A 57,671-nucleotide genomic window follows, 5' to 3' on the forward strand; every position below is an offset into this window, starting at 1 on the left:
TGATGCTCGGCCATGCGCAGGAAGATGATGTTGCCCTTGCCGCCGAGCTCATTCAGCAGATAGGGGGAGACATCGGCGGACATGGCCCAGTTGTTGGTGGTGATATCCGCGAGAACACCCGGCACATAACCGCTATCGACCGTAACGATCGGGATCTTGGCGGCAATCGCGGCATCGAGCGCTGCGCGCGAGGCCCGCAGATCGGCCATGGTGATGATGATGGCATCGACGCCGCGCGAGGCGGCATCCTGCAGATTCGAGGCGGTCCGCTCGCCCGAGCCGCCGCTGTCGAGCACGCTAACGTTCCAGTCCTTGCCCGACGACTTCAGCCAGGCGTCGAAGCCGGCCTTGACGCGCTGCTCGGATTGGGCGGCGGCATTGGCATGAACCCAAGCAAGGTTGGTGGCATGGGCACTGATAACGCTCAGCAGCAGCTGAGCGGCGGCGACGATCGCCGTCTTCCTCCACAGTCCAGACATTTTTTCCTCCTCCGTCACGGGTGCTGAGATTGACCCGCCTCCTCATCCGCGCTCCCTACGCGGATGGCCTATTGATAAATTGACGATTACAATTGTCAATCAGAATTACATTTGTACGAGCAAGGAGCGGGAATGAGCGAGAGCGACGAGGAGCTGATGGTCCGGGCGGCCTGGTATTACTATGTCGGAGGGCTCAACCAGGAGCTGACGGCATCCCGCCTTGGCCTGACGCGCGCACGGGTCAACAAGATGCTGGCCGAGGCGCGTGAGACCGGGCTTGTCAGCATTTCGATCGACCATCAGCGGGTAGGCGTCATGCCTGTCGAGACGAGCCTTCACGAACGGTTTGGGCTCGATTTCTGCGTGTCGACGCCGGCTTTCGGCTTCGAGGCGATGAAAGCCGACGACGAGCTGCGCAAGCAGATCGCCTTTCGCGCGGTCGGCGTGGCGGCCGCCAATCACCTGAAGCGGCTGCTGGAGGAGAACGATCCAATCACGGTCGGAACCGGCTGGGGCCGCACGATCGAACAGATGACGCTACAGCTGGCAGGTGTACGCGCGCCGCACGCCCGCTTCATCTCGATGATGGGCTCGCTGACCGCCAACAATGCCTATAACCCCTTCGAAGTCGTCCACAGCCTGGCGCGGCGAACAGGCGGCGAAGGCTTCTTCCTGCCCGTGCCCTTCATCGCCGACTCGGTGGAGGACCGGAAAGTCCTGGTTTCACAGCGCTCGGTCGTCAAGGCGATGGAGATCGCCCGCTCGGCCTCGGTCTGCTTCATCAGCGCAGGCGAATTGACCGAGCGCTCGCTTCTGCGGCTGCAAGGCATGATCAGCCGGGCCGATCTCGACAGCCTGCATGCCGCAGGCGCCGTTGGCGATACGAACGGGATTTTCTTTGACGATCTCGGCCGCCAGGTGGCGCATGATCTCAACGACCGGACGATCGCGCTAGGCTTTGAGGAGCTCAAGCAGCTCAAGGTCATCCTGCTCGTGGCCGGTGCGGAAAAGGCCGTGGCCGCGCGCGCCCTGCTGCGCAGCGGCATCGTCAGTGGCCTGATTATCGATGGCGATGCGGCGCTGACGCTGGATGCGCTTGGTCCGTAAGAACGTGTCGAGCATGCGGCTTTGACATCACGCTACGTGTGATCCGTGGTGGCCAGACACACGAGACGAATGACCACGCCGTAGGAGGCCCTATGAGCAAGCCCGCCGACATTCAGACGCTTGCAAGCAGACTTGTCTATGAAAATCGCTGGATGAAGGTCCGCGAAGACGCGATCCGCCGCGCCGATGGCTCTGACGGAATTTATGGCTTTGTGGAAAAACCGGATTTCGTGATTATCCTGCCGGTGCAGGACGGCATGATCCATCTCGTCGAGCAATATCGCTACCCGATCAAACAGCGGCAGTGGGAGCTGCCGCAGGGAAGCTGGGAAGAAGACCCTGATGCAGATGCGCTGGCGCTGGCGCGCGGCGAACTGCTGGAGGAAACGGGCCTCATTGCCGGTGCTATCACCTTCATCGGCGAACTTTACCCGCTCTACGGCACCGCCACACAAAAATACCGAGCTTATCTTGCCACCGATCTTCAGGCCGGCGTGAGCGCACCAGACCACGAAGAACAGGATCTCATCACCCGCGCCTTCCCGATCGCCACGGTCGAAGCGATGATCCTCAGCGGAGAGATCCAGGATGCAAACACGGTCGCCGTTTTCGGGCTGGCGCGTCTCAAACGGCTTCTTTAGCCGCCAACCGGCGCTTTCATGACCCGTTCGACCGCAGCACCTGATGGCCATCGGCAATGGTCACCAAAACGTCGTCGTCACCATGCTGCGGCAAAGTGACGGAGACCGGTCTGGCGCCACTGCGGCGTCGGCCGAAGCGGGGAACGGCGTCGAGCAACATGCGGGTATAGGGATGCGCGGGCGCTTCGATCACGCTCCGGGCCGGCCCGGTTTCGACCAAGCGGCCGCGATGCATGACGGCGATGCGGTCGCAGAGGCGGGCAATGACCGCCATGTCATGGGAGATGAAGAGGTAGGAGAGCTGCTTTTCCGCCTGCAGCTCCGCCATAAGATCGAGGATCTGCGCCTGGATGCTGACATCCAGCGCCGATACCGGCTCATCGGCGACGACGATGCGGGGACCGGGCGCCAGGGCCCGGGCGATGGCGATGCGCTGGCGCTGGCCACCGGAAAACTCATGCGGATAGCGGTCATGCATCTCCCGCTTCAGGCCGACGCGCTCCAGGAGATCCTCGACAACCTGTCGGATGGCACGCCAGTCGGACATGCCGGCCGACAGCAGGCCCTCGCCGATCTGGCGGCCGATCGTCAGCCGCGGATTGAGCGAGGAGTAGGGATCCTGAAAGATCATCTGGCATGTACGCAGCCGCTGGCGCCGCAGCGCTGGCGTCAGCGCTTCCAGGCGCTCCCCGTCGATCATCACGCTGCCCGCACTTGCCGTGTCCAGGCCAACGGCAATGCGGCCGAGGGTCGACTTGCCCGACCCGCTCTCGCCGATCACGCCAAGCGTTTCGCCTTGGTGCAGCTGAAGCGAGACGCCGTTAAGAGCCCGCACCACGCGCCCACCAGAGTGGAAGGACTTGCGCAGGTTTTCAACCGCGAGACAGTGAGGACGGTTCATTAGGCGCGTCCCTCCCCTGCCCGCGCGGCCAGCGCTTTGTCCACGGTCAGATGGGCTGCCATCAGCGCCCTGGTGTAATCATGATGCGGCGCGCCCAGGACGGTTTCCACAGATCCGCTTTCAACGATGCGGCCAGCGCGCATGACGGCGACGCGGTCGGCGGTTTCGGCCACCACGCCGATATCGTGCGTAATCAGCAGGATGCCCGCGCCGGTGCGGTTTTTTAGATCGACCAGCAGGTCGAGCACTTGAGCCTGCACGGTCACGTCGAGCGCGGTCGTCGGCTCATCGGCAATCAGGATATCAGGATTGAGTGCCAGCGCTGCCGCGATCATCACGCGCTGGCGCATGCCGCCAGAAAGCTGATGCGGATATTGGCGCAGCACCCGGTCCGGGTCAGTGAAACCGACATCGTCAAGCGATTGGCGTGCGGCCGCCAGTGCTGCCTTTCTGGACAGGCCATGATGGCGCAGAAGCCCCTCGGTCATTTGGGTGGCGATCGTCAGGACGGGGTTCAGCGAGGTCATCGGCTCCTGAAAGATCATGCCGATCTTCGCACCGCGCACGTCCTGCATTTGACGTTGTGGAAAACCGGCAATGTCGCGGCCATCGAGCAGGATCTGGCCGCTCATCCGCGCCGCCTCCGGCAGCAATTGCAGGATGGAAAGCGAAGTCAGACTTTTGCCGCTACCGGATTCGCCGACCAGAGCGAGAATTTCGCCACGGTGCAGATCGAAGCTGATGCCATCGACGGCATGGAAAGGGCCTTGCGGCCCGTCGAAGCGAATGGCGAGGTCGCGCAGGCTGAGCGCGGGCATGGTCACGGACGGAACGCTCATGACCGGGCCTTTCGACGTGGATCGGCAAGATCGCGCAGGCTGTCGCCGATCAGATTGAAGGACAGGACCGTCAGGCAGATAGCCAGGCCGGGAAAGATCAGGATCCAAGGCGCCTTGGTGATGTAGTTACGCCCGGAAGCCAGAATAGCGCCCCACTCCGGCGAGGGCGGCTGCACGCCAAGGCCGAGGAAGGAGAGGCCCGCCGCCGAAAGAATGGCCGAGGAAAAGCCGAGCGTCGCCATCACCACAAGGCTCTGGCCGATATTCGGCATGACATGCACGCGCACCAGCCTGCCCGAGCGAATGCCGGCCAGCCTTGCTGCCTCAATATAAGGTTTCGAGCGCTCCGCCGCAGCCAAGCCATAGGTGACGCGGGCATAGAAGGGCACGAGGCTGATGGCGATCGCCAGCGTGGCGTTCTCGATCCCGGGGCCCAGAAAGGCGACAAGGGCCAGGGCGATCAACGTATCCGGAAAGGAATAAAGAACGTCGATCACGCGCAGCAGGACCGCCTCGGTAAGCCGCCCGCCGAAGGCGGCGGCCAGGCCGACCACGCCGCCGACCAGCAACCCGCTGACGACAGCGCTGATGCCGATACCCAGCGACAGACGTCCGCCGGCAAGAACGCGGCTGAACAGATCGCGGCCAAACTCGTCGGTGCCGAAGAGATGGGCGAGAGACGGCGCGGCCAGACGCGGGCCGGCGGCCATGCGCAGCGGGTCGAAAGGCGCAAGCATGGGCGCGAGCAGCGATGCCAGCACGATGATGGTGGCTAGGCCGAGGCCCAGGAGGACGGTGGGAGACACACGTGGACGTCGCGGCACGGTCTGAGAAAGCACGGTCATCTCTGCCTCATGCGCGGATCGAGGAAGCCATAGAGAATATCGATCAGCATCGAAACCACGACCACCGAGGTGGCGAAGACGACGATGAAGCCCTGGATCATCGGATAATCGCGCTCCAGCATCGCCTGCACCGCCAGCCGGCCGATCCCATTCCAGGAAAAGACGTTTTCGATGATGACCTGCCCACCCAGCAGATAGGCAAAGACCAGACCGACGACGGTGACGATGCTGATCAGCGCCGGACGCAGGGCATGGACCAAAAGCACGCGATGTTCCTTGAGCCCGCGCGCGCGTGCCGTGCGAATGTAATCTTCCGAAAGCACTTCGATCAGCGCCGAGCGCGTCATGCGCGCCACAAGCGCGCAATAGGTCAGGCCGAGGGTCAGCGCGGGAAGGAGGATATTGCGCCAGCCGGACCCGGCCACCGGAAGCCAGCCGAGCTTGAGCGCGAAGAGCTGGATGAGGATCAGTCCCAGCCAGAAGGCCGGAACGGACACACCGAGCACCGCAATCACCATGACAATCGTATCCGCCAGGCGGCCTCGCTTGATCGCAGCCAGGAAGCCCAGGGGAATGCCGAGCGCGAGCGCGACGCCAAGGCCGCTGACCGCCAGTGCGAAGGTGTTGGGAAGACGCTGCAGCAGAAGCCGGGCGACCGGTTCGTTCCCACGGATCGTCATGCCGAGATCGCCTTGCAGCACGTGACCGGTATAAAGCGCCACCTGCTGCCAGACCGGCAGGTCAAGGCCGAGACGGGCGCGCATGGCGGCCATCACTTCCGGCGTTGCGGTGACGGACTGCGCCATCATCGCGGTGACCGGATCGCCAGGTACGAGATGGATCAGAATGCCTGACAGGACGATCACCGCGAGAACCGTGGCGAAAGCGGTCAGAACCCGTTTGAGGATCAGCAGCAGCATCGATACGCCGGCTCTTTCATCGCAAGGAGGCTGCTCCGCACGCTCGCGCGCAGCAGCCGTGGCATGGTCACTTCGAAACGGTGACGTCGTTGAAGAGCAGCGACACCATGAAGCCCATCTTGAAGCCCTCGACCTTGGCGTTGGAGGCCATCAGCCAGCCCCAGCCGGGCGACAGAAGCGGAACCGCGTAGGCATTTTCCATGAGGTACTTCTCGATCTCGTGGATCTTGGCAGCGCGCGGCTCGCCGGAGAGCTTGCGCTGCTCGTCGAGCATGGTGTCGACCTCGGCATTCAGGCCCATATTGACGAAGCCCGGACGCTTCCAGAGGAAGGTCAGATAATCGGGATCGACGCCGGACATGCCCATGGTCCAGACAGCGGGCTCGCCATCGGTCTTCTCGTTGACACCCTTCATATAGTCGAAGAAGGCGGCCACTTCGCGCGTCTCGATCTCCGCTTCGACATTGATGGCAGCAAGATCCTGCTGCATGATCTGATGCATCTGGTCCCAGCCCGGCAGCTTGTGCACGAGCAGTTTTACCTTCAGCGGCTTGTCCTTGGTATAGCCGGCTTTCTCCATGATCGCCTTGGCGCCTTCGGGATCGTATTTCACGCCCCAGCTGGCGCACAGCGCCTCATCCGTGGAGAAGAGATTGGGTGCGACAGGGCAATTGGCCGTGTTGACGAGGCCCTCGAAGGCGATCGACGCGTAAGCATCGCGGTTCATCGCCATGCCGATCGCCTTGCGGATCTCGGGATTGTCGAGCGGCTTGATCTTCCAGGTGAAGGCGGCGAGCATCTGCTGCCCGGAGAGTTCGGCGGCATATACCTTGAAATTGCTATCGTTCTTCAGGTCCGTCGCCTCTTCGAGCGAAGGCTCGACCAAATCCGCCTCGCCTGAGCGAAGCGCCGCCATGCGGGCTACGGCTTCCGGAATGACCTTGAAGGTCAGCTTGTCGATATGCGGCTTGCCCGGATTTTCGATCAGCGGATTGGCATTTTTGTAATCGGGATTGGCGGCCAGCTGAATGCTGTCATTGCGCGTCCAGCTAACGAATTTGAACGGACCGGTGCCGATCGGCTTGAATTCGGCGGAGGCGAAAGAAGACGGGCAGAGGAAGGCGGCCTGGATGCTGGTCAAGAACGAGGCAAACGGACCGTAAGGCTCAGACAGCGACACCGTCAGCGCCTTGCCATCGACTTTGCTGCCGGTGATCGGGCCCCAGGCGGACAGGTTCGGATTGTTGGTCTCGGGCGAAAGCGCGCGATCCAGGCTGGCTTTTGCGGCGGCGGCGTCAAAGCTTGAGCCGTCATGGCATTTCAGCCCATCGCGGATGGTGAAACGATAGGTCTTTCCATCCGGCGACATCGACCATTCGCTGGCCAGACCCGGCTGAACCGATCCGCTTTTGTCCATGGTCAGCATGGTGTCGAAGATCAGGTTGGTGATTTGCAGAGACTGCGTGGTGCTGGCCTTCTGCGCATCGAGGCTATCGGCATCGACGGAGCGGGCCACCGTCAGATCGGCCGCCGTCACGGCGGAAAATCCAGCAGCGAGACCGATTGCGGTGGCAGCGGCCATCAAGGCCAGTCTGCTTTTGATCGAACTTGTCATGTGTCTTGTTCCCTCTTTTCGTTGTTGTTGAATGTCAGCGCGGCTCAGCCATCAAAAATCGCTTGCACCGTCTTTCACGGCAGTCCGCCAGCGCTCTCCCAAACTCCGGCAGCAGCTCGTAAAGCATGTCACGACCTTCCAAGATTGCTGACGACGCTTTACGTCCTTGTTTTGTGGCATGTCGTTATCTCAGAACCACCATTCCCTTTTTGGCGACGTGCTTTCGTTAGCCCTGGCCTCATTTCGCTCCGACGGAGATCGGCGGTCGGCGCGCTGCCCAGGGGCGCGCGGCCTCAAGCTGCGATGCCAGACGGAACAGCAGGCCTTCGGCAGCCGGCGCTGCGGCGAACTGCACGCCGATAGGCAGACCTTCCCCATTCCAAGCGAGCGGCACCGACATGGCCGGCGCACCGCTGACGTTGAAAATATGCGTGAACGGCATCCACGAGAGATAGAATTCATAGTGGCCGCGCATGGAGGTCGCTTGCGGAAAGGCCTCGTGCGGCAGCGGTGGCTGCGCAAGCGTCGGTGACAGAAAGACGTCGTAGCGGGAAAAGGTGGCATTGACGGCTGCGGCGACCGCATGCAGCCGGGTCGTTGCGACATTGACATCGACCGCGCTGATCCGATTTCCCGCTTCGATCATGTCCCAGAGCATGGGCGGAAAATCCGCCTCTGTCAGCGCGCGGCCAAGCGCCTGCGCTTCCAGCTTCATGTCGGTTGCATATTCGGCTAGGATAAAGGTTTCGAAAGCGTCCCAGCCGTCGGCCGGCAGGTCGATATCGTGTTTTTCGCAGACATGGCCAAGATCTTCCAGCAGCCGGACCGTCTCGGCCACAGCCGCCGCGCAATCGGGATGGGTGGGCGCGCCATAGGGTGCGCGCGTGGAAACGGCGATGCGCAGAGAGCCGGGGTCGACGCCCAGTTCCGTGCGGAAGTTGCCGCCCGCAGGGCTGTTGAAGAACTGCCCAGGATGAGCCCCTGCCGTTGCGTCGAGCAGGGCGGCACTGTCGCGCACGGAGCGGGTCAGGGCGTGTTCCACCAGCATGCCCTGCCAGGTGCTGCCGGAGGGCGCGACCGGGTTGCGCCCGCGCGTGGGCTTCAGGCCGAAGCAGCCGCAGACGGACGAGGGAACGCGAATCGAACCGCCGCCATCATTGCCATGGCCCATTGGCACGATACCGGCAGCCACGGCCGCCGCCGTGCCGCCGCTGGAGGTGCCGGCCGTGCGCGTTACATCCCAGGGGTTGTTGGTGACGCCATGGGCACGAGAGCGCGTGGTCCAGTCCATCGCCAATTCCGGCACTGCCGTCTTGCCGAAGGTGACCAAGCCGGCCTTCTTGAAGCGGCGAACAAGTTCGCTATCCGCGTCCGGTTTGAGAAAGGCGCGCGGTGGCCAGCCCGCTCCTGTGGGCTGCCCGGCATAATGCGCGGTCAGATCCTTGAGCAGAAAGGGCACGCCTTTGAACGGCCCATCCTTCATCTCCTCACGAATGAAACGACGCGCCTCGTCCTCGAAGGTGGCAACGACGGCATTGAGCGGCTGATTGACGGCATCGACCGCCTCGAGCGCCGCGCTCAGCAGTTCGTCCGCGCTGACCTCTCCTGTCGCCACCAACTGCGCCAGGCCTGTCGCGTCGTAAGTCTGATAGTCGCTCAGCTGCACCGTGATTACCCTCATGCCGAATTTGCCCAAAACTACGGCGCGCCTTAAAATTTGGCATGATCCCTAGGGGTGAGGTTTAAAAAAACTTCTTCTCACCCGAAAGGGTGATAGGCTGATGCCGACGACAGCCCGAAGACGGAGATGCTTGGTGTCGCAGCGAACAGGCCTCAACAACCGGCACATGGCGCCGCCGCGCCCCTCGCAGGGCGTGATCGAACGTCCGAGGCTGACCGAACTTGCCCATTTGCTGGTGCGTCATCGCCTGGTACTGGTGCATGCACCCGCCGGCTCGGGCAAGACCACCCTGCTCGCCCAGTGGCACGAGATCCTGACGGCGGCGAATGTCTCGACGGTGTGGTATTCCACGCATGACACCGATCGCGATCCCCTGAGTTTTACCGACGGACTGATCCGCGCGCTGGAGCCTTTGACGCAGGATGGCGGCGCCACCGCGCTCTCGCTCATCGACCCGCCGGATGCGCTTGCCCACCTGATCGATCTCGTCGCGCGTCGCAGTGCGCAAGGCGCCCTGGCCCTCTTCATCGATGACTATCATCTGGCCGAAGGCCGGGATGGCGGTGAGACGATCCACCGCCTTCTGACCGCCCGACTGCCGCATTTCACCATCGTTCTGGCCAGCCGCAACCGGCCGCAAATCGCCATCAGCCGGCTGCGCGTCAGCGGCGATGTGCTCGAACTACCGGTGGAGGATCTCTTCTTCGATGAGACGGAGACGGAAGCTTTCTTCCGGGCGGCATCGTCGGTGCCGATGAGCCCGCAGGAAAGCCGCGACATGCATCGCTACACTGAAGGATGGGCGGCCGGCCTGCGTCTGGCCTCGCTTCTCATCGGCACCATGCCCGGCGCCATGGCCGTCTCACCGCCAGCCGGAAGCCATCGCGCTTTTGCAGATTATTTCCTGGAAGAGGTGATGCTTGGCCTGCCTGAGGCGGTCCACGGCTTTCTGACGAGAACGTCGATCCTCGACGCCCTGCACGGTGATCTCTGCAATGCGGTGACGGAGCGCGGCGACGGCAATGAGATCCTATCCTTTCTCGAGGAGGCCCAGCTCTTCCTCGTCGCGCTGCCGGGCGCACCGCGCTGGTACAAATATCACCACCTGTTCCAGGAGTTCCTTCAGGCGCGGCTCTACACGGAAGACGGCGGAACCGTGGCCGAGCTCCATAGCCGCGCGGCGCGCTGGTTCCTGGAAAACGGCTCGCCTCTGGACGCGGTGCGCCACGCCTTTCTCGGTCGCCAACCGGCCTGGGCGGCAGAGCTGATCGAGCGCTACTGCCTGTATGACTATCTGAGCCATGGCCGCTTCGAGCTTTTCTCGCGCTGGATGCAGCAATTGCCCCAGGATGCCCGGGAGGAGCGACCGCTTCTGCTATTGCTTCAGGTCTGGCGCTCGATCAACCTGCGCCGCTTCGCGCAGGCCGAGCAGACGCTGCGCACGATCGAGCTTGCCGCCAGCAACGAGACAAGCCGGATGTCGATGATCGCGCGGGAAACGGGGCTCGATATTTCTGGTCGGCTCCATCTGATGCGAGCCCTGATCGGCGCCTATGATGGCGACATTGCCGCCGGTCTTGCACATATTGCGCAGCTTGAAGGGCGCGAGCTCGATCAGCTGGCTTTCGGCCAGGTCGATCTGGACTCCATTCACAGCTATCTCGCCCTCCATGCCGGCGATCTGGAGCTTGCGGAACGGCTGACCTGGCGCGCCAACGGCGTTTACGACGCCATGTCCTGCCATTGGGGGGCCATCCATTCACGCTGCATCGCGGCGATGGTCTCGCTGGCCAGGGGCTTGATGCGGGACGCCGAAGAGGTTCTCCAGGACGCCTTGGCAATTGCCGAGCGCCATTTCGGCGCACAATCCTATATGGTTGCCCTGCCCTCCGGCCTGCTTGGCCTGATCGCGTTCGATCAAGGCCAACTCGCCCGGGCCGAGCAGCTTTTGACGCGCGCCATGCCAGTCGATACCGCCAGCGATGTCTCCGGGCTCTGCGAGCGTGTGGTTGCCGCCACCATCGGGCTTGCACGTCTCTACGATGCCACGGATCGCGCCGATCAGGCCACGGCCGTGCTGATGCGCGCAAGCCGGCGCGCCTATGAAAGCGAGAATTTCCGGCTCGAACTGCAACTGGCGCTGGAGCGCGCCGATCGCGCGTTTCGCCGCGGCTATCCCGCCGAGGGCATGCGCGAATGGGAGCGACTGCGCCTGCATCTGCCCGAGGCGCAACGCCGCTTTCCGAAAGCTTGCTGGATGATCTGGGATGCCTTCCACGTGGTGGAAGCACGCGCGGCCTGCGAAGCCGGCCAGAAAGAGGCCGCAACGGCGAGACTGCGGTACATGGGCGCTGCCGCACGGGCCCAGGGCCGCTCCGTCATGGCAGCCCGTATGGAACAGGAATTCCCCTGGATGCTGGACGACCAGATGGCCGCCGAAAAAGGCGCAGCGCCTGTTCTCGGCGTCTTTCTGCCCTCATGCGCGCCGCAAACTTCACCCTCTGCCCCACGGCGAAGCGCCATCCCGTTGCGCAACCCGGCACCCGGCGGCCTTACCCAGAGGGAGGAAGAAGTGCTCGACCTGATGCGTCTTGGCCTCTCGAACGGCGAAATCGCCCAAAGGCTTGACGTCAATATCAACACCGTGAAGACGCATTCGAAAAGCATCTTCTCCAAGCTCGGCGTGAAAAGCCGAACCCAGGCTGTGCTGCGCGTGCTGGACAGCCTGTGACGTCGGTGGCACGCCTGACGGACGCCAACCGACCACTCTTGATGGATCAAGAGTTTCTCATGATCGTCTTCACATTCTCGAATGTGCTGTTGAGCTGCACGCCAAGAACCTTGGCACCGCCTGCAAAAGCGCCGGCGATCAATGCGGCGATGAGTCCATATTCCAGCGCAGTGGCTCCGCTTCTATCCTTCAACATCCGCACCAGACCCGTCAACACAGCGCACCTCCAGCCCCCAAAATCGCAGACAGGGATCGTCGGGATTTACCGCCGCGCGTCGTCCAGTCCGCCCATTGATTGATTAGCGCTAACTTACTAAAATTATGGAAACGCACACACTGATAAAACCCATCCGCTCTTTTGGATATCCTACATGACAGAATGTTTTATTTTAATATGATATTTTTTAGATTGTTTTTATATTGGAATCCTTCGGTCTAAATACACGATAAATTCATATTGCGGATTCTAATGAAGGGAGGTGGGCGAAAGCATCATCTTACCCGTTGCGATTGCTCTGATCCGATCATCAGGCTCTAGACATGAGATCGATAAAAGCTCTGCAGTGGTTCCGCCGTCTATCGAGGGTCAAAGAGACTTCGAGCGCTGGCTTTCCGGCTTCGGGAAAGCAAGGCGGTCTGCCGCGCATCCTTGAACGGCATGACGGGAGCATGGCTGTGATCGGGGCCTTGGCGATTCCTGTCCTCATCGGCTTCGGCGCATTGGTGGTCGACTATGGCCGGGCGCTCAACACCCAGTCCGAGCGGCAGCGGGTCGCCGATCTTGCATCCTATGCCGGTGCGCTGGCTTATGGCGCATCCGGCTCCACGCAGCGGATGCATGCCGCCGCCGCCCATATCGGCGCGCTCCACAATGTGGCGGAGAGCGCCATGGCCATCGACCTCATCGACTCCCCGCGCACTTCGGGCGCCAAGGCGGTGAACGTGACGATTGCAAGCGCCCAGAACGTGCTGCTGGCCAAGGTGTTGCAGGCCGGCGACCTGGTCATCAAGGCCAGCGCTTCCGCGGAAGTCGGCACTGCCAGCAGTTCGGGTGGCAACGGATGCATCATCGCGCTCGACAGCGCCGGCACCGGTGTGACCATGTCAGGCGGCACATCGCTCAACGTGCCGAATTGCACGGTGGCATCCAACGCCACCATCACCTCGCCCTGTGGCACGAAGATCGTGACCAAGGCCGCTCTTTACAATTCATCGTCGCCGCCGGACCAGCCGAGTTGGTGTCAGACCATCCAGAAACAGGACGGCACCCCAGCGCCGATCTCCAAGGCCGTCACCGCCGATCCGCTGGCCGCGCATTCCGGCGTTCTCGCGGCCGTCGCCCGCTTTGGCGAACAGGCCTCCCTCAATGCGCCGGCCCGGCCCCGAGCCGTCGATGGCGATGATCTCGAATTTGATCGATGGGATCAGTCGAAGCGGCAGGCACTGGACAAAGCTCTGAAAGCCCAAGGATGCCGGGCAAGCTATTCCGATATCTGGCGCGTGACCTGCACGAGCACCACCCTCACCTTCGGCAACTTCCTGATCGGCAGCAGCCTGACTGTGGAGTTCAATCTCTCCGGGCCGGCGTCGACGGTCTATAACTTCAAGAGCATTCGCTCGACCGGGGGCGGCAATTTCAAATTCGGCCCGGGGACGTTCAACGTGCCGGGCGGAATTTCGCTGAACGGGGATACCGGCTCATTCGGTGCCGGCAACTTTCGCATCGGCCCGTCTTCCGACTGCGGCTTCAGTCTCTGTGGAAACAGCAACGGCACCTTGAGCTTTGCCGGTCCATCGGATTTTGAGCTCTCGGACGGCTTGAAGGTCTCCGGCAGCAATGTGACGACGCTCGGCACAGGCTCGAGCAATGCCTATAAGATCGGGAAAAGCCAGCAGGGGCAATCGATCCTCGTGGAAAGTGGCACGGCCATCCTGTCGGACGCGAGCGCGACGGCATCCATCTTCCGCCTCTGGGGCAAGGTGCAAAGCGGGGGCGGCACATGCCTGACGTTCCCGGCCGCCAGCCAACACGACATCATGGGCTCGATCGATGTGTCCGGCGCCCTGGAGCTCGGGTCAGGTCCTTACACGGTGGATGGCTATTTTGGTCTCGGACAGAACAATGGTGGCGCCGTAACCTGCCAGGGGCGCGAAATCAGCCTGTCGGCGAGAGATGTCACGGTCACGCTTTCTGGCAAGGAAACGATGAGCAGTCAGGCCTGCAGCAACACGGCCTTCTGCGCCTCTGCCGGCTATAAGAACATGGTGCTGCGCGCGCCGGAGTCGGGAAAATTTGCCCAGCTGGCCGTGATTGGGCCGACGAATATCGCGGCCGGCGCCACGCTGACATCGGGTGCAAGCGGCAGCAACATCTCCGGCGCCTTCTATTTTCCAAACGCGCCGATCTCGATGAGCGGCGGCGCATCCGCGCAGGATGTCTGCCTCTTCCTCATCGGCTCGGCCATCAGCATTTCGGGCGGAAGTGCCGCCGCCTCGCAATGTGACAAGCTCCTGTCGGCTGGCGGCGGCAGCGGCGGCAAGTCCGTGAGGCTCGTTCGATGACAAGCCTCCTTTCCAAGCTGGTCAGCAACCTTCGGCTCATCGATCTCTGCAAAAGCCGGCGTGGCATTGCCGCAGTGGAGTTTGCCTTCATTGCTCCCGTCATGCTCGTCATGATGACAGGGGTCAGCGAACTCGGCGTCTTCGTGTTCAAACGCATGCAGGCCAACGAAGCCGTTTCAGCCGCGGCCAATGCCGCCTTGGCAAGCGGCCCCGGCCTGTCCAGCTCGACGGCGGACGCGACCGCGAATGTGCTCGCCTCGATTCTGCGCGCGCCCGATACGGCCGGCACGGCCCGCATGACCATCAATGGCTTGCGTGCGTATGACATTACCGCGACACAGATGACCTCATCGGGCTCCGTCAGCTCGGCTGACGAGTGCCGCTGCCCGACACAGGCAAACGGGGTAATCGATTGGGGCGGAAGCGTCGGCTGCACATCGACCTGTGCGGACGGAAGCTCTGCCGGCAGGTATATCAGCATCGCCTATCACAGACCGTACAAGCCCGTCTTTCCGACCTACGGCCTGATCAGCAACAATGGGATCACTGTCAATGTCGTGGCGCTGGTGCAATAAATTGCCGGTGAAAGCCTTTGTTGGCGATCACAAGGGATCGGCAGCGGTGGAGTTCGCCATGGTCCTGACACCGATGATGCTTCTGCTGTTCGGCGGCATCGAAGCGGGCCGCGTGCTCTGGATGCGCCACGCCTTGGAAAAAGTGGCGACGACGAGCGCGCGCTGCATCGGCATTCGCGGCAATGACTGCTCCACCGGAGGCGCCTTCGACGCGGCGCGCGCCTTGTCCTATGTTCAGACACAGGCGGCAGGAATGGGTATCAGGCTGGAGCAGGTCGATATTGATGTCCGGGACTCGGCCACCTGCCATGGCGCTGCAGGCTTCTCGCAAGTCGTGGTCACGAAGACACTCTATTCCGCCGTACCTCTTCTTGTCGATTTTCTCTCCTCCGCGAATCATCAACTCTCTGCCCAGGCATGTTTTCCGACACAGCAAGCGTGAGGAACAGGAAGAGGCTGCGACAAAGGCACGGTCTGAGAACGGGCGCGGGTTCGCTTATGTGACCCAACCTGGGTGGCGCGCTCAGCGGCCCGGTTGTGATTGCTCGTGGCCAAAAGGGGCTTTTGCATACCAATTCGTGCGTTTTAAGCCATGAAGCAGGATGCTAGGCCTTGCTGAGCGATGTGCTGCAAGACGGGAAAGACGTGGCTCTGCCGAGATCAAACCGCGTCTGACAGAGGTCGATACAGCTGATTATACATAGCGAGCGGCATGTTCGGCTTTTCTCGGGTTGATGCAATCCGGTTCTCGTTGTAGCTTTCCCGCGCATTTATGCCACGCTTAGAGATGATTGGACTACCATGGCAACCGGTACAGTTAAATTCTTCAACGACGACAAGGGCTTCGGCTTCATCACCCCCGAGAACGGCGGACAGGACGTATTCGTCCATGTATCGGCGCTGCAGCGTGGTGGTTCGCTTCGTGAAGGCGACAAGGTGAGCTTCGAAGTCGGACAGGATCGCAAGACCGGAAAGTCCAAGGCAGAGAACGTCTCCGTTCTGTAAGTTTAGAGCGGTGTGACGAGCCAGTCCGTGGTTGTTGGCGCAAGCCTGCGACAAGATGTGGATCAGGCCTCCAGCAGGGTCTGCCCGTCTAGAACCTGCGCTCTCCTCGCCGATATAGACAAAGCCTCGCCGGCGATCGTTCGTGGTTGACCTGCGGATATCGCGGCCGATGGCACGGCTAGCGTCCAGCGCTGTCACTGATGCCTGGATCAAGGCCATTTTAACCGCTGAACGGCGTGCTTGCTGGAGCACGTCATTCAGCGGTTTTATGCTTTCTCCGATTCAAGACGGGCAGGAGCCGGTCTTAAGATCCTGACTCGGCATCGAATCGCCGGGATGGATGATCCCACAGCAAAGCGCAGATTTTGCTTGCACTTCGCCACTCCATTTTCCGTCTCGATCACGTGGGCGCCAGCTTTGGCACCGCTTGCCCGCCAGGCCACATTGGCGCCAGGATAAGGCCGCCGGGAACGCGATCGCCTTTGTCAGAAACCGCCACCCTGTTTGCTGAGTTGCGCGCTTATCAAGGATGCCCCACTCGGATAAAGTTTCGAGACGGAGGACGTTTCGTTCACCTGATTGTCAAAGTGAATTGCTGATATCCTAGCCGATGGCGTAAGGGCCGGCTTCGTCGGAAAGCGGCATCGGGGAATGAGATGACGAGTGTGAAGGCCAAGACAGGCGTTACAGGGCTGGATGACATTCTGGGCGGTGGCCTGACGCAAGGGCATGTGTTCCTGCTGGAAGGAAACCCCGGAACGGGCAAAACCACGATTGCTTTGCAGTTTCTTCTTTCAGGCGCGGCCGACGGCGAGTCAGGCCTCTACATCACCCTGTCCGAGACCGAGCACGAACTGCGTCAGAGCGCGCAGTCGCATGGCCTTGAGATCAACGAGCAGGTCGAACTCTTCGAGCTCGTGCCGCCGGAAAGCCTGCTTGATGCCGAACAGCAGCAAAGCCTGCTCTATTCGTCGGACCTTGAACTGGGCGAGACGACGCGGCTGATTTTCGATCGGTTCGAGCGGGCAAAGCCACAGCGCGTCGTCATCGACAGCCTGTCGGAAATCCGCCTTCTGGCGCAAAGCTCGCTGCGCTATCGCCGTCAGATCCTCGCGCTGAAGCATTATTTTGCCCGCCAGGGCGCCACGGTCCTTTTGCTCGACGACCTGACATCGGACCCCAACGACAAGACCGTCCACAGCGTCGTGCACGGCGTCATCCATCTGGAGGAACTGGCGCCCGATTACGGCGCGGAACGGCGGCGCGTACGCGTGGTCAAATATCGTGGACAAGCCTATCGCGGCGGCTATCACGATTTCACGATCCGTACCGGCGGTGTCGTCATGTTTCCGCGGCTGCGCTCCAACGAGCACCGCACGGATTTCGGGCGCCATCCGGTCAGTAGCGGAATCGCCGAACTCGACGCTTTGCTGGGCGGCGGGATCGAACAGGGCTCCAGCACCTTGCTTCTTGGCCCCGCCGGCACTGGCAAGACCATCTTCACCCTGCAGTTCGCGGCCGCCACCGTCAAAAGGGGCGAAAAGGTTTCGGTGTTCGTTTTCGACGAAGAGCTGGGACTGCTTTTCAACCGCATGCGTGGCATCGGCATCGATATCGAGGCGATGCGTGAAAGCGGCATGCTTCATATCGAGCAAGTCGATGCGGCGGAACTGTCTCCCGGCGAATTTGCGCATCGGGTGCGCGAACAGCTGACGCAATCCCACTCCAAGACCGTCGTCATCGACAGCGTCAACGGCTATCAGGCGGCCATGCCGCAGGAAAATTCGCTGATCCTGCACATGCATGAGCTGCTGCAATATCTCAACCGGCAGGGCGTGAATACGTTTCTGACCGTTGCCCAGCATGGTCTCGTGGGCGATATGAAGTCTCCGCTCGACCTGACCTACCTCTCTGACAGCGTCATTCTCCTGCGCTATTTCGAAGCGATGGGTGAGGTCAGGCGCGCGGTCTCGGTGGTCAAGAAGCGCACGGGCCAGCATGAAACGACGATCCGGGAATATGATATTTCCCCCAGCGGGCTTTCGCTCGGCAAGCCGTTGAGTCAGTTCCAGGGTGTCTTGCGCGGCGTACCACAGCTGGTTGGCAGCCAGGATGGCCTTCTCGACATCGGAGGCGACGCCGATTTCTAGTCAGACCGAGGTCGCATTGATCTACGCGCCGAACGGACGCGATAGCGCGGTCGCGGCGGCTTTGATCCGGGAATGTGGAACTGAATGCCAGGTCACCGGCAGTCTTCACGAGCTGGCGCAGGCTTTGGGCGACCATATCCTCTTCGCCGTGGTCGTCGACGAAGCGCTGCGCTCGGCCGATCTTGCGCCGCTCAATCACTGGGTGACATCGCAGCCGCGTTGGTCGGACCTGCCGTTCATCGTGCTGACCCATAGGAACAGCGGTCCTGAACGAAACCCGGCGGCCGCACGGATCTCTGAAGCGCTGGGCAATGTCTCGTTTCTCGAAAGACCATTTCATCCGACCACCTTCGTCAGCGTCGTCGCCTCCGCCCTGAAGAATCGCCAGCGCCAGTTCGAGGCGCGAAAATTGATCGGCGAACTGAATGAAAGCGCGCTGACGCTCAAGACGGCGTTGCTGGCGGGCCATCTGGGCACATGGACGATCGAGCTTCCGACATGGTCGCTGACATCGTCGGAAGAGTTCAGACAAATCTTCGGTCGCAATGCCAATGACAACCTGAGTTATCAGGATCTGCTGGCGGCCATCCATCCACATGATCGCAGCCTTCGCAACGAAACTCTCGTGCGCACACTTACCCATGGCGACGACTACATCATCGAATACCGGGTCATCTGGCCGGATCAGTCGATCCATTGGGCGGAGGTGCGCGGGCGTCTCGCGCGTGCATCGGATGGCACGCCGGAGCGTCTGGTCGGCGTGGCCACCGACATTACCGCGCGCAAGCATGCGGAGGCCTCGCTACGGTCCTTGAACGAGACGCTAGAACGTCGGGTGGAGGAGCGGACACTGGCGCTGCGTGCTGAAAGCGCGCAACGCGAAAGCGCGGAACAGAAGCTGCGGCAATCCCAAAAGCTGGAGGCAATCGGGCAGCTGACCGGCGGCGTCGCACATGATTTCAACAATCTGCTGATGGCGGTTCTCGGCAACCTCGACCTCGCGCGAAAATATGCCGGCGCCGATGCAAAGATGACGCGTCTGATCGATGGCGCGCTTCAGGGTGCGCGCCGAGGCGCGTCGCTCACCCAGCGCCTGCTTGCCTTCGCCCGGCGGCAGGATCTCGAAGTCACGCCCACGGATCTCTCGGCGCTGGTTGGCAATATGCAGGAACTGCTGCTGCGCTCCGTCGGATCTGGCGTGCGCATCGAGAGCGATCCGGGCTCGAACCTGCCGCTTGTCCTCGTCGATGCCAATCAGATCGAGCTGGCCCTGCTCAATCTGGTCGTCAACGCCCGCGATGCCATGCCCGAGGGCGGCACCGTCTCGATCTCTGTCGACTTCAGGGACAGTATCACCCCGGCGGAAGGTCTGCCACATGGTGCCTATCTCTGTCTGCGTGTATCGGACACCGGCTCGGGCATGGATGACGAAACCCTTCGCCGCGCGATCGACCCGTTCTTCTCCACCAAGGAACTGGGCAAGGGCACCGGCCTCGGTCTGTCGATGGTGCATGGCCTTGCCGAACAGCTACAGGGCACGCTGAAACTGTCGAGCACTGTCGGCACGGGCACGGTTGCCGAACTCTGGCTGCCGGTCACGCAGCAAACCCTGCACGTTGCCGCTGAACCCGCTGCAGATGTTGTCAAGCCGGCCCCTGCGGCGACGATTCTGCTGGTGGATGACGACGCTCTGATTGCCATGAGCTCGGTCGACATGCTCGAGGATCTGGGGCATCGGGTGTTTGAGGCCAATTCGGGCAAGGACGCGCTCGCGATCCTGGAGCGCGAAGCGCAGATCGACGTGATGATCACGGATTTTTCCATGCCCGGCATGAACGGCGCGCAACTGGCCGCCGCAGCCCGCGAAAAGCGTCCGGACCTGCCAATCCTGCTCGCGACGGGCTATGCCGATCTTCCGCCCGGGTTCAATTTCGACATCCCCCGGCTCGGAAAGCCTTATACGCAGGAGCAGCTGGAAAAGGAGCTGGATCGCCTCCTGTCGCGCCGCGGATCGTAACGGTCAACATGGATTGACGGATCCCGCACAACGGTCTTCGTCAGGATGTCATCGATCGTCCGTCACCAGCGGGCAGCCCTGCAACGCAAGGCCGCGAATGGCGGCCCTGCGAGGACAGAGGGATCAGAGGACGCCTGCCAGCAGACCGGCCCCGGCCACCGCTGCCAATCCGCCGGCCGACCGCATGACGATCGTTCCACGTCGACCACCGGCCTGGCTAAGCCCCAGGCCCAGCGCGAGGCCAGCACCATGCAGAAGCGCCGTGGCGAGAAGAAAGCCGACGCCATAGGCAAGGCCACCGGCATTATCAGGCATTTCGGCGCCATGGGCATGGCCATGGAAGAGGGCAAAGAGACCGACGAGGCCCATGGCAGCCGCCAGCGGCGCGCGCATGTTCAACGCCACCGCCGCGCCAAGAACAAGAACCGATAGCGCAATACCCACTTCTACGAAGGGGAGCGCAACACCGGCCACGCCCAGCGCACCGCCTGCCGCCATGACCAGCATGAAGGTCGCCGGCAGCATCCAGAGCGCCCGGCCGCCGAGCCGAGCCGCAAAGGCGCCGACCATCACCATGGCCAGCACATGATCCAGACCCGAGACCGGATGACTGAAACCATGAACAAATCCGCTGGTCTCGCCGAGGCCGGTATGGGCGAAGGCAGCAGTCGGCAGCAGTGCGAGTGCGAAAGCGGCAGTGCGAAGAGCGGCTCTGGACATGATGGCATGGGTTCCCGTCTGATCCTTGTTGCCATCACTCTATCACCGTCTTCGGCCGGAAAAAGAGGGCAAACGCGAATAGCCCAGCAAAATACAGCGCCATTTTGCAACGCCGCATAATGCATCATCCAGCATCTGTCGCATACGCTGCGGCGCAAAGGCGCAGGGGGCGGACGGATGACAATGCGGCGGCTTTGTGTCATCGAATGACTATGCAAATGATCAGGCGGATGGTGCGGGATAAGGGGACAGGCGGCGCAATCGCCTGGGCGCTCGTCTGCCTGCTGATTCTGCAAGGCCTTCTCGGCCAGATGGCGCAAGGCGCCATGGCGGCCGCCATGGCCGATCCGCTGAAAGTCATTTGCGTCACGCAGGGCATCGGTCTCGCGGCCGCTGACGAGACCGACGGCGGACCGCACAAGAAGGCGCCGGAGTGCCCCTGCGCCGATCTCTGCCGTCTCTCGGCCAGCCATGTGGCGCTGCCTGCTACGCCACCGCGCATGCCACAGCCGGCGCTGGCGCGAACATCAGCACCCACGCCATCGCGGCCTGCTCCTGCCCCAGCCACCGTCCGCGGCCTCTCCGGCCAGCCACGCGCACCCCCTTTCTTCTCCTGACGCCATCGACCGGAGGCGCTTTCCGCCTCCCTTTCGCACCGTCTGGAGATTTCTCATGACCGATCTTTCAATCGGGCAGGAGCGCGCCGCTTTGGCCGCGCGCGCGCCGTCCGACCTCTATCGCGCCGTCTGGCGCTGGCACTTCTATGCCGGGCTCTTCGTTTTGCCCTTCCTCATTTCGCTGGCCATTACCGGCGGGCTCTATCTCTTCCGCGATCCGATCGACGCCTTCGTCCATGCCGATCTCAAGCAGGTTGCCGTGAAGGCGGACGCGGGCCATGTGCCACCATCGGCCATGGTGGCGGCAGCCTTGCGCTTTCAGCCGGGCACGGCGGTGAAGTTCACCGACCCGGCAACGGCGACCTCATCGGCCGAAGTCACCATCGCCGTTTCCGGCGGCGAGAAACGTGCCGTCTATGTCGATCCATATGACGGCCGGGTGCTCGGCGCATTGCCGGATCGCGGCACGATCATGTGGACGATCCGCACCTTGCACAGCCTGAAATATTTCGGCTCCTTTGCCCGCGCGCTGATCGAGATCGCAGGCGGCTGGGCGATCCTGCTGGTGGCAACGGGGATCTATCTCTGGTGGCCGCGCCGGCAGACCGGCGGCGTTCTCACCATTCGCGCGACCCCGGCCCGCCGCGTCTTCTGGCGCGACCTCCATGCCGTCACGGGTCTCTTCGTCGGTGGCTTCATCGTCTTTCTCGCCATCACCGGCATGCCGTGGTCCGGCGTCTGGGGCGCCAAGGTCAATGAATGGGCGAATGGCAGCAATTTCGGCTATCCCGCCGGTGTGCGCATCGCGGTGCCCATGTCCGACGAGCATCTCGACCATCTCGCCAAGACCTCCTGGTCGCTCGAACAGGCGCAGATGCCGCAATCGCCAAGCCATGGCATGGCGCCGATCAGTCTCGACGACGCCGTGGCGACCTTCGACAGGCTCGGCCTTCACCGGGGCTATACCGTCAATATCCCGACCACCGCGATGGGTGTCTACACGGGCTCGGTCTATCCGGCCGATCTTGCCCAGCAGCGCGTCGTCCATCTCGATCAATATTCCGGCAAGCCTCTGATCGATATGAGCTACGGCGATTACGGCCCGCTTGGCCGCGCGCTGGAATGGGGCATCAATGTGCACATGGGCCAGCAATACGGGCTGGCCGACCAACTGGTGCTATCCGCCGCTTGCCTCGCGATCATTGTGCTCTGCGTTTCCGCCGCCATCATGTGGTGGAAGCGCCGACCGAAGGGCCGGCTCGGCATCCCGCCCCTGCCCGCCGATCCGCGCGTTTTTCGCGGGTTGCTGGCGCTCCTCGCCATCGGCGGCGTGCTGTTCCCGCTGGTCGGTCTGTCGCTCCTCGTCATGCTGGCGCTCGACAGGGCGGTGATCGGCCTGCGGCGGCCGGCAAGGAGATGAGATAAGCCGCCCATCACGAGCACGGGGCGCCGGAGCAAAGCGCCGGCGCCTGGAACAAGCCTTGCCCGCGATCACTTTATGACCGACATATCTTCTCGTTCAACGGTCCTCACCCTCGCCATGCCGCCCTCCTGCATTCGCGTCGTCGATCTGGAAACCGCCGGCAATGGGCGCAGCGATGTGTGCGAGATCGGCTGGCAGGATGTGGTGCTGGGGGCGGACGGCCAGTGGTTCGTCAGCGCGGATCGCGGCGCCATCTTCGTCAATCCCGGGCACCCGATTACGCCGGAGACGATGGCGATCCATCATATTCAGGAGGAGCAGGTGGCCGGCGCACCTTTCTGGAGCGAGGCGGCGCCGCGCATTCTGCGCCCGGACCATCCATTGGCAGCTTTGGCCGCTCACCGCGCGGCCTTCGAGCAACGCTATTGCACGCCGAGATTGACAGGCGGAACACCCTGGATCTGCACTTGGAAATGCGCGCTCAGGGTCTGGCCGGAGCTCCCGCGCTTTTCCAACCAGATGCTGCGCTATCTGCGCAAGCCCAAGGGGCTGGAGCATGAGATCGGCCTTCCGGCCCATCGCGCCATGCCGGATGCCTATGTCACCGCGCACCACCTGCGCGACCTCCTGAATGCCGCTTCGCTCGATCAGCTGCTTGCTTGGAGCAGCGAGCCCGGCCTTCTGCCACGCGTGCCGGCAGGGCCTTATCGCGGCAAGAGCTGGGACAGGTTGAGCACAGAGGCGCTGGCTGCTTTTCTGGACGATCGCGATGTCGATCTGCGCTTCAGCGCGCGTATGGAGCTGGAGCGCCGCGGAGGCAGCAGCCGGCCGGCAGAGGGCGAGCCGGACCAAGGCTCGCTGCTATGAGGCGCTTTGCGGCAGGCGTGGACGATCGGACCGAACGGTGGAACCCAAGGTCCAATGTTTCCACCATAAGACCGGAAGACCGGTTCAATTCTCCGTGCCCCATACCCTCTGGTCGAAACTGCACTGCTGCTCCTAACCCCGGTTTCGCCGGCTGATCAGCAGGATGAAGCCGATGCCACCGACGAAGCCGGTGATGACGCCGACCGGCATATCCTCCGGGGCCATGAGGGTGCGGGCGGCAAGATCGGCCAGCACCAGCGCAACACTGCCGAAGGCAGCGCTTAAGGGAATGACGCGAACATGATCGCTGCCGGCGAAGAGCCTGACGATATGCGGCACCATCAGCCCGATAAAGCCGATGGCGCCGGAAAAGGCCACCATCACACCGGTCAGCAGCGCGGTGACCGTGAAAAGCTGCGCGCGCAGGCGCGCCACCGGAAGGCCCAGCGTGGCGGCCGTTTCGTCGCCCATGGCCAGGCCGTTGATTTCGCGCGCGCGCAAGATCAGCCAGACGAGGCTGACAAAAAGCACCAGCGCCGGATAAAGCAGATGCGGCCACTGCGCCAGACCCAAGCCGCCCAGCATCCAGAAGACCACGCTTTGCACCGCGCGCGGATCGCCGAGATAGATCAGCAAGTTGGAAAGTGCGGTGGCAACGAACGCCACCGCGACACCCGAGAGGATCAGCCGCTCGGCCGACCGGCCGGAAAAGCGGGTGACGGCGATGACCGCGCCTGTGGCGGCAAGCGCGCCCAGAAAGGCAAAGAGCGGCACGGTAATGAGGCCGAAGATCATGCCGGTATGCAAAAGCGCGACGATCGCGCCGCAGGCCCCGCCGGAGGATACGCCGAGCAGATGCGGATCGGCCAGCGGATTGCGCGTGACGACCTGGAGCACCGCCCCGACAACCGCAAGACCTGCGCCGACAAGCGCCGCGAGAACGACGCGCGGAAAGCGCACATCCCAGACGATGCTCTCCCGCCCTGCCGACCAGTCCCGGGTGACCGAACCCGGAACCAGCCGATCCGCCACCACGCCCCAGACCGTTTTCAAGGGAACGGCCGCCGCGCCAAGCGACAGGCCGGCGGTGATGGCGACCAGAATCAACAGGAACGCCAGCAACGTTAGGAGGATAGGCTTGCCGTGCGGCATGGCGAAAGGCATCGTTCGGTCGGTCCTTTGGGAAAATCGAGCTTCAGCCATTCTCTGTCGAGCGGGCCTGAGGACCGTCGCGCTTTGCCGCAAATCCGTGCTGATTACGAGACTGTTGGGGCGTGCCTCGGATGAAGGCGCATGGGCTGCGCCGTCATCCTCGAAAGGTCAGGGAGATAGCCGGCGTTACAGCGTCCCCGGATAGAACGCCGCCGCTAGCTTCTCGATCGCCTCGATGTTGCGCGGGCCTGGGGTGGCGGCGACGTAATCGAGCACGACGAAACGGTTGTTCCTGACCGCATCGACATTCTTGAAGGCGGGATTGTCCTTCAGGAAGGCGATCTTTTGCTCGGCGGTGACCTCACCATAATTGACGATGACGATGGCCTGCGGATTGCGCTCGATCACCGGCTCCCAGGAGACTTCGGTCCAGCTCTTGGCCACATCCTCCATGATGTTCATGCCACCAGCCGCTTCGATCATGGCTGTGGGAATGCCGTACGCGCCTGACGTGAAGGGCTTGTCCGTGCCGGAATCATAGACGAAGACCCGCAGCGGCGCCTGGCCCTTGGGCAGCTTTGCCTGCAGCGTGGCGAGTTGCGCACGCCAGGTCTTCACCAGCGCCTCGGCCCGGTCCTGCACCTGGAAAATGCGGCCGAGATTGAGAAGGTCGACGAACATATCGTCCATGGTCGGCTTGGCCTTGGACATGATGTGAATGCAGCTTTCGGTCAGCTCATAGACCTTGATACCGAAGGGTGCGAGCGTTTCCGGCGTCACCTCGCCACCTACCTTCATGCCATAGTTCCAGCCGGCGAAATAGAAGTCGGCATCGGCGTTGAGAAGCACCTCTTTGGTCGGATATTTCGGCGACAGTTCCGGCAGCGCCTTCAAGCCGGCGCGCAGGCGCTCATCGATGGTTTTCCAGCCGGAAATGCCGGTATAGCCGACCATCCTGTCCTGCAGCTTCAGCGCCAGCATCATCTCGGTCAGGTTCACGTCGTTGGACACGGCGCGCTTCGGCGGCGCCTCGAATGTCACCTCGCGATTGCAGCTTTTAACCGTCACGGGGGCGGCAAAAGCAGGTGCAGCGAGAAGGGCAGCGAGCGCGAGGGGCGCCAGCAGACGGTACATCATGAGTTCAGATCCTTGGAAAAGGCAAAATCAGGAATTGGCCGCAAGGGAGAAAGAGAAGCGCGGCGGCTCCATCTCCCGCGCGCCTTGACAGTGGGCGGTCACGCCGAAGGCGGCAGACAAGGCGCCTGCATCCAGCACCTCATCAGGCGCGCCAAAGCCGATCAGCCTGCCCTGCGCCATCAGCGCCACATGGGTGGCGAACCGTCCGGCAAGATTGATGTCGTGCAATGTGGTGACAACCGTCAGTCCAAGCCCTTCGAGCAGCGCCAGAATTTCAAGCTGATGGCGGATGTCGAGATGGTTGGTGGGCTCATCGAGAATGAGGATCTCAGGATCCTGGGCAAGGGCGCGCGCCACCAGTACCCGCTGTTTCTCTCCGCCTGAGAGCGAGGAAAAGGCGCGATCGGCAAAAGACGTCAGTTCCAGATGGGAAAGCGCGTGGTCACAGGCCTGGCGATCGCTCTCCTGCCAGCCGGCAAGACCGGAGCGACGGGGAATGCGTCCCATCATCACCACATCCCGTACGGTGAAGGGAAAGTCCGCCGGCATTTCCTGCAGCACGACGGAGATATGCCGGGCAACCTCGCGTGGCGAGAGTGCAGCGAGATCCGTCCCATCGATCAGGACGCGTCCCGCGCGCGGCTGCACAGCGCGGTATAGACAGCGCAGCAGCGAGGTCTTGCCCGCGCCATTCGCCCCGAGAATGGCTAGTCTAGCGCCGGCGGGAATGGCGAAGCTGACATCGCGCACGAGATCGAGCCCAGCTCTTGGGCCCCAGCTGAGCCACTCGGCAGCCAGCGCCGCGCCCTTGGCATTACAGCTCATGACCGACTCCTGGAGCAAGGCGCACTGCGGTGCAGGGCCAGGCCGGGTCGCAAACGGCCGATGTGCGGCGCCTGCACGAAACGGCTGTCGAAAGACGCGCGTGCCCGCCGGATGAAGACCAAGACCTGCGTGCCAGAATCTGGCATTTGTTTCGGAAACGTCATCGTTCTTGCAGGCGCGCCGGAAAGGCGGCCGCAAGCCTGAGGAAGGTCCATTGGGAACACCCCGTCCACTTTGGTTGATATCTGGACGGCAGGTCTCCTGGCTCACGGATATGCGCCGCCTGCCTGCCTTCCCGCGTGGTCAACGCAGTGGCTTGGCGCCCGAAGGCGCCGCGAGGGCTGGTCGGCAATCCGCTTACAGTTGCGGGGGCAGCCACGGTCTTGGCCCCTGCTCGGGTCGTCCGCACCGTGTTCCCTTTTCATCCTCGCGGGAGTCATCCCTTGAGAAACCGTCATCGAGAGCTTAGGCGCCAGGCAGGCCGTGCGTCAAGAGCCCTGAAAACCACTCCAGATCAATAAGTAATGATATTACATTACAGACTTTGTTGGCGAATGCAAGCGCCATAACGGGTTCGCTGGTGCATTCCGCAAAGCCGACCTGCCCATCAATTCTCGCAAGCACTTTTCACCGTTCATTAGAAAAATTGCTCGTAAGAATTGGAATGATCGACATTTTTCTTCGCATGGAAGATGCAGCGCAGATGCGTTGCAACCTTCCGGCAAGGAGTTCAAACGTGAAATCAGCGACCCTTCGAAACATCTTTGCCATCGTCGGCTGCGGTCTTGTCACCACGGTCGCCGCGTCCGGCATCCTGTTTTACGACGCATTCTACGAGATGAAGGCCAAGAGCATTCACGAGCTGGAGCTTGTCGCGCAATCGACCGCGCTGACGATTCAAGACTCGCTCGCCGCGCCGATCAAGCTCGTGGACACGCTCGATACCACGTTGCAGACGGCGAAGGCCGGCGGGCGTAGCGACCGCGCCGCCACGAATGCTCTTTTGAAAACGCTCCTGCAATCCAATCCCGGCATTCTGGCCACATGGACGGCATGGGAGCCGGGCATGTTCGATGGCAAGGACAAGGATTTCATCGGCCAGGACGGTCATGACCAGACCGGCCGCTTCGTCCCCTACTGGTTTCGCAGCGGCTCCGAGGTGAAGCTGACGCCGCTTGTCGATTATACGGTCCCAGGCGCTGGAGACTATTATCTCAAGCCCTTCACCGAGAAGCGCGCTGTCGTGATCGAGCCCTATGTCTATTCGGTGGATGGAAAGGAGGTTCTGATGACCTCCATCACCAAACCGATCCTGATCGACGGGAAAACGGTCGGCGTTGCAGGTCTGGATCTGCTGCTGGCCGATACCCGCGCCTATCTCGATAGCATCCACCCCATGGGCGACGGCTGGGTCGGCCTGGTGACGGCGAGCGGCAATATCGTCGGCCATCGCAATCCAGCCCTTGCCGGCAAAAGCTTGAAAGACATGGGCGCTCCGGGGCAAGACTGGGCGCAACTCATCGCCAAGCCGACGCTCTCGCGCAATGTCAGCACCGAAACTGGCGAAAGCAGCTTCGCGGTCGCCTATCCGGTGCATCTGGGTGGCGACAATGTCTGGTACGCCGTCGCATCCGTGCCCGAGGCGACGCTTTTTGCCCAATTGCGGGCCATGGCGATCAAGTCGCTGCTGATCGTGGCGTCGGCCGCGCTTCTCCTGTCGCTGGTCGGCTGGCTGATCGTGCGCAAATTCGTCAGCCGGATCAATAACGTCATTGCCGAGACCAACGCGATTGCCTCCGGAACACTCGACCTTGAGATCAAGGATCGTTCGGTGCAGGACGAGTTCGGCAATCTCGCCCGCTCGCTCGATATCCTGCTGCAGAACAATCGCCGAAAGGTCGAGCTGGAAAATCAAGCCGAGATCAGCCGCCGACAGCAGGAGCAGGAACGCGACGAGCGTGCCCGCATTGCCGCCGCGCAGGAGGCCGATGTCCGCTTCGCGGTCACCGCGCTCGGCGGCGCTTTAAACCGCCTTGCCGGTGGCGACATGACCGTGCGGTTGACGTCGCCCTTTACCAGCGCGCTGGAAACCATCCGCGACAACTTCAACAGCTCCGTGGAGAAACTTGAAGAGGTCCTCCTGGCCTCAAGCGAACACGCACAGGCGATCAACAGCGGATCGAACGAAATTGGCGTGGCGGCCAATGATCTCGCACGGCGGACCGAGCAACAGGCGGCCTCCGTCGAGGAGACAGCGGCTGCACTGGAGGAAATTACCACCTCGGTCAGCGATTCCGCCCGCCGGGCACAGGAAGCGGGAAGCTTCATCGACAAGACGCGCGGCGGCGCCGAGCGTTCGGGCCAGGTCGTGCGTCAGGCCATCGAAGCCATGCGGCAGATCGAGACCTCGTCGGAATCGATTTCCAACATTATCGGCGTCATTGACGAGATCGCCTTCCAGACCAATCTTCTGGCACTGAATGCCGGCGTGGAAGCTGCCCGCGCCGGTGAGGCCGGCAAGGGTTTCGCGGTCGTCGCCCAGGAGGTGCGCGAACTCGCCCAGCGTTCGGCCAGCGCCGCCAAGGAGATCAAGACGCTGATCAGCACCTCAGGCGCCCAGGTCAAGGCCGGCGTGACGCTGGTCGATCAGACCGGCGTCGAGCTGGACGCGATCGCCGCAGGCGTTCAGGAGATCAACGGCAATATCCAGGCCATCGCGAAAGCCACGCGCGAACAGGCCAATGGGCTCGCCGAGATCAACAGCGCCGTCAATCGGATCGATGCGGCGACGCAGCAGAATGCCGGCATGGTCGAGGAGACCAATGCGGCAACGCAGGCGCTGGCCTCGGAGGTTGGGGCGCTGACGGAACGGCTCGGGCATTTCAAGCTGGGCCGGACCTCCCATGCCGCCTCGCCCCTGCATGCCGCCGCAGCCCGGATGCGCGCCTGAACCAGGGCGCGCTCCTGCAATCCTGAAACACCGATCGAGAGCATCAGGCCGAATGTAACAACCGGTTTCGGCTCGATGCTTTCAAATTCGGCTTACGAGCGGTCTGCTGTGACGGACTGCGCAAGGAGGACGAGCGCCTGCTCGTAGACAGCCAGGTCCCGCGCGGGGTCCGCCGGAATCGTGGCGGCGCGCAGGACCTGACCGCCCGTCGCCGTGATGCCGCCGTCGATCATTAGATTGTCGGCCATGCCGTGCTCTTCCACCGCAAGGCCATCGGGGCCTCGCGGCCGGCCGCTGGTGCGGTCAAGCGCCTGTCCACGATACCAGTCCGCCTCCACCCGACGGCCATAATCGTCCGGATGATTGCTATAGGCCCAGACCCGCTTGCCCAACGCAATCATGAAACCGATTTCGTAGACCGTGCCCGGATCGGCGCTGATGCCGCGAAAGGGTGTGATGTTCGCTAGGCAGATTTCGGCCTTGCGCATAGCCAGATCGTTGCGCCTATAGATGGCATCGGCCGTCAGGATGCCTGACGGCGCTTGGTTCTCATCGCTGCCGGGACCGGTCGGCTCGAAGCCAAACTGGCGGGCAAGACGACGCTTCTGCGCCATCAGCGCCTGGGCATCGGGCAGGAAGACTTCCGGCCCGGCAAGATAGATCGTTGGCATGGGCGTCCTTTCGCTCGGCCGCGCCGTCAGGGATGCAAGCCCGGCGCTTCCTGGCCGGTGCGCGCGACATATTCGCTATAGCCGCCGCCATATTGATGCACGCCATCCGGCGTCAATTCCAGCACGCGGTTGGAGAGCGCGCTGAGGAAATGCCGGTCGTGCGAGACGAAGAGCATTGTGCCCTCGAATTGCGCGAGGGCCTTGATCAGCATGTCCTTCGTGTCGAGATCGAGATGGTTGGTCGGCTCGTCGAGCACCAGAAGGTTCGGCGGATCGAACAGCATGGCGGCCATGACGAGGCGAGCCTTTTCGCCTCCAGACAGCACGCGGCAACGTTTCTCCACATCATCCCCGGAAAAACCGAAGCAGCCGGCCAGCGCACGCAGCGGCCCCTGGCCTGCTTTGGGAAAGCTCTCCTCGAGCCACTGGAATACGGTCTGCTCGCCGGAGAGAAGATCCATGGCGTGCTGCGCAAAATAACCCATCTTCACGCTCGCGCCGATCGCCACGCTGCCGGCATCCGGCTGGCTCGCGCCGGCGACAAGTTTCAGCAGCGTCGACTTGCCGGCGCCGTTGACGCCGAGAATGCACCAGCGTTCGCGCCGGCGCACCATGAAGCTCAAATCCTCATAGATCACGCGCGAGCCATAGGCCTTGTGCACATTCTTCAAATTGATGACGTCCTCGCCCGAGCGCGGCGCCGGCAGGAAGTCGAAAGCAACGGTCTGGCGCCGGCGCGGCGGCTCGACGCGCTCGATCTTATCGAGCTTCTTCACCCGGCTCTGGACCTGCGCGGCGTGGGAGGCGCGTGCCTTGAAGCGCTCGATGAAGCGGATTTCCTTGGCCAGCATGGCCTGCTGACGCTCGAACTGCGCCTGCTGATGCTTCTCCGACAAGGCGCGCTGCGCCTCGTAGAAGGCATAGTCGCCGGAATAGCTGGTGAGCGCGCCGCCATCTATCTCGATGATCTTGTTGACGATGCGGTTCATGAACTCGCGATCGTGCGATGTCATCAACAGCGCGCCATCATAGGATTTCAGGAAGGATTCGAGCCAGATCAGGCTTTCCAGATCGAGATGGTTCGATGGCTCGTCCAGCAGCATGACATCCGGTCGCATCAGCAGGATGCGGGCGAGCGCCACGCGCATCTTCCAGCCGCCCGACAGCTTGCCGACGTCGCCATCCATCATCGCTTCGGTGAAGCTCAAGCCCGCCAGAACCTCGCGCGCCCGACCTTCGAGCGCATAGCCGTCGAGCTCCTCGTAGCGTGCCTGGACTTCGCCATAGCGCTCGACGATGGCCTCCATCTCGTCCATCCGGTCCGGATCGGACATCGCCGCCTCCAGCTCGGCCAACTCGGCCGCAACCAGAGAGACCGGCCCCGCCCCATCCATTACCTCCGCGACCGCACTGCGGCCGGCCATTTCGCCGACATCCTGATCGAAATAACCAATGGTCACGCCGCGCTCGAGCGAGACCTGTCCCTCGTCCGGCTGCTCCTCGCCCGTGATCATCCGGAATAACGTCGTCTTGCCGGCGCCGTTCGGCCCAACAAGACCGATCTTCTCACCTTTATTCAATGCTGCGGAAGCCTCGATAAACAGTAAGCGATGACTGTTCTGTTTCGAGATATTTTCAATTCGGATCATGACAGGGCGGCCCAGATGGATGCTTTCGCGCGCCTTATGGCATGTGCAACGCTATCTGTCCCCGCCTTTTCGCCGGGTCCACCTTGTGCTGCAACATTGCGCGTGCAAAGGTGATCTCGCACACGCAAACTGAGTTGGTTAAAGAAATCTTTTCAGGATGCCTGCGCTGAACGCACTCGCATGAGACTTATTTTTAGGGGTTTCTGCTCAATATACCGCGTCCATGGAACCAGCGAATGCGTGACCGGATCAAAGGCTTCGACGGCCTCAGGGGAATAGCAGCCATGGCCGTCGTCTTCGGTCATACCGCTGCTGGATTCTCGCAGATCGGCGGCCTCGCCGTCAATTTGTTCTTTGCGCTCAGCGGCTATCTCATCGTGGAAAACCTGCACAGGATGCGTCAGGCAATCGATGCGGGCCAATCGACCTTCGCCGACCAGCTCAATCGCTTCTGGATCCGGCGCACGCTGCGCATCATGCCGGCCTATTATGTCGTCATCATCATCTGCCTGCTGATCCTGGCCTGGCTCGGCCGCATCACGCTGATCGAATCCCTGTTTTTCCTTACCTATACGCAGAACTTCCTGATCGCGCAGCTGGGCACCTGGATGCAGCTCAGCCATACCTGGACGTTGGCGGTCGAGCAGCAATTCTATATTCTGATCGCGCCGCTTCTGCTTTTGCTTCCCGCGGCGCGGCATCCCGCCTTCCTTCTGGGCTGCGCAACCGTCACCACCATTGCCTCGATCGCAGGCCTCTTCATCTTGCCGGCCTATTTTCCGACGCTGAGCCCCTTCGCCTTCGCCCGCTGGCCGATCATCGGCTTCCTGCTGGGCTGCGCAGGCGGCTATCTTGCCATTCGCCGGGATATCCGCATTTCCACGCCGGTTTTCACGATCATGGCTTTCATCTGCGTGCTGATCTCAGCCCTGCCGGCGCTGTATCTGGCGGAACGTCCGTCGATCGACTCTGTGAATTTCCTGTTTCAGGTGATCGCATGTCCCGTGATCATCGCCTATGTCGCCACACACCAGACCAGCCGGATCGTTGCCTGGCTCGATAGCAGTCTGCTGATTTTCCTCGGCCAGCTGTCCTACAGCCTTTATCTCGTTCATTATCTCGTTGCCGAACTGGTCAAGGAACATTGGCCGGTGGATCTGCAGACGCTCACCCTGTCAGATCAGGTCGTGCAGAAACTTCTGATCTTCCTCGCAACGAGCGCGATCTCCATCGCCCTCGCCTATCTGAACTATCGTTTCGTCGAGATGCGCTTCATCTCAAGAAAGTCGACGCCGCGCTTCCCCGCTGGCGTGGCCAAGGCCTGATCTCCGCAGGGCTCAAGCCCCGGAATTGATCTTCCGTGAGGTGGTCGATCCCTTCATGCAAAAGAGCAATATGCTGCATTGCGGTGCAGAAACGTCTCCTGCTCATGCTGCAGATCGCTTATCGGAGAGTCGACCCTGCGCAATGTCTCGCAGATGCGAGATGATCGAAGCGAGTCGATGGTGTGCCGTTCATACTGACGTCGGACAATGTCACGCACGGCTTATTTGGTTGTAGACAAGACTGAGTTTGGCCAAGCGACAGCGAGCCTTAGCATCTGACTATAGCCCTTAACCAAAGAAGAAGCGGCGCGAGCGCCGCTTCTTGAGCTTTGCACGGGAAGGCCGCTCGTAGCCCTCAGGAAGCCGCGGGCGCCTGACCTGGTGCATCCGGCGTTTCGGCTCCCCGGCGAGGCTTGCCCTTGAAGATCCGGCGCACGGTGACGAACAACAGCGGAATGAAGAACACGCCGGCGAAGGTGGCGGCGATCATGCCGCCCATCACGCCGATGCCGATGGCGTTCTGCGCGCCCGAGCCGGCGCCTGAGGCAATTGCCAGGGGCGTGACGCCGAGAATGAAGGCGAGCGAGGTCATCAGGATCGGCCGCAGGCGCTGGCGCGACGCTTCCAGTGTCGCCGCCACCAGATCCTTGCCATGCTGTTGCTGTTCCATGGCGAATTCCACGATCAGGATGGCGTTCTTGGCCGCCAGACCGATGGTGGTCAGCAGACCGACCTTGAAATAGACGTCGTTGGATTCGCCGAAGATCAGCGCCGCCGCCAGCGCGCCGAAGATGCCGATCGGCACCGCCAGCATGACGGCGAAGGGGATCGACCAGCTCTCGTAAAGCGCGGCAAGCGCCAGAAAGACGACGAGACCGGAAATAATGTAGAGCTGCAGGGCCTGATTGCCCGAGAGCTTTTCCTGCGCCGAAAGCCCGGTCCATTCGTGGCGGAAACCGCCGAGCTGGCCCATCATGTTGTCGATTTCAGTCATGGCATCGCCCGAGCTGACACCTGCCGCCGCGGCACCCTGGATTTCCACGGCGGAGGAGCCATTATAGCGCTCCAGACGTGGCGAGCCGAAGGTCCAGCTGCCGCCGGAAAAGGCCGAGAAGGGCACCATGGCGCCATCGGTATTGCGCACATACCAGCGATCGAAGTCCTCCGGCTGCATGCGGAAGTCCTTGTCGCTCTGGAGATAGACGGGCTTGATGCGGCCGCGATCGATGAAGTCGTTGACATAGGACCCGCCCCAGGCGGCCGAGAGGGTCGTGTCGATGTTGGCAAGGCTCAGATTGAGCGCACTCGCCTTTTCCTGATCGATATTGACCTGATATTGCGTCTGGTCTTCCTGCCCGTTGGGGCGTGTGCCTGTCAGCATCGCGTTCTTGGCGGCCATGCCCAGAAGCTTGTTGCGCGCGGCGATCAGGGCTTCGTGGCCCTGGCCATTGACGTCCTGCAGATAGAAGTCGAAGCCCGAGGAATTGCCGAAGCCCTGAATAGCGGGGGGCGCGAGCGCGAAGACGCTGGCATCCTTGATCCGCGAGAAGGTCTTCATCGCCCGGCCGGCAATCGCCGACGCGCTCTGATCGCCGCCCTTGCGGCTGTCGAAGGCCTTCAGCTTGACGAAGGCCAGCGCCACGTTCTGGCCCGACCCGCCGAAGCCGAAGCCGATGGCCCCGAAAACGCCATCGACGCTTGCCTTCTCGTCGTTGAGATAGTGATCCGTCACCTGGCGCAGCACCTTGATCGTGCGGTCCTGTGTCGCGCCCGGCGGCAGCTGAATGCTGGTGAGCAGAATGCCCTGATCCTCTTCCGGCAGGAACGAACTGGGCAGTCGGTTGAAGAAATAGCCGACGCCGCCAATGATCAGCGCGAAGAGCAGAAGGAAAATGGCCGGACGCCGGATCATGCCGGCCACGCCGCGCTGATAGCCCGAGGTGGTGCGCTCGAAGCCGCGATTGAACAGGCCGGAAAGCCCCTTCTCCCGCGCGCCGTGCTTCGGCTTCTTCAGGATGGTGGCGCAGAGCGCCGGGGTGAGGATCAGCGCCACGATCACCGACAGGATCATCGCCGAAACGATGGTGATGGAGAACTGGCGGTAGATGATACCGACAGAGCCGGAGAAGAAGGCCATAGGCACGAAAACGGCCGAGAGCACCGTGGCGATACCGACCAGCGCGCCAGTGATTTCATCCATGGACTTGATCGTCGCTTCGCGCGGATCCAGCCCCTCCTCCTCCATCACGCGCTCGACATTCTCGACCACGACGATCGCGTCGTCGACCAGAAGACCGATGGCGAGCACCATGGCGAACATGGTCAGCGTGTTGATGGAATAGCCGAAGACCGCAAGCACGCCGAAGGTGCCGAGCAGCACCACGGGCACGGCAAGCGTCGGGATGATGGTGGCGCGCAAGCTCTGCAAAAAAACGAGCATGACGATGAAGACGAGGACCACGGCCTCGATCAGCGTCTTGATCACGTCCTCGATCGACAGTTTGACGAAGGGTGTGGTGTCGTAGGGATAGACCACCTCGACATTGGCCGGCAGCGTCTGTTTCAAACTGTTGATCGTGTTGACCACGGCCTCGGCCGTATCCAGCGCATTGGCGCCGGAGGCAAGGTTGATGCCGAGACCGGCAGCGTTCTTGCCATTGTAGAGGCCGGCGCTGTCATAGCTTTCGGCACCCAGCTCGACGGTGGCGACATCGTTGAGGCGGACGAGCGAGCCATCCGACTGGCTTTTGATGATGATGTTTTCGAATTGTTCAGGCGTCTGCAGCCGGCTCTTGGCCGTCACCGTCGCGTTGAGCTGCTGACCCTTCTTCTGCGGCAGGCCGCCCAGCTGGCCGGCGGAAACCTGCGTGTTCTGCGCCTCGATGGCCGAGGCGATGTCGCTCGGCATCAGGCTGTATTTATAAAGCTTTTCCGGATCGAGCCAGATGCGCATGGCATAGCCGGAGCCGAAAATGCGCGTGTCGCCCACGCCTTCCACGCGCTTGATCGTGTCGTTCAGCGTGCTGTCGATATAGTCGGACAGGTCGAGCGACGTCATGCGGTTGTCGGTTGAGACAAAGGCCACCACCATCAGGAAGCTGGACGCCGACTTCGCGACCGTGATGCCGCTGGAGATCACCGAGGTCGGCAATTGCGACTGGACGAGCTGCAGCTTGTTCTGCACCTGCATCTGCGCCACGTCGCCATCGGCCTTGTTGGTGAAGGTGATGGAGATCGAGGCCTGGCCGTTCGATTGCGAGGTGGAAATGATGTAATCGAGATTGTCGATGCCGGTCATGCCCTGTTCGATGACCTTGGTCACCGAATTTTCCACCGTCTGCGCGTCCGCGCCGGGATAGCTGGCGCTGATGCGCACGGTGATCGGCGCGATCTGCGGATATTGCGAGATCGACAGCGTGGTAATGGCCAGCACGCCGCCAAGCATGATGCAGATGGCGATGACCCAGGCGAAGATCGGCCGGTCGATGAAAAAGCGCGACATGCGTCAGGGCCTCACTTGCTGGCGGCAGCAGCGGCGGGCGCCGCGCTGGCCTGCTTTTCCGGCGCCGGGGTGCTGTTGCCGTCCGCGGCCTGCTCCAGCTCGCCGGTGGCGTCGTTGACGATCACCTCGCTGGCCGTCACCTCCTGGCCGGCGCGCACACGCTGCATGCCTTCGACCACTACACGCTCATTGTCCTTAATGCCCTGGGCCACCAGCCAGCTATTGCCGACGCTGCGCTCGGTCGCCAGCACCCGCTCCTCCACCTTGCCATCGGCCCCGACGAATTTCGCCATCGGCTCGCCCTTCGCATTGCGCGACACGGCCCGCTGCGGCACCAGGAAGCTGTTCTGGCGAATGCCCTCCTGGATCGTCGCGCGGACATAGACGCCGGGCAGGAGCAGCTGGTCGGCGTTCGGAAATTCGGCGCGCAAGCGCACCGTGCCTGTCGTTTCCTCGACGGCGGCATCGAGAAATTCGATGCGACCGGTATCGCCATATTGGGATCCGTCTTCCAAAGTCAGGCGCACGCTCACATTGCCGCCCGTCGTCTTCAGGCGCCCTTCGTCGATGGCCCGGCGCAGCTTCAAGAGATTGACGCTGGACTGGATGACATCGACATTGATCGGATCGATCTGGCGGATCGTCGTCAACGCTGTCGTCTGGTCGGCCGTCACCAGCGCGCCGACCGTTACGGTGGAAGCGCCGACGCGGCCGCCGATGGGCGCGCGGATTTTCGTATAATCGAGATTGATACGGGCCGTCTCGAGCGCCGCCTTGGCAGAAGCGACATCCGCCTGCGCCTGCACCAGTGTTGCCTGGGCGGTGTCGAGATCCTGCTGGCTGACGGCGTCGCGCTGGCTCAGGCCCTTGTAGCGATCGACCTTCGCCTGGGCGCTGGGAATAGCGCCCTCCGCCTTGGCAAGGGCGGCTGCCGCGCTGTCATAGGCTGCCTGGTAGGTGGCGGGGTCGATCTCATAGAGCGTGTCGCCCTCCTTGACCGACCCGCCCTCCTGAAAATTCCGCTTGCGGATAATGCCGCCGACCTGCGGCCTGACTTCGGCAATCAGCGACGCTGCCGTGCGCCCCGGCAAAGTCGCCGTCACCGCCACTGACGTCGGATGCAGCGCCATGACGCTGACCTCGGGCTTGACCGCAGGCGCGCCACCGCCCTTGTCGGCCTGCTTCTGGTTGCACCCTGCCAGGAACAGGGCAGCGATCAGGCTTGCGGAAAGGAGCAGCGGCCGGGAGTGAAGCAAGGTGTCGATCCTCGAAAAGCAGGATCCCGCGCAAGACCGGAGAGAGCCGAACTCCTGACGGGAGAAGAAGATGCGAAAGGCGGCGTAGCAAAGGGCCCGATCCATGTATAGAGACGCGGCGGGCCCTCACGAAACTGTGTTGTGCAGCGCAATGAGGCGCTTTGGTCCTGTGCCGTTGCAGAGGAGGCTGCTGTGCAAAGAGGAAGCTCTGAAGCATGCACAGCGGTGTGTCCAACAGCCAGGAACACAAACGCTTGCGGGAGAATGTGCGCCTCGAAGACCATTCGTCAAGAGCCGCTTAATCAGCGTTCCCGGAGACGAGCATGAGGCGATACCTGTCAGACTCCCGCCTTTGCTGTTTACAGGCTTCGGAAAGTAGGGTCGTAGCCGGAAAAAGATGCTGATAGCCACGGTGAAGAGTGCCGAGCTTTGTCCCGCCGATCATGGCTGCCGATCGTTCGAACAGGCGGCCCTCCAGCGCCTGAGCGGCTTTAAAACGAAAAAGCCCGCCGCGGGAGGAGGTGCGGCAGCTTTTCCGAAAAATGAACAAGCGGCTTGGGAGGAGGAGTGCCGCTGTTCGGGCCGACGATCCCTTGGGAGGAGGAGTGAGATCATCGACAGATCGAAAGCGCATTTGGGAGGAGGAGAAGCGCTTCCGATGAGAGAAATATAATCGTTTCGATCCGATGGAGAAGAGTTGGCTAAGCAGTGCTGCCATGCACTGCGCGCGTGGCTCACGCCGTGGCGATCGCAACCGATGCCAAACAGCAAAACGCCCGTAGGCACGGAGTGCACGGGCGTTTTTCAAACATGCTAACCTGGCACCTGACCGAACGATCAGGCCTTAGCGTTTCGAGGACACGCTGCGCCTGCGCTGAAGCCATTTAGCCCAGCGCAAAGGTGCGGCAGCTATCTCGCACTTAGCGCTTGTTGACGGCAGCGCGAGCGACGACGCGGATGTCGGTGCGGTCGATGCCGAGATCGTGCAGCTCGCGGTTGCTCATGCGGCCGAGTTCGCTGACGGTCTGGCGATACTGGCGCCAAGCGGAAAAAGAGCGGGTGAGGTTCATGGCGGTCTCCTGGTCACAATCCGGGTCCGGCCCCTTGGCCATCCCCTTGAGGTGGAGCCGTTCGCGGCCCCTTCATCGACCAGAGCATCTCTCCTTCTTTCGAAGGGCTGCCGGAGGTTTCCCTCTCGACCAGCTGGCCCGCTCCGGCCTGTTCGATGAAGGCAATATAATCGTTTGAACCTGCCAGAAACCAGCGCTGATGCCTCAAGGCACCCCTGCGCTCAGCGCATGGATCGGCGCCGTGAACAGCGCTGCAGCAGCATGAGGCGCTTTGCCAACGGGATGCTCACGCAGCCGACGTTTCGGTATCCGCAGGGGCGAAGGATGAAGAGGCTGCCTCCCGCTCGATGCGGTTTCGGCCCTTGGTCTTGGCCTGATAGAGCAGCCGGTCGGCCATGTTCAACCCTGCGGTCAGGCTGGCGCCGGCGGGAAGGCTGGCAAGCCCGGCGCTGAAGGTCACATCCTGGGTCAGGCGGGTGCCGGCGCGCGCCTCGCGGCGTAGCCGCCAGGCAATGGCGTTGAGCGCACTGATCGCGTCGTCGGGACCTGCGCCCGGCAGCAAAGCGGCAAACTCCTCGCCCCCCACACGAGCAACGAGATCATCGGCCCCAAACCGCTCTTTGGCGACACGGGCGAAAATGCGCAGCACCTCATCGCCTGTCTCATGACCATGACGGTCATTGATCGACTTGAAATGATCGAGATCGAACAGCACCAGTTGCGCCGGGGCCTGCACCATGGCCTCGGCCTTGGCGAAGAAGGCGCGGCGATTGTCGAGCCCTGTCAGAAAATCAGTTTCAGACGCGTGTTGCAGCTCAACGCGGTTTTCCTCGCGCGCCAAGGACAACAGCGCCATCGGCGCCGCCATGCTGAACAGCACGCCCTCGAACATGGTGATCAATGCGGCCAGATCGAGCGCGGCCTCCCTGCCCTGCCAGGCCAGAAGCGGGATTACCGGCACGCGCAGGAGATAGACGAGGCCGTGCAGACCGAAGACCGTGACAACAAGCCTGTCGGTGCGCACAGCGGCGGCCGGGCGGAACTTTGCGAAGACGAGTGCGAGAGCCAGACAGCAGAGCGCCACCAGAAGACCGCTGAGCGCATGCCACGTCGCATCCGGCAAGGTGGGCCCAATCACCAGCCATACAGGCGCCAGAGCGAGCAAGAAGCCGACGAGGAACCTCGGTAGGCGCAAGCCCGCAAAAGGCAACGAGCCGGCTAGCAGCAGGACATAACCGCCGATGATGAAGAGATTGGCAAATCCGAAGCCGACAAGACGCGGCAGGGTATCACGCAGGATCAACAGCGCGCAGCCGACGACCAGGGACGCAAAACCTCCCGCCCAGAATGTCAACGCCTGGCTCCGCCCGGCATGGAAGCGACGTTCCCACAGGGTCATTGCCGCAGCCATGGTCAAGGTGCCCAAACCAATGGCGTACAGAGTGGACAGGCTCATATGCATGGAGGCGCTTTCATCGTTATGCACCAGAGGCTAGCCCTCTCCACTTACCGTTTCCATACACGGGTGCCGGGCATTGGCGTCATGGTTAGCCTGGTCTTTAGAAATAGGCGCGGGCGAGCGCCTTTCGGTTTATCCCCAAGGCCCTGACGATGTCTCCTGTACGCTTCTCAGCATGGTATCGCATGCGCATGGGCCTCTGCCTGGCACTTTCATATGGGCGACCCGGCTGGATGTGGGTCACGCTTGCGGAAACCAAGCCCCGCGCTCCGTGTTTAGCCGTGGCAAGGCCGCTTTGCGACCAGTATGGCCGCTCGCAGAAACGGCAAGAGCGGAAAGCGGATCCAAAAGGCGCGGCTCTGTGCCGGTACGGGTCGTCGGCGTATAACCTGCGGCGAAAAGTCGCCTAATGGATCGGGAGCACGGGTTGTGCAACGCGATAGGATTAGGGCGGATGACGAAATGAAGATGACGAGGATTGCCAGCCCATGACGCCACACCCTGCTCCCTCACCCATACCGGCAGCTTTGCGTGAATGGTGGAGCGATTCGGTAGCTTTGCCTTTCCGCCTTCGCGCGATCAGGCTTCGCCCGCATGCGGCGTGTGCTGCAAGGTCGTTCACGACGCCGACGCGGCGTGCCGCCCTGCCGGCTGTGGTCGTTCTTAGCGCCATCGCTCTGCCGCTCTCACCCGTTTCCCGGCCGGCCTTCGCGCATGCGCATCTGCAAGCCGCCACGCTGGCCGACAAGGCAACGATCAAGGCGGCGCCGGAAGCGATCACGCTGCGATTTTCCGAAGGGCTTTCCCTGGCGCTGAGCGGCGCCACGCTATCGGGCGAAGATCAAAGCGAGATCGGGCTCGGCGAAGCCCGGCTGAGCGACGACGGCAAAAGCCTGATCCTGCCTTTGGCCGCGGCCTTGAAGCCGGGAACCTATCGGCTGGATTGGCATGTCCTGTCTGTCGACGGGCACAAGACCAAGGGAACGACCAGCTTCACCGTTGCGCCGTGAGTACAGCCGAACAGGCGCTGATGCTTGCCCGGCTGCTGGCTTATGGCGCGGCTTTTCATCTCTGGGGCGCCCAAGCCTATCTGGCCTGGCTCGTTCCCACGCCGCTTCGCCTGCAACTGGCGAAGCGGCTTTCGCCCTTCACGCGCAGTGCCGCCATCGTCGCGCTGGCCGCCATCCTCGCTCAATTGCCCTTGCGCGGGGCTGTGCTTGGCGAGGACTGGAGCGCTGCCATCTCTCCGTCGATCCTGTCCGCCCTGCTCTGGCAGACGCCGCTTGGCGCGGCCTGGGCTGCGCAGGTCCTGACGGCGCTGATCGTTGCGACCGCTGCATGCGCGCGACCGGCGGGATCCAAGGCTCTGGCGCTGGCAGGGGCGCTGCTGCTTGCCGGCTTCACGCTCAGCGGCCATGCGGCCATGCAGGGCTCTGGCGCGGCAGGCATTGCGCAGCGCGCCAATGACGGACTGCATCTGCTTGCCGCCGGAGCCTGGACCGGTGCGCTGATGCCCGTCCTGCTGCTGCTGCCGCAGCTGAAAATTGCCGACAAGCGGGCGCAGGCGCAGCTTGCTCTGATGCGCTTTTCCACCGCCGGCCATCTGGCCGTCGCCTTGGCAATCGCCACCTGCATGGCCAATGCGGCGATGACTCTGGGGGCCGCGGATCCTGACGCCGCACGGGTCAGCGTGCTTTTGCAGCCTGTCAACGGTTCTCTTTATCGGATCCTGCTGGCGGTCAAAGTGCTGGTCGTCGCGTTCATGGTCGGGCTGGCGCTAGTGAACCGGTATCTCATCGTGCCCCGCCTAGGCCGCAGACCGAATGCGGATAAGGCCTTGGCGCTCGGCACCGCTGCCGAAATCGGCCTCGCAGCCATGGTCATCGCGCTCGTCGCCGCTTTCGGCATTCTGGATCCCGGCAATACCGGCTCCCACTAAGAGGCGCCTAAGGGATAACAAGCGTTCGGAAACCCGACTGATCTTCCGATAGGGTCTGAGTGCGTCGCCTTCAAAATCCGATGGCGAACCAGACAACGCTTAGCGATAGGCGTCGTTGTCGCTCTTGCCCGGATTGGCGGGATTGAGGTCATAGGTGCCGCCTTGGGGCACGGCGACGGCGCGGAAATTCTCTGCCAGCTCGTGCAGCCGTGCGCGCATCCCAGCGCCGCGCACCGGCAGGCCGTGGCCGGTGACGATCAGTTCGGGTTCAAGCCCTGCCAAAAGCTGAACGGACTGCTCCGCCTCGATCCAGTTCGGCGTCAGATAGCGCGGTGGACCATGAATTTCCGGCTTCTGCGTCATCACTGCATAGACCGATTCCTGGGCGGTGGTCACCACCGCATCGCCGGCGATCAAGGTCCGGTCGCTATCGCGAAAGAGCGAGATGTGGCCGGGCGAATGGCCGGGCGTATGCAGCCAACGCCAGCCGGGCATGCCGGGCACGCCGTGGTCGATCGGCAGCATCTGCAGGCGGCTCGATACGTCAACAGGTGAACGCGGGAAGAGGGGCGACAAGAGCGCCATCGCTCCGCCGCCGACCATCGGATCGGCCGGCGGATAGGACGCCTGGCCGCGCAGATAGGGCTCTTCCAGCGGATGGGCGTAGACCGGGACGTCCCATTCCTGCGAGAGCTGCTCGACCGAGCCGGCATGGTCGAAATGCGCATGCGTCATGATGATCGCGCGTGGCCGCGTGCCTAGGCCAAAACGGTTCTCCGCGCAGGCGCGGATGGCGCCGGCGGAGGTCGGTAGGCCGGTATCGATCAGCACCCAGTCGCTGCCCTCGCCCGGCAGGCCGAAGAAGATGACGTTGACGATGGAAAAGGTGCGGAAGGCCAGATCCGGTGCAAAGACCTGGATCTTGTCGGCACCGCGCTCAACAGGGGCCAGATCGTCATCGGTCAATGCGAGTTGCTGGGCCATGGGGCACGTCCTCCTTCAGCGCATATCGCTGGTGTCAGCGCATATGACTGGGCGAACCGTGGCGGCGGACAAATGTTCCGCTCATACGAGGAAACGGCAAGTTTTGCCCACTCGCATAGCGAAAGCCCTCTTCCTCGCGGAAAAGGGCTTTCGATGAAGATCAGGTTTGTGGATCAGGCTGCCTGCTTGGTCGCGTCGCGGGGAATTTCGACGTCGATTTCGAGGATCGAGACATGCTCGTCCCGGTCCATCTTGACCTGCACACGCTCATTGTCGAGATCCACATGCTTGGCGATCACGGCGAGGATCTCTTCGCGCAGGAGCTGGACGAGATCATTGCCGGTGGACACCCGCTCATGAGCGAGCAGCACCTGCAGCCGCTCGCGCGCGACGGGCGCGGAGCTTTGCTTCTTGAACAGCCGGAAGATGCTCATGCAGCCCTCCGCGAGAAGATCTTGCTGAGCAGGCCGCCGGAGCGCTTGTCGCCGGGGACCGTGATCGGCAGGATCTCGCCGGCCAGACGGCGGGCGGCATCGAAATAGGCAAGCGCCGGGGCCGAGCGGCTATCGGCCACCGTGACGGGGGCGCCGATATTGGAAGCCTTCAGCACGTCCATGCTTTCCGGAATAATGCCGAGCAGCGGGATCGAAAGGATTTCGAGCACGTCGTCGACCTTCAGCATGTCGCCCCGCTCGGCCCGGACGGCATCATAGCGGGTCAGCAACAGATGCTTTTCCATCCGCTCGCCACTCTCGGCCTTCACCGTCTTGGAATCGAGCAGGCCGATGATCCGGTCGGAGTCGCGCACCGAGGAGACTTCGGGATTGGTCACGACGACAGCAATATCCGCATGACGCATGGCCAGCGTCGCGCCGCGCTCGATGCCGGCGGGGCTGTCGCAGATGATCCAGTCGAAGTGCTCCTTCAACTCGCCGATCACGCGCTCCACGCCTTCGGGTGTCAGATTGTCCTTGTCGCGGGTCTGCGAAGCCGGCAGCAGGAACAGGCTTTCCACGCGCTTATCGCGGATCAGCGCCTGCGGCAGCTTGGCATCGCCCTGGATGACGTTGACGAGGTCATAGACCACGCGCCGTTCCGCACCCATGACGAGGTCGAGATTGCGCAGGCCGACATCGAAATCCACGACCACGACCTTGTCGCCGCGCTGTGCGAGTGCGGCACCAAGCGCGGCCGTGGAGGTCGTCTTGCCGACGCCACCCTTTCCCGAGGTAACGACAATAACCTTGCCCATCTTGCTCTCCTGTTCTTGGCCGGTCCGGCTCAGCTAAGTTTTTCTGCCATGATCGCATCGCCATCCAGCCAGAGCTGAACGGATTGGCCCCTGAGATCAGGCGCCATGTCGTCGGCCATCTTGTAGACGCCGTCGATCGCCAGAAGCTCGGCCTCGAGCTTGCGGCAGAAGATCTGGGCGGACGAATTTCCAATCGCACCGGCCATCGCCCGGCCGCGCAGCGTGCCGTAAATATGGACGGAGCCGCCGGCGATGATTTCGGCGCCGGACGCGACAGAGCCGATCACGGTCACGTCGCCTTCGGTGAAGATCACGGACTGGCCCGAGCGCACCGGCTCGCGGATGATCAGGGACTGGGGCGTGGACCGCACCTCGCCCGAAACCTCCACCATCGGCGCATCGCTGGCCTCGGCCGGGCTATCGGGCGTGCGCACCTCGATCGACGGCGCGGAATTGGCGACATCGACGTCGGAGGCCGGGCGGCCGCCCTTCAGCGCCGGCGGCATGCCGGGACCGATCAGCGAGGGGCGCGCGCCCTCGATGCCCATGATCGAGACATTGCGTTCGGCAAGCGCGGCCACCAGACCTTTCAGCTCGTCGCGATTGACGGGCAGATCGGTCACGTCGAGCACGACGGGGCGGCCGAAAAAGAAGCCGGCGGAGCGCGCCGCCAGATCGTCCAGGCGCGTCAGCCAATGATCGAGAGGCAGGTCCGGCGAAAGCACGACCGCCAGGAAGGAGCGGCCCTTGATCCGGATGGAGCGAGCATCTGTTAACACGGAGACCATCTTCATTGAAAAGGGGTTGAGCCGGCGTTGGGAGCGCCGGGGTTGTTAACCAACTGTTAACTTTGGCGCTTGCGTGAGGCTGGTGCCGCCGCTTATCCCGACCGTCGAAACGCCATAAAAAAGAGCCCTGTCGGACACGGCAGGGCTCTGATATCGCTCGGTTTTTTCGGAGTACCGAGGCTCGTTCGGCAAGCATCGACTTATTTTGGCGGGGCAAACCTGAAGAGGGTGAAATTCTTCTCCGCCCAGCCCGTTGTGGAAAACCAGGGCGAATCCTGAATATGCGAGGCGGTGACATAAAGCGCACCATCGGGCCCCTGCGCGAACGTATCCGGCCACCTGAGTCTATCGTCGGTCAAAACCGTGTCGATCGCCCCGTCCGGCATCAGCCGCTTGATGCCGTTGGCGCCGATGGCGCTCAGATAGATCGAGCCGTCTGCCGCCATCCAGAGACCGTCGACCGGCTCGGTTGTCGCCACTGTCTCCGCCTTCACGGGCGCCTGCGGGTTGTCGCCGGCCATGCGCAGCGCCTCGGTCGGCACGCGATAGAGCGTCTTGCCCGTCAGCGCCTGGAAATACAGCGTCTGACCATCCTTCGACAGCGCGATGCCGTCGGCGTTGAACATCGGCTGGCGACCATCCGGCCGACGCAGGGGCTGGCCATCGACAACGACCTTCACGTCCTTTTCCATCTGCGTCGCGGGATCGCCGCTCAAGACCCGCCAGGATTTGCCGCTATTGAGATCGAGAACCACCAGCCCGCCCGGCTGGCCGGAATCGGTCATATAGGCAAAGGCGCCATCGGGCGCGATGCGCACATCGTTCAGATAGCTCGCAGGTCCCGCCACTTCTTTCGGTACGGCATAGGTTCTGGTCACCGCATTGGTCTTCAAGTCGATGCGCACCAGCTTCGGTCCGTTTTCGACCGTCTTTTCCGCATTGGGCGCGGCTGGGTCGAGCACGAAAAGCGATCCGCGCTGATCGGCCACCACGCTCTGGACGCAAACGAAATGATCGGCGGGATCGCGCTCCGCCATGGTCGCGTTGCGCCAGTCGTTCCATCGCGTGTCTGGATAGGGCTTGATCGTGCCGTCCCCCATGACCTCCGCCACGGACACAGGCACGTCCTCGCTCCAGCGCGGGAAATTGACGAAGATGCGGCCATCCTCGGCCACCGTGACGCCGGTGACCTGATGGTCGAAGCGCGCCACCTCCTGCAGCCTGTCATCTGTCTTTCCGGTCAAAGGGCGCACGAGCCGCTTGGTCTCGGTCTTCAGCGTATCGAGCGCTGGCGATTGCGCCAAGGCGGGTGCTGCAAGCCCTATAGCGAGGCTGAGCGCGAGCGGAAAACAAGCGGTAGGGGATCTCAAGGACATGCGGGCGGTCTCCAGGAAATGCCGAGCCGAACCGCTTGCGATGCAATTGGTTCCTGACATGATCCTGCATCATCCGCGTGCAGATGCTGGTTGTCGCACTGCGCAGCAGGCCGAGCGGTTGAGCCGAAGGAGGACTGCCTGGATCGTCCCGGTATCGCGCGGCTCTGCCTCAGCTATCAGCCGGCAGGGTCAACGGCAGGCGGATCGATTGGGTCAGGCCGCCACCGAAGCGATTGGCAATGCTGATGCTGCCGCCGAAACGCTCGATGATCTCCTTGGAAATCGCCAGACCGAGGCCTGCGCCAGGCAGAGCGCGCCGGCGGCCGGGCTCGACACGGAAGAACGGCTCGAAGACCTGACCGAGAAGCGATTCGGGAATACCAGGCCCGCGGTCATGGATGATGACCAGGGCGCGCGTGCCGAACCGCCGAACCACGATCTCCGCGCCGCCACCATGTGTGGCGGCATTGACCATGAGATTGCGTAGAGCGCGTTTTAAGGCCAGCGGCGTGGCCATCATGCGCAGCGGCTCAGCGGCGTAGGGCACGCGTTCATCGCCGGTCTGATTCTCGGTAGCCGTCTTGGACGCGAGACGGATATCAAGACCGAGCGTCACCAGTTCGTTGCGCAGCGTCGTCACGATGTCGCCCAGATCGACCATGCAGGTCGGGTCCTGCTCATGACCGACCTCTTCATGCACCAGTTTGATTGCGCTGTCGGCAATGGCGGAGAGCTCATCGAGATCGGACAGCCATTTGCGCCGCTCTTCCTCGGGCAGGAATTCCACACGCAGGCGCAGCCGCGTCATAGGGGTGCGCAGATCGTGCCCGGCGGCGGCGACAAGCCGCATACGGCTCTCGGTCGCCGCCTTCAGCCGCGTCGAAAGCCGGTTGAGAGAGCGGGCTGTCATGCGCATTTCCAACGGGCCACTCTCGGGAATGACGGGCAAATCGCCATCCGCGCCGATGCGCTCGACCGCATCGTGAATGATCTGCAAAGGCCTGGTGAAGCGGATCGCGGCAACGAGCGAGACGCAGGTCGCGCCGGCGACGATCAGGATCATCCAGATGACGAAGACCAACCATCCGCCAGGCGGCGGGCGAATGTCCTGCAGAGGGACAACCAACACGCCGCGCGGACCAAGATCGACCGAAACGCTAAGCGGCGTATCAGGCGAGGCGCGAACGACCGACAGAGCGCGTGCCGGGCCGATTGCCGCCACCTCACGCTGGAGAACAAGGCCAAGCTCCGGATCGGGCACGCCTTGCGCACTGCTGGTCTGGAGCTGCACACCAGCCGCCACGGCTGCCTGCGGATTCTGCTCGACCAGCCTGGCCAGCAGCTGGATCTGCTGCGCCATCGGGCGCAGCACGGTCTCGGACAAAGGATTACGCAGGATGACACTGGCCGCAAGCGTCGCAAGCGCCACCACGCAGACAATGGCCAGCAGCAGAAGCGCGCCCAGCCGATTGCGCAGGGAGATCATCGTCCAACCAGAACCGCGCGGACGGGGAGCGTCATCTGATAACCGCCATTGCGCACGGTCTTGAACACCGGCCCGGCGTCCGTATCGCCCAGCTTGCGGCGAAGCCGGCTCATCAGCACATCGATCGAACGGTCGAAGGGGCTGCGCTCCCGGCCGGATTGGGTGAACTCAAGAAGCTGCTCGCGCGAGAGAAGACGGCCCGGCCGCTCCAGGAAGACCATCAGCAGCGCGAACTCCGCTCCGGTCAGCACCACTTCCTCGTTGTCGCGCAGGACCCGGCGCAATTGCGGATCCACTTCGAAAGCGCCGAAGGCAAAGATCTGAAACTGGGTTTCGGGAGAACGCTCGCCAGTGTGGCGCCGCAGCACGGCGCGAATGCGCGCCACCAGTTCACGCGGGTTGAAAGGCTTGCCGATATAGTCATCCGCGCCGAGTTCCAGCCCGACAATACGATCGACATCCTCTTTCAGAGCCGTCAGCAGGATGACGGCAACAGGCGGCTCGGTATGGGCAAGCGCCCGGCAAACGTCCAGGCCCGAGCCATCCGGCAGCATGACGTCGAGAACCACCAGATCCGGCGTGTGCATGGCCAGGATCGCTTCGCATTCGCGCTTGCCCGCGGCCTCGCGCACGCGAAAACCCTGCGCCTGAAGATAGCGCGAGAGCAGCGTCCGGATTTCCACGTCATCGTCGACGATCAAGATATTATCCTGGCTCATGCGGACAGGATTGCCCCATCAATCATGGATTGGAAAGCGTGAAAGAATGGACTTATACAGTCTGCACTGCATCAGCGGGGGACAGCATTGTCCAGACATGATAAATTTACATTCAGATAAATTTAGTCATATTTATTCAAAAAATCTGCTGAATCCTATTGAAATCCCACAGGAATTGGCACCTGAAGTCGTTCTTTTTCAGCAGGGCACTACCTCAATACGCATCGACGGTGCAGCGGCCGGCCTGAGGCGGCATGTGATTCTCTGCCATATGACGTCCGGGTTTTCCCCGAATTGTGTGGATCCGGGCTCGGTGCCTTCAGGCGAATTTCAAAAACGGCAGGAGCTTCAGCGACGGCGCGCCGGACTTGGAGAGCGCTGCCTCGGCGAGGTGCACCGCATTGGCGGCGATCGCATCGACGGGATGCTCAATCCGCGTCGCATCGGCGCCCGGCGTGTCCGGCGTGCCAAGCGTGCCGAAGGCCATGACGGCGCGTGCGGGATCGACGTGCGGGCGGGCGGTGAGGAACAGCCGCCGGGCGCGCTCGAAACTGGGCAGGGCCATGCAGACCAAGGCACTGAGGTCAGGCATTTCAGCCAGAACAGCACCGATGCGGCGCTCCTCCTCCACCCGGTCGCTGCAGGCAGAGACGGTCACGAAGGAGAGGCCGTGACGGGCGGCAGCCGGCGCCAGCGCCTCTGCCACACGGCGGGTATAGAGCGCACCCGCAGCGATCTCGGCCTCGCTTGGCCCGACGAACAGGGCCGCGTGGTGCCCCCAGCTGGACAGGGTGGCGGCGGCGAGATCGACTGCGCCAGCGAAGTCGTAATCGACGAAGCGCATCTGGGAAGGCTCTGACGGCTCGCCAATGGCGACGGCTGGAATGCCTGCGCGGTCAAGAAGCCGCACACGCGGATCCTCGGCCACGACGGAGAGGAGCATGACGGCATCGGCCTTGCGGCCGGTGACGAGACGCACCAGCTCCTCCGCCCGATCAAAACCATCGGTGCGCACCAAAAGCTGATAGCCCCGCGCCGCGGCGGCTGCGGCGATGGCCATCAGATAAACGCCAAGCCCGGCATTGGGAGGACTGAACTGTGCGGGCACGGAAAGCGCCAATGTCTGGCTGCGGGCGCTGCGCAGCGAACGCGCAGCCGCGTTCGGCGTGTAGTCGAGAACACGGATGGCATCCTCCACCAGCTGCCGGGTTTCCTGTGAAATCGGCCGTGTGCCGTTGATCACATAGGACACCGTACTCTGTGAGACTCCGGCCAGCCGCGCCACGTCGGTCATGGAGGCGCCGCCCGCGCGCTTTTGCTCCTGATCATCCATGCGCGCCCTCCCGCCTGGAAACATCCCTGAACCGGTCGGATGTCGAAAAAAGTGGCATCGGCTTCACACGGTGACGACAGATACCCTGCCGCCGTCTACCGAGGCGATAGCCAGCTGAACCAATCGACCTGCGGGCGAACGCGCACCCGCAGAAAAGATCAGACCTTGCAACAACAGCCTGACAGCATCAGGCGGCAGCGGTCAGGCCGGACGCTTGAGCCAGACTGTGGTGTCTGCCGGCAGCCCGTTTTCGGACAGCGGCCCGCTGGCGAGGATGAGTTCGCCTTCCGGCAATGCAGTCGCCTGTTCGCCGAAGTTGCAGACCACCAGAATGCCATCGACGGTGAAGGCCAGCACATCGGCGGAACCCGTCTCGACCCAATCGAGCACGGATGCGCCGAGTCCGAGCCGCGCCCGTTCGGCTAGCAGGATTTTGTAGAAGGCGAGCGTCGATGTCTCGTCTCGCTCCTGGCGGTCGCGGGCCAGTTCGCCGAACACCGGAGGCTGCGGCAACCAGGCTGGCCCGCCAAAGCCGAAATTCGGCTGATCGGCCACCCATGGCAGCGGCACACGGCATCCATCGCGGCCATAGCGTTGGCCCTTGGTGCGGATGAAGGTGGGATCCTGGCGAAGATGGTCGGGAATGTCGATCACCTCAGGCAGGCCCAATTCCTCGCCTTGATAGAGATAGGCGCAGCCTGGCAAGGCCAGCATCAGGGCGGTTGCCGCGCGTGCGCGCTTCAGGCCAAGCACCGGATCCGGCAGATCAGGCGAGCGGGGGCCGACACCATCGCTATGCACCACCTTGGAGTCTGGCGCGAAGCCGAGACGCGAGGCGTGACGAATAACGTCATGGTTCGAGAGGACCCAGGTGCTGGCCGCACCGACGGCATAGAAGGCGGCAAGCGAATCGTCGATCACCTGCTTCAACGCGGTCGGAGACCAGGCGGATGTCAGAAATTCGAAATTAAAGGCCTGATGCATCTCATCCGGTCGCACCCAGTCGCTCAGCCGCTTCAACGGCGCAACCCAGGCTTCGGCGCAGAGAATGCGGTCGGGACCATAGCTTTCCAGCACCTGGCGCCATTCGCGGAAAATCGCGTGCACTGTCTCCAGGCCCCAATAGGGGCTGACGGCGAAGGGGTCCGCCTGGCCGGCATCGTAATCCGGCAGCTCTGGGTCCTTGGCCAGGCCATGGGCGACATCGACGCGGAAACCATCGACACCGCGATCCAACCAGAAGCGCAGCACCTCGATGAACCGGTCATGCACCCAGCGGTTCGACCAATCAAAGTCCGGCTGGCTGCTGTCAAAGAGATGCAGATACCACTGGCCGGGCGTGCCATCCGGATTGGTCGTTCGAGTCCAGGCCGGCCCGCCGAAAACCGACTGCCAGTTGTTGGGCGGCAGCGCGCCATCGGGACCGCGACCGTTGCGGAAGATATAACGCCCGCGCTCGATGCTGCCTTCAGGCGAAATCAACGCCTCCTTGAACCAGCGATGGGCGCTGGACGAATGGTTGGGAACGATATCGACGATCACCTTCAGGCCGAGCTGATGCGCCTGCTCCAGCATGCGCTCGAAATCATCGAGGGTGCCGAACAGCGGATCGACATCCGTGTAATCCGCCACGTCGTAGCCGGCGTCCTTCTGCGGCGACGGATAGAAGGGCGACAGCCAGATGGCATCGACCCCAAGGGAGGCCAATTGCGGAAGCTTCTCGGTGATTCCCTTGAGATCGCCGATGCCGTCGCCATTTCCATCGGCGAAGGAGCGCGGGTAGATCTGATAGATCACCGCCGTGCGCCACCAGCCATCGGCTTTTCGGTCGGCAGGCGTGGTGTGCGTGAGATTGGAGGTCTGCAGCATAGGCATCCTTTCCTCAGGAAAGCACGCTCCCAGGAGGAGTGGAGCGAGCGGAAATGAAAAGCGTCAAGGCCGGCCAGGATGGGGAGCATCGTCCGGCATGGAAGGGTGACCAAACAGAAGTCGCGTTTCCTCATCGATACTAATCGACGATCGATCGATGACAAGGGTTTGACCCATGATTGCGTAGACTTTATTGCGCTGGATCCAACGATCAGGCTCATTGCGTCGGAAATTTGGCTATGATGCCTCGCAAATCATACGGCGCTCTACGCAGTATATGATGACAAGGACGTCCACACCATCGATAGGAATCGACAGATTCAGCGCCGAGTAACCGCTCACCATCATAGAAAGTGCGGTCTCTTCGCTTCAGGCCTTGTCGAGCATACAAACACTGCCTTCTACTGCGGAAGATGGTGCAGACGACCGGATAGCAATACCGGCTGGCCTAGCCGCAAGGGGACCGTGTAAGCAGGCATGACGACAGGCCAAACCGATGCATCAATATGACGGGCAATCGGCTATCGTTTTAGCCCAAACGACCTGGCCACCCCGGCGGTTCGCCCGCCCTATCGAGGAATGTTTGCATGGCCCATATGCTGCCTACCGGATCGCCTTCAACCCCGGCCGGCGCCAACCAACCGGACCTGGAGAGGCCAGAGATCTGGCAGGCGCGGGTAGACCTGGCGGCCTGCTTCCGAATGGCCGCGCGATACGGCATGGAAGAGGGCATCTGCAATCATTTCTCGGCAGTGGTGCCGGGCTATGACGATCTCTTTATCGTCAACCCCTATGGCTATGCCTTCAGCGAGATCACGGCGTCGATGCTGCTGATCTGCGATCTCCACGGCCAGGTTGTGTCGGGTGCAGGCAAGCCCGAGGCGACCGCTTTTTACATTCACGCCCGCCTGCACAGCCGCGTACCACGCGCCAAGGCTGCTTTTCACACGCATATGCCTTATGCCACGGCGCTCTCGATGACCGAGGGCGAGCCGCTGATCTTCGCCGGCCAGACCGCGCTGAAATTCTACGGCCGCACCGCCTTCGACCGGGATTATAACGGCCTGGCGCTGGACGAGCGCGAGGGCGACCGGATTGCCGGCGCCGTGGGCAGTGCGGACATTCTCTTCATGAAGCATCACGGCGTGATGGTGCTGGCGCCCAACATCGCCGAAGCCTGGGACGATCTCTATTATCTGGAGCGCGCGGCCGAAGTTCAGGTCCTCGCGCTGTCGACCGGCCGGCCCGTCCTGCCCGTCAAACCGGAGATTGCCGAAGCCGCCTATCGCCAGATGCGCGAAGGCGATCCGGAATCCGCGCGCCTGCATCTCGAAGCGATCAAGCGCCGGCTGGATCGCGAAGCGCCTGATTACAAGGCATAAGCGCTCAAAACCAAGTCGAGAGCCCGGCGCTGTGCGACGCGCCGGGCTCCTGCACTATGCCGAGCCTTATCGCACGCCGATCACATTGCTGATCGTGCCGTTGCCGATCGAGATCAGCAGGAAGTCGCGGTCCGCGCGCACCCAGCGATAGCCGCGCGGCGGCGGGGCAAGTCGGTAACGACGGAAGTCGCGCACATCCTGCACGCGCCGCCGCTCTTCGCGTGAGAGGCGATGGCCGCGCTTCCAGCTATGCTTGGTGATAACGACCTTCTTTTCGATCCGATCAGGCCGGCGATGATCCTGAGCAAAGGCCTCGGTGATCGGCAGCAGCGAGCCCATGACAAAGGTGCAGGACAGAGCGGCGATAGCGAGTTTCTTCATGTCGGTTCTCCGTTTGGAACGGCTTACAAGTATCGTACTGAAGATGAATGAAAACTGAAGCTATGATTACAATTTCGTAATCGAATCATATCTTTAGAAGATAATCCATCAGAGGGCTCTGATGCGGTTGCCCGCATCACATTCTGCTGCGCACCCTGCTGTGGCTCGCTTCGGCCGGCGCATTTTCAGCTTGACGGGCCCGCAGCCGACCATATATTTTAAGCTTAAAGTATCTTGGATGCGTCGGACCGCTCAGGCTCCGCCTCACCGGGATGAGCGATCAGGGAAGGAACAGCACATGCGCATCGTCTGCATCGGCGGGGGGCCTGCCGGCCTCTATTTCGGCCTTCTGATGAAGAAGCTCCACCCGACCCATGATGTCACCGTGGTCGAACGCAACCGTCCTTATGACACCTTCGGCTGGGGCGTGGTCTTCTCCGACGCCACCATGGCCTCCATGCGGCATTGGGACCCTGAGAGCGCTGCCGAAATCGAGGATGCTTTCAATCATTGGGACGATATCGAGGTGCTGTTCAAAGGCACGCGGCAGCGCACCACGGGCCATGGCTTCGTCGGCATCGGCCGCAAGAAGCTCCTGAACATTCTGCAGGCGCGCTGCGAAGCGCTCGGCGTGGTGCTGAAGTTCGAAACCGATGTCGATAGCGATCTCGATTTCCCCGATGCCGATCTCGTCATTGCCTCCGACGGCCTCAATTCCACGATCCGCAACAAATATGCCGAGATCTTCGAGCCCGATCTGGTGGTGCGGCCGAACCGCTACATCTGGCTTGGCACCAACAAGCTGTTCGACGCCTTTACCTTCGATTTTCGCAAGACCGATCACGGTTGGTTCCAGGCGCATATCTACAAGTTCGACGAGACGACCTCGACCTTCATCATCGAGACCACGGAAGAGGCCTATCAGGCGCATGGGCTCGGCGAGATGGATCAGCAGGGTTCGATCGACTTCTGCCAGGAGCTGTTCTCTGAGGTGCTGGAAGGCGCGCCGCTGATGACCAATGCGCGCCATCTGCGCGGCTCGGCCTGGCTGAATTTCAGCCGGCTGATCTGCGGCAAGTGGAGCCATTTCAACGGCCAGAGCCATGTCGTGCTGATGGGCGACGCCGCCCATACCGCCCATTTCGCCATCGGCTCCGGCACCAAGCTCGCCATCGATGACGCCATCGAGCTGGCCAACCAGTTCAACAAGGCAGGCCATGGCAAAGAGAGCATTCCGGCGGTTCTCCAGACCTATGAGGACATCCGCCGCGTCGATGTCGCCCGCATCCAGAATGCGGCGCGCAATGCCATGGAATGGTTCGAGGTCGTCGGCCGGCGCTATGCCGACACGCTGGAGCCGGAACAGTTCATGTATTCCATGCTGACGCGTTCGCAGCGCATCAGTCACGAAAACCTGCGGCTGCGCGACAAGGCCTGGCTGGAAGGCTATGAGCGCTGGTTCGCCCGCCGCCAGGGGCTGAACGTGCCGGATGACGAGCGCTGTCTGCCGCCGATGTTCACGCCCTTTTCGGTGCGCGGCGTCACGCTTGCCAATCGTGTCGTCGTCTCGCCCATGGCCATGTATTCGGCCAAGGACGGGTTGATCGACGATTTTCACATGGTCCATCTCGGCAGCCGCGCCATGGGCGGCGCCGGTCTCGTCTTTGCCGAAATGACCTGCGTCTCTCCGGATGCACGCATCACCCCCGGATGCCTCGGCCTGTGGAACGACGCGCAGATGGAGGGCTGGAAGCGGCTTGCGGCTTTTGTTCATGGCAATACGCGCGCCAAACTCGCCGTTCAGCTCGGCCATGCCGGACGCAAGGGCGCAACCAAGCTCGCCTGGGAGGGCATCGACCAACCTCTCGAGACGGGCAGCTGGCGGCTGATTTCAGCCTCCGCCCTGCCCTATCTGAAAAATAGCCAGGTTCCCAAAGCCATGGATCGGGCGGATATGGACAGGGTCACGGCCGATTTCGTCGCCGCCGCCCGCCGGGCTGCCGAAGCCGGTGTGGACTGGCTGGAGCTGCACTGCGCCCACGGCTATCTGCTCTCCGCCTTCCTTTCGCCTCTGACCAACCGGCGCGAGGACGCCTATGGCGGCAGCCATGAGAACCGCGCGCGCTTTCCGCTGGAGGTCTTCCACGCCATCCGCGCTGTCTGGCCGGAGGATCGACCGATCTCGGTTCGCCTCTCCTGCCACGACTGGACCGAGGGTGGAAACACGCCCGAAGATACGGCGATCTTCGCCGGAATGTTCAAGGAGGCCGGCGCCGACCTGATCGACTGCTCTTCCGGCCAGGTCTGGAAGGAGGAAAAACCTGTCTATGGCCGGCTGTTCCAGACCCCCTTCTCCGACAAGATCCGCAACGAGATCGAAATTCCGACGATTGCCGTCGGCGCGATTTCGGAGGCCGACCACGCCAATTCGATCATCGCTGCCGGCCGCGCCGATCTCTGCGCCGTGGCCCGGCCGCACCTGGCCGATCCGGCCTGGGCGCTGCATGAGGCGGCCAAAATCGGCGTGACCACGGTGCCCTGGCCGAAGCAGTATTACTCTGCCAAGGGGCAGTACGAGACCAACCTTGCCCGCGCTGCGGCGCCGGCCAAGTGAGGCTATCGTGAGCAAGCCCCTCATGGACAGACATGCGCTCGTGACCGGCGCCGGCAGCGGCATCGGCGCGGCAATCGCGCGAAGGCTTGCCCGCGACGGCGCGCGTGTCACGCTGGCGGGCCGGCGGGCCGAGCCGCTGCAAGCGCTGGCGGACGAGCTGGCCGAGGAGATCGGCCACGGCCGCGCCCTCGTTGCCGCCGGCTTTGATGTGACCGACCCGCATGACATCGCGGCCGGCCTCGCCGCCGCGCGCGCCGCCTTCGGCCCGGTTTCGGTCCTTGTCAACAATGCCGGCGAGGCGCCGAGCGCGCCGTTCGAAAAGACCGGCGCCGATCTCTGGGCCAAGGTGATCGACGTCGATCTGACAGGCGTCTTCAACGTCACCCAGGCAGTGCTGCCGGACTTAAAGGCCCATGGCGAGGGCGCGCGCATCATCAATCTCGCCTCCACGGCGGGATTGAAGGGCTACGCCTATGTCTCGGCCTATTGCGCCGCCAAGCATGGCGTCGTCGGGCTCACACGGGCGCTGGCTTTGGAGCTGGCACGCAAGAACATCACCGTCAACGCCGTCTGCCCGGGCTTTACCGACACGCCGATCATCGCGCGCTCGATCGAGGCGATCATGGAAAAGACCGGCCGCAGCCGTGAGGCGACACTCGCCGAATTCACCGCCGCCAATCCGCAAGCGCGCCTGGTGCGTCCGGAGGAGGTGGCCGATGCGGTCGCCTGGCTTGCCGCACCCGGCGCCGGCGCGATCACCGGACAGGCCGTGGCAGTGGCGGGCGGTGAGGTGATGGCGGGATGACGGCCAAGAATCGCGCTGCGCAATGACGCCGCTCAGAGACGAACAGGGAGGC

General features: G+C 62.6%; 47 protein-coding genes and 1 riboswitch (1 of these 48 cut by a window edge). Of the genes, 19 read left to right on the forward strand and 28 right to left on the reverse strand.

Annotated features, from left to right (window positions below):
- Positions 1–479, reverse strand: the 5' portion of a protein-coding gene (locus BMX61_RS07660) for a sugar ABC transporter substrate-binding protein (protein ID WP_075625970.1). Its footprint begins 469 nt before the window's first position; the window shows 479 of its 948 coding nt (coding positions 1–479); it begins with the start codon at positions 477–479; its stop codon lies beyond the left edge, outside the window.
- A 132-nt stretch (positions 480–611) separates the two neighbouring features.
- Here BMX61_RS07660 and BMX61_RS07665 point away from each other — a divergent pair, with 132 nt between their 5' ends.
- On the forward strand, positions 612–1,586 hold the full coding sequence (locus BMX61_RS07665) for a sugar-binding transcriptional regulator (RefSeq protein ID WP_075625969.1): 975 nt from the start codon (positions 612–614) through the stop codon (positions 1,584–1,586).
- Positions 1,587–1,678: 92 nt separating this feature from the next.
- Positions 1,679–2,227 (forward strand): NUDIX domain-containing protein, encoded by a 549-nt coding sequence (locus BMX61_RS07670; protein WP_075625968.1) that lies wholly within the window; start codon positions 1,679–1,681, stop codon positions 2,225–2,227.
- 16 nt (positions 2,228–2,243) lie between these two features.
- Here BMX61_RS07670 and BMX61_RS07675 read toward each other — a convergent pair whose 3' ends face one another.
- From BMX61_RS07675 to BMX61_RS07700, 6 genes are all read right to left on the reverse strand, one after another.
- Positions 2,244–3,128, reverse strand: a complete 885-nt coding sequence (locus BMX61_RS07675) for an ABC transporter ATP-binding protein (RefSeq protein ID WP_075625967.1) — start codon at positions 3,126–3,128, stop codon at positions 2,244–2,246.
- Entirely contained in the window at positions 3,128–3,967 is an 840-nt protein-coding gene (locus tag BMX61_RS07680) for an ABC transporter ATP-binding protein (protein ID WP_092742431.1), read from the reverse strand. The genes BMX61_RS07675 and BMX61_RS07680 overlap by 1 nt, the downstream gene beginning before the upstream one ends.
- Entirely contained in the window at positions 3,964–4,812 is an 849-nt protein-coding gene (locus BMX61_RS07685; RefSeq protein ID WP_075625966.1) for an ABC transporter permease, read from the reverse strand. Before BMX61_RS07685 ends, BMX61_RS07680 begins: the two co-directional genes overlap by 4 nt.
- Positions 4,809–5,732: an ABC transporter permease gene (locus BMX61_RS07690; RefSeq protein WP_075625965.1), complete on the reverse strand. Its 924-nt coding sequence runs from the start codon at positions 5,730–5,732 to the stop codon at positions 4,809–4,811. The genes BMX61_RS07685 and BMX61_RS07690 overlap by 4 nt, the downstream gene beginning before the upstream one ends.
- A gap of 67 nt (positions 5,733–5,799) precedes the next feature.
- Positions 5,800–7,347, reverse strand: coding sequence for an ABC transporter substrate-binding protein (locus tag BMX61_RS07695; RefSeq protein ID WP_075625964.1), 1,548 nt, complete (start codon positions 7,345–7,347; stop codon positions 5,800–5,802).
- Positions 7,348–7,585: 238 nt separating this feature from the next.
- On the reverse strand, positions 7,586–9,028 hold the full coding sequence (locus tag BMX61_RS07700) for an amidase (protein WP_234794626.1): 1,443 nt from the start codon (positions 9,026–9,028) through the stop codon (positions 7,586–7,588).
- 133 nt (positions 9,029–9,161) lie between these two features.
- On the opposite strand from BMX61_RS07700, the gene BMX61_RS07705 reads away from it, so the two are divergent.
- Positions 9,162–11,759, forward strand: a complete 2,598-nt coding sequence (locus BMX61_RS07705; RefSeq protein WP_170854912.1) for a winged helix-turn-helix domain-containing protein — start codon at positions 9,162–9,164, stop codon at positions 11,757–11,759.
- Positions 11,760–11,805: 46 nt separating this feature from the next.
- Here BMX61_RS07705 and BMX61_RS07710 read toward each other — a convergent pair whose 3' ends face one another.
- Positions 11,806–11,955, reverse strand: coding sequence for a Flp family type IVb pilin (locus BMX61_RS07710; protein ID WP_092742434.1), 150 nt, complete (start codon positions 11,953–11,955; stop codon positions 11,806–11,808).
- 473 nt (positions 11,956–12,428) lie between these two features.
- Here BMX61_RS07710 and BMX61_RS07715 point away from each other — a divergent pair, with 473 nt between their 5' ends.
- The 6 genes from BMX61_RS07715 to BMX61_RS07740 all read left to right on the forward strand — a co-directional run bounded on the left by BMX61_RS07715 (position 12,429) and on the right by BMX61_RS07740 (position 20,068).
- The gene (locus tag BMX61_RS07715; RefSeq protein WP_075625962.1) at positions 12,429–14,321 is read left to right on the forward strand and encodes a pilus assembly protein TadG-related protein; all 1,893 of its coding nucleotides are present in this window, start codon (positions 12,429–12,431) and stop codon (positions 14,319–14,321) included.
- A complete protein-coding gene (locus BMX61_RS07720; RefSeq protein WP_075625961.1) occupies positions 14,318–14,896 on the forward strand; it encodes a TadE family protein in 579 nt (192 codons plus the stop codon). The genes BMX61_RS07715 and BMX61_RS07720 overlap by 4 nt, the downstream gene beginning before the upstream one ends.
- Entirely contained in the window at positions 14,874–15,338 is a 465-nt protein-coding gene (locus BMX61_RS07725; protein ID WP_075625960.1) for a TadE/TadG family type IV pilus assembly protein, read from the forward strand. The genes BMX61_RS07720 and BMX61_RS07725 overlap by 23 nt, the downstream gene beginning before the upstream one ends.
- 359 nt (positions 15,339–15,697) lie before the next feature.
- Positions 15,698–15,901, forward strand: a complete 204-nt coding sequence (locus tag BMX61_RS07730) for a cold-shock protein (protein ID WP_012760580.1) — start codon at positions 15,698–15,700, stop codon at positions 15,899–15,901.
- Positions 15,902–16,557: 656 nt separating this feature from the next.
- Positions 16,558–18,051: an ATPase domain-containing protein gene (locus BMX61_RS07735; RefSeq protein WP_075625959.1), complete on the forward strand. Its 1,494-nt coding sequence runs from the start codon at positions 16,558–16,560 to the stop codon at positions 18,049–18,051.
- Positions 18,014–20,068, forward strand: coding sequence for a hybrid sensor histidine kinase/response regulator (locus tag BMX61_RS07740; protein WP_075625958.1), 2,055 nt, complete (start codon positions 18,014–18,016; stop codon positions 20,066–20,068). Before BMX61_RS07735 ends, BMX61_RS07740 begins: the two co-directional genes overlap by 38 nt.
- A 123-nt stretch (positions 20,069–20,191) precedes the next feature.
- Here BMX61_RS07740 and BMX61_RS07745 read toward each other — a convergent pair whose 3' ends face one another.
- Entirely contained in the window at positions 20,192–20,788 is a 597-nt protein-coding gene (locus BMX61_RS07745) for a HupE/UreJ family protein (RefSeq protein WP_075625957.1), read from the reverse strand.
- Between the two features lie 230 nt (positions 20,789–21,018).
- Between BMX61_RS07745 and BMX61_RS07750 the strand changes: the two genes are divergently transcribed.
- The 3 genes from BMX61_RS07750 (at position 21,019) to BMX61_RS07760 (ending at position 23,695) form a co-directional block, all read left to right on the forward strand.
- On the forward strand, positions 21,019–21,405 hold the full coding sequence (locus BMX61_RS07750) for a DUF2946 family protein (RefSeq protein ID WP_139198890.1): 387 nt from the start codon (positions 21,019–21,021) through the stop codon (positions 21,403–21,405).
- 55 nt (positions 21,406–21,460) lie between these two features.
- Positions 21,461–22,825 (forward strand): PepSY-associated TM helix domain-containing protein, encoded by a 1,365-nt coding sequence (locus tag BMX61_RS07755; protein ID WP_075625955.1) that lies wholly within the window; start codon positions 21,461–21,463, stop codon positions 22,823–22,825.
- Between the two features lie 78 nt (positions 22,826–22,903).
- Positions 22,904–23,695 (forward strand): exonuclease domain-containing protein, encoded by a 792-nt coding sequence (locus BMX61_RS07760; protein ID WP_075625954.1) that lies wholly within the window; start codon positions 22,904–22,906, stop codon positions 23,693–23,695.
- Positions 23,696–23,827: 132 nt separating this feature from the next.
- Here BMX61_RS07760 and BMX61_RS07765 read toward each other — a convergent pair whose 3' ends face one another.
- From BMX61_RS07765 to BMX61_RS07775, 3 genes are all read right to left on the reverse strand, one after another.
- Positions 23,828–24,859, reverse strand: coding sequence for a FecCD family ABC transporter permease (locus BMX61_RS07765; protein WP_234794627.1), 1,032 nt, complete (start codon positions 24,857–24,859; stop codon positions 23,828–23,830).
- 174 nt (positions 24,860–25,033) lie between these two features.
- The gene (locus BMX61_RS07770) at positions 25,034–25,984 is read right to left on the reverse strand and encodes an ABC transporter substrate-binding protein (RefSeq protein WP_075625953.1); all 951 of its coding nucleotides are present in this window, start codon (positions 25,982–25,984) and stop codon (positions 25,034–25,036) included.
- Positions 25,985–26,011: 27 nt separating this feature from the next.
- Positions 26,012–26,809 (reverse strand): ABC transporter ATP-binding protein, encoded by a 798-nt coding sequence (locus BMX61_RS07775; protein ID WP_075625952.1) that lies wholly within the window; start codon positions 26,807–26,809, stop codon positions 26,012–26,014.
- A gap of 235 nt (positions 26,810–27,044) precedes the next feature.
- Positions 27,045–27,280, reverse strand: a riboswitch (cobalamin riboswitch).
- Between the two features lie 265 nt (positions 27,281–27,545).
- Here BMX61_RS07775 and BMX61_RS07780 point away from each other — a divergent pair.
- Positions 27,546–29,759 (forward strand): methyl-accepting chemotaxis protein, encoded by a 2,214-nt coding sequence (locus BMX61_RS07780; protein ID WP_234794628.1) that lies wholly within the window; start codon positions 27,546–27,548, stop codon positions 29,757–29,759.
- 92 nt (positions 29,760–29,851) lie between these two features.
- Here BMX61_RS07780 and BMX61_RS07785 read toward each other — a convergent pair whose 3' ends face one another.
- A complete protein-coding gene (locus BMX61_RS07785; protein ID WP_075625951.1) occupies positions 29,852–30,430 on the reverse strand; it encodes a nucleoside 2-deoxyribosyltransferase in 579 nt (192 codons plus the stop codon).
- A 26-nt stretch (positions 30,431–30,456) separates the two neighbouring features.
- Entirely contained in the window at positions 30,457–32,079 is a 1,623-nt protein-coding gene (locus BMX61_RS07790) for an ABC-F family ATP-binding cassette domain-containing protein (protein ID WP_075625950.1), read from the reverse strand.
- A 236-nt stretch (positions 32,080–32,315) separates the two neighbouring features.
- Here BMX61_RS07790 and BMX61_RS07795 point away from each other — a divergent pair, with 236 nt between their 5' ends.
- Complete coding sequence (locus BMX61_RS07795; protein WP_075625949.1) at positions 32,316–33,404, forward strand: acyltransferase family protein; 1,089 nt, start codon at positions 32,316–32,318, stop codon at positions 33,402–33,404.
- A gap of 355 nt (positions 33,405–33,759) precedes the next feature.
- Here BMX61_RS07795 and BMX61_RS07800 read toward each other — a convergent pair whose 3' ends face one another.
- The 4 genes from BMX61_RS07800 to BMX61_RS07815 form a co-directional block, all read right to left on the reverse strand.
- The gene (locus tag BMX61_RS07800; RefSeq protein WP_075625948.1) at positions 33,760–36,906 is read right to left on the reverse strand and encodes an efflux RND transporter permease subunit; all 3,147 of its coding nucleotides are present in this window, start codon (positions 36,904–36,906) and stop codon (positions 33,760–33,762) included.
- Positions 36,907–36,917: 11 nt separating this feature from the next.
- Complete coding sequence (locus tag BMX61_RS07805; protein WP_075625947.1) at positions 36,918–38,162, reverse strand: efflux RND transporter periplasmic adaptor subunit; 1,245 nt, start codon at positions 38,160–38,162, stop codon at positions 36,918–36,920.
- A 920-nt stretch (positions 38,163–39,082) separates the two neighbouring features.
- Complete coding sequence (locus tag BMX61_RS07810; protein WP_075629622.1) at positions 39,083–39,232, reverse strand: DUF1127 domain-containing protein; 150 nt, start codon at positions 39,230–39,232, stop codon at positions 39,083–39,085.
- Between the two features lie 286 nt (positions 39,233–39,518).
- Positions 39,519–40,688, reverse strand: coding sequence for a GGDEF domain-containing protein (locus tag BMX61_RS07815; protein WP_170854914.1), 1,170 nt, complete (start codon positions 40,686–40,688; stop codon positions 39,519–39,521).
- A gap of 656 nt (positions 40,689–41,344) precedes the next feature.
- Between BMX61_RS07815 and copC the strand changes: the two genes are divergently transcribed.
- Positions 41,345–41,701 (forward strand): copper homeostasis periplasmic binding protein CopC, encoded by a 357-nt coding sequence (copC, locus tag BMX61_RS07820; protein ID WP_234794629.1) that lies wholly within the window; start codon positions 41,345–41,347, stop codon positions 41,699–41,701.
- Positions 41,698–42,630, forward strand: a complete 933-nt coding sequence (gene copD / locus BMX61_RS07825; protein WP_083639294.1) for a copper homeostasis membrane protein CopD — start codon at positions 41,698–41,700, stop codon at positions 42,628–42,630. The genes copC and copD overlap by 4 nt, the downstream gene beginning before the upstream one ends.
- Before the next feature lie 99 nt (positions 42,631–42,729).
- Here the strand turns inward: copD and BMX61_RS07830 are convergent, their stop codons facing one another.
- The 9 genes from BMX61_RS07830 to BMX61_RS07870 all read right to left on the reverse strand — a co-directional run bounded on the left by BMX61_RS07830 (position 42,730) and on the right by BMX61_RS07870 (position 52,437).
- Positions 42,730–43,614: an MBL fold metallo-hydrolase gene (locus tag BMX61_RS07830; protein ID WP_075626378.1), complete on the reverse strand. Its 885-nt coding sequence runs from the start codon at positions 43,612–43,614 to the stop codon at positions 42,730–42,732.
- Positions 43,615–43,787: 173 nt separating this feature from the next.
- Entirely contained in the window at positions 43,788–44,048 is a 261-nt protein-coding gene (gene minE, locus BMX61_RS07835) for a cell division topological specificity factor MinE (protein WP_075626377.1), read from the reverse strand.
- Positions 44,045–44,866, reverse strand: coding sequence for a septum site-determining protein MinD (gene minD / locus BMX61_RS07840; RefSeq protein ID WP_075626376.1), 822 nt, complete (start codon positions 44,864–44,866; stop codon positions 44,045–44,047). Before minD ends, minE begins: the two co-directional genes overlap by 4 nt.
- Positions 44,867–44,895: 29 nt before the next feature.
- Positions 44,896–45,654 (reverse strand): septum site-determining protein MinC, encoded by a 759-nt coding sequence (minC, locus tag BMX61_RS07845; protein WP_075626375.1) that lies wholly within the window; start codon positions 45,652–45,654, stop codon positions 44,896–44,898.
- 200 nt (positions 45,655–45,854) lie between these two features.
- Positions 45,855–47,030 carry an L-dopachrome tautomerase-related protein gene (locus BMX61_RS07850; RefSeq protein ID WP_075626404.1) on the reverse strand — a complete coding sequence of 392 codons (1,176 nt, stop codon included), beginning with the start codon at positions 47,028–47,030 and terminating at the stop codon, positions 45,855–45,857.
- Between the two features lie 169 nt (positions 47,031–47,199).
- Positions 47,200–48,516 (reverse strand): ATP-binding protein, encoded by a 1,317-nt coding sequence (locus BMX61_RS07855; RefSeq protein WP_075626374.1) that lies wholly within the window; start codon positions 48,514–48,516, stop codon positions 47,200–47,202.
- Positions 48,513–49,235, reverse strand: a complete 723-nt coding sequence (locus tag BMX61_RS07860; RefSeq protein WP_075626373.1) for a response regulator — start codon at positions 49,233–49,235, stop codon at positions 48,513–48,515. Before BMX61_RS07860 ends, BMX61_RS07855 begins: the two co-directional genes overlap by 4 nt.
- A 319-nt stretch (positions 49,236–49,554) precedes the next feature.
- Positions 49,555–50,568, reverse strand: a complete 1,014-nt coding sequence (locus tag BMX61_RS07865) for a LacI family DNA-binding transcriptional regulator (protein WP_075626372.1) — start codon at positions 50,566–50,568, stop codon at positions 49,555–49,557.
- Positions 50,569–50,769: 201 nt separating this feature from the next.
- Positions 50,770–52,437: a glycoside hydrolase family 13 protein gene (locus BMX61_RS07870; RefSeq protein ID WP_075626371.1), complete on the reverse strand. Its 1,668-nt coding sequence runs from the start codon at positions 52,435–52,437 to the stop codon at positions 50,770–50,772.
- Positions 52,438–53,024: 587 nt separating this feature from the next.
- On the opposite strand from BMX61_RS07870, the gene BMX61_RS07875 reads away from it, so the two are divergent.
- Complete coding sequence (locus BMX61_RS07875) at positions 53,025–53,819, forward strand: aldolase (protein WP_075626370.1); 795 nt, start codon at positions 53,025–53,027, stop codon at positions 53,817–53,819.
- Positions 53,820–53,885: 66 nt separating this feature from the next.
- On the opposite strand, the gene BMX61_RS07880 is transcribed toward BMX61_RS07875, so the two are convergent.
- Entirely contained in the window at positions 53,886–54,200 is a 315-nt protein-coding gene (locus BMX61_RS07880; RefSeq protein ID WP_075626369.1) for an RcnB family protein, read from the reverse strand.
- A gap of 298 nt (positions 54,201–54,498) precedes the next feature.
- On the opposite strand from BMX61_RS07880, the gene BMX61_RS07885 reads away from it, so the two are divergent.
- Both BMX61_RS07885 and BMX61_RS07890 read left to right on the forward strand, forming a co-directional pair.
- Positions 54,499–56,814 (forward strand): bifunctional salicylyl-CoA 5-hydroxylase/oxidoreductase, encoded by a 2,316-nt coding sequence (locus tag BMX61_RS07885; protein ID WP_075626368.1) that lies wholly within the window; start codon positions 54,499–54,501, stop codon positions 56,812–56,814.
- A gap of 22 nt (positions 56,815–56,836) precedes the next feature.
- Complete coding sequence (locus BMX61_RS07890) at positions 56,837–57,619, forward strand: SDR family NAD(P)-dependent oxidoreductase (protein WP_075626367.1); 783 nt, start codon at positions 56,837–56,839, stop codon at positions 57,617–57,619.
- The last annotated feature ends 52 nt before the right edge of the window (positions 57,620–57,671 follow it).

It is taken from the genome of Xaviernesmea oryzae (assembly GCF_900109605.1).
Taxonomy (GTDB): Bacteria; Pseudomonadota; Alphaproteobacteria; order Rhizobiales; family Rhizobiaceae; genus Xaviernesmea; species Xaviernesmea oryzae.

Excerpts from the sequence above, each read along its gene's own strand:
- BMX61_RS07735 (WP_075625959.1), top strand. The coding sequence starts at position 16,558 with ATGACGAGTGTGAAGGCCAAGACAGGCGTTACAGGGCTGGATGACATT.
- BMX61_RS07810 (WP_075629622.1), bottom strand. The coding sequence starts at position 39,232 with ATGAACCTCACCCGCTCTTTTTCCGCTTGGCGCCAGTATCGCCAGACC.
- BMX61_RS07745 (WP_075625957.1), bottom strand. The coding sequence starts at position 20,788 with ATGTCCAGAGCCGCTCTTCGCACTGCCGCTTTCGCACTCGCACTGCTG.
- BMX61_RS07880 (WP_075626369.1), bottom strand. The coding sequence starts at position 54,200 with ATGAAGAAACTCGCTATCGCCGCTCTGTCCTGCACCTTTGTCATGGGC.
- BMX61_RS07685 (WP_075625966.1), bottom strand. The coding sequence starts at position 4,812 with ATGACCGTGCTTTCTCAGACCGTGCCGCGACGTCCACGTGTGTCTCCC.
- BMX61_RS07690 (WP_075625965.1), bottom strand. The coding sequence starts at position 5,732 with ATGCTGCTGCTGATCCTCAAACGGGTTCTGACCGCTTTCGCCACGGTT.
- BMX61_RS07720 (WP_075625961.1), top strand. The coding sequence starts at position 14,318 with ATGACAAGCCTCCTTTCCAAGCTGGTCAGCAACCTTCGGCTCATCGAT.
- BMX61_RS07665 (WP_075625969.1), top strand. The coding sequence starts at position 612 with ATGAGCGAGAGCGACGAGGAGCTGATGGTCCGGGCGGCCTGGTATTAC.
- BMX61_RS07725 (WP_075625960.1), top strand. The coding sequence starts at position 14,874 with ATGTCGTGGCGCTGGTGCAATAAATTGCCGGTGAAAGCCTTTGTTGGC.
- BMX61_RS07670 (WP_075625968.1), top strand. The coding sequence starts at position 1,679 with ATGAGCAAGCCCGCCGACATTCAGACGCTTGCAAGCAGACTTGTCTAT.
- minC (WP_075626375.1), bottom strand. The coding sequence starts at position 45,654 with ATGGTCTCCGTGTTAACAGATGCTCGCTCCATCCGGATCAAGGGCCGC.
- BMX61_RS07815 (WP_170854914.1), bottom strand. The coding sequence starts at position 40,688 with ATGAGCCTGTCCACTCTGTACGCCATTGGTTTGGGCACCTTGACCATG.
- BMX61_RS07710 (WP_092742434.1), bottom strand. The coding sequence starts at position 11,955 with ATGTTGAAGGATAGAAGCGGAGCCACTGCGCTGGAATATGGACTCATC.
- BMX61_RS07695 (WP_075625964.1), bottom strand. The coding sequence starts at position 7,347 with ATGACAAGTTCGATCAAAAGCAGACTGGCCTTGATGGCCGCTGCCACC.
- BMX61_RS07775 (WP_075625952.1), bottom strand. The coding sequence starts at position 26,809 with ATGAGCTGTAATGCCAAGGGCGCGGCGCTGGCTGCCGAGTGGCTCAGC.
- BMX61_RS07740 (WP_075625958.1), top strand. The coding sequence starts at position 18,014 with ATGGCCTTCTCGACATCGGAGGCGACGCCGATTTCTAGTCAGACCGAG.
- BMX61_RS07795 (WP_075625949.1), top strand. The coding sequence starts at position 32,316 with ATGCGTGACCGGATCAAAGGCTTCGACGGCCTCAGGGGAATAGCAGCC.
- BMX61_RS07890 (WP_075626367.1), top strand. The coding sequence starts at position 56,837 with ATGGACAGACATGCGCTCGTGACCGGCGCCGGCAGCGGCATCGGCGCG.
- minD (WP_075626376.1), bottom strand. The coding sequence starts at position 44,866 with ATGGGCAAGGTTATTGTCGTTACCTCGGGAAAGGGTGGCGTCGGCAAG.
- BMX61_RS07760 (WP_075625954.1), top strand. The coding sequence starts at position 22,904 with ATGACCGACATATCTTCTCGTTCAACGGTCCTCACCCTCGCCATGCCG.
- BMX61_RS07800 (WP_075625948.1), bottom strand. The coding sequence starts at position 36,906 with ATGTCGCGCTTTTTCATCGACCGGCCGATCTTCGCCTGGGTCATCGCC.
- BMX61_RS07790 (WP_075625950.1), bottom strand. The coding sequence starts at position 32,079 with ATGATCCGAATTGAAAATATCTCGAAACAGAACAGTCATCGCTTACTG.
- BMX61_RS07755 (WP_075625955.1), top strand. The coding sequence starts at position 21,461 with ATGACCGATCTTTCAATCGGGCAGGAGCGCGCCGCTTTGGCCGCGCGC.
- BMX61_RS07855 (WP_075626374.1), bottom strand. The coding sequence starts at position 48,516 with ATGATCTCCCTGCGCAATCGGCTGGGCGCGCTTCTGCTGCTGGCCATT.
- BMX61_RS07850 (WP_075626404.1), bottom strand. The coding sequence starts at position 47,030 with ATGTCCTTGAGATCCCCTACCGCTTGTTTTCCGCTCGCGCTCAGCCTC.
- BMX61_RS07785 (WP_075625951.1), bottom strand. The coding sequence starts at position 30,430 with ATGCCAACGATCTATCTTGCCGGGCCGGAAGTCTTCCTGCCCGATGCC.
- BMX61_RS07765 (WP_234794627.1), bottom strand. The coding sequence starts at position 24,859 with ATGCCTTTCGCCATGCCGCACGGCAAGCCTATCCTCCTAACGTTGCTG.
- BMX61_RS07750 (WP_139198890.1), top strand. The coding sequence starts at position 21,019 with ATGGTGCGGGATAAGGGGACAGGCGGCGCAATCGCCTGGGCGCTCGTC.
- BMX61_RS07830 (WP_075626378.1), bottom strand. The coding sequence starts at position 43,614 with ATGGCCCAGCAACTCGCATTGACCGATGACGATCTGGCCCCTGTTGAG.
- BMX61_RS07730 (WP_012760580.1), top strand. The coding sequence starts at position 15,698 with ATGGCAACCGGTACAGTTAAATTCTTCAACGACGACAAGGGCTTCGGC.
- BMX61_RS07860 (WP_075626373.1), bottom strand. The coding sequence starts at position 49,235 with ATGAGCCAGGATAATATCTTGATCGTCGACGATGACGTGGAAATCCGG.
- BMX61_RS07700 (WP_234794626.1), bottom strand. The coding sequence starts at position 9,028 with ATGAGGGTAATCACGGTGCAGCTGAGCGACTATCAGACTTACGACGCG.
- BMX61_RS07870 (WP_075626371.1), bottom strand. The coding sequence starts at position 52,437 with ATGCTGCAGACCTCCAATCTCACGCACACCACGCCTGCCGACCGAAAA.
- BMX61_RS07875 (WP_075626370.1), top strand. The coding sequence starts at position 53,025 with ATGGCCCATATGCTGCCTACCGGATCGCCTTCAACCCCGGCCGGCGCC.
- BMX61_RS07680 (WP_092742431.1), bottom strand. The coding sequence starts at position 3,967 with ATGAGCGTTCCGTCCGTGACCATGCCCGCGCTCAGCCTGCGCGACCTC.
- BMX61_RS07675 (WP_075625967.1), bottom strand. The coding sequence starts at position 3,128 with ATGAACCGTCCTCACTGTCTCGCGGTTGAAAACCTGCGCAAGTCCTTC.
- BMX61_RS07885 (WP_075626368.1), top strand. The coding sequence starts at position 54,499 with ATGCGCATCGTCTGCATCGGCGGGGGGCCTGCCGGCCTCTATTTCGGC.
- BMX61_RS07770 (WP_075625953.1), bottom strand. The coding sequence starts at position 25,984 with ATGATGTACCGTCTGCTGGCGCCCCTCGCGCTCGCTGCCCTTCTCGCT.
- BMX61_RS07865 (WP_075626372.1), bottom strand. The coding sequence starts at position 50,568 with ATGGATGATCAGGAGCAAAAGCGCGCGGGCGGCGCCTCCATGACCGAC.
- minE (WP_075626377.1), bottom strand. The coding sequence starts at position 44,048 with ATGAGCATCTTCCGGCTGTTCAAGAAGCAAAGCTCCGCGCCCGTCGCG.
- BMX61_RS07715 (WP_075625962.1), top strand. The coding sequence starts at position 12,429 with ATGGCTGTGATCGGGGCCTTGGCGATTCCTGTCCTCATCGGCTTCGGC.